Origin of the sequence: Stenotrophomonas sp. GD04145 (genome assembly GCF_029835135.1) — a bacterium.
In the GTDB taxonomy this organism is placed as follows: domain Bacteria; phylum Pseudomonadota; class Gammaproteobacteria; order Xanthomonadales; family Xanthomonadaceae; genus Stenotrophomonas; species Stenotrophomonas maltophilia_P.
The window spans coordinates 1-57671 of sequence record NZ_JAODZG010000014.1 but is presented as its reverse complement, the minus strand read 5'-3'; the positions used below and the strand labels follow the sequence as shown (position 1 = coordinate 57671).

Below are 57671 nucleotides of genomic sequence, written 5' to 3'. Positions count from 1 at the left end.
CTCACGCCTGGTAGACGACATCGTCGACTATCAGCGTGAACTGGGAGACCGTCTCAGTGCCGCCCACGTTCTCTCGCCTCACGTGGTCCTGGCCTCCGATAGTGACGTATTCAACCTGGGCGGCGACCTGGAACTGTTCTGCCGGCTGATCCGCGAGGGCGACCGTGCCCGCCTGCTCGACTATGCGCAGCGCTGCGTGCGCGGCGTGCATGCGTTCCACGCCGGGCTGGGCGCACGCGCCCACAGCATCGCGCTGGTCCAGGGCAATGCACTGGGCGGCGGCTTCGAGGCCGCGCTTAGCTGCCATACCATCGTCGCCGAAGAAGGCGTGCTGATGGGACTGCCGGAGGTGCTGTTCGACCTGTTCCCGGGCATGGGCGCCTACTCCTTCCTGTGCCAGCGGGTCAGCCCGCGGCTGGCCGAGAAGATCATGCTGGAGGGCAACCTCTTCACCGCCCGGCAGTTGAAGGACATGGGCCTGGTGGATGTCGTCGTGCCGGTGGGCGAAGGCGTTGCGGCGGTCGAACAGGTGATCCGGGACAGCCGGCGCATTCCGCACGCCTGGGCGGCGATGCGCGAAGTGAACGAGATCGCCACCATGGTGCCGCTGCACGAAATGATGCGCATCACCGAGATCTGGGTCGACACCGCCATGCAGCTGGGCGAGAAGTCGCTGCGGACCATGGACCGGCTGGTCCGCGCCCAGGCCCGCCGCAATGGCGAGGCGGGCTGACAGACCTCGCGGTCAGGAGGGCGTGCGTTCCCCGTCGTCGCGTTGCTGGATGCCTGCGACGCGGGACGCCAGCGCTTTCCTGCCGATGCGCAGTGCACCTACCAGGCTGGACAGGCGCATTGTCCACTCGGCCTTCAATTGCCAGTCGGCCATGCGCATCATCTCGCCACTGGCGGCAGCAACCTGGACCAGGCCCAGGTTGCTCGCCACGCCACGCAGGGCGTGGGCGTGTTCGCGGAAGTCCTCCCAGTCCAGCCGCTCGCCACAGGCCTGCATCTGCGCCATGCTCGCGTCCACATCGACCAGGCACTGGTCGATGAACTTGCGTTCGAAGCCATCGCCCATGCCCAGTGACGCCAGCTCGTCCAGCACGGCGGTGTCGAGTACGCCGTCACCGACCTCCATGGCCGGTACCGACTGGATGCCCGGCTCGGTACGCGTGTTGGCGGCCACATCGGCCAACACCTCCAGCAGACGCGTCGCGACGACCGGCTTGGCCAGGAATGCACGTGCACCTGCCTGCTCACAGCGCAGGATGGATTCCGGGGTGACATCGGCGCTGAGCACCATCACCGGCACATACGGCAGGCCACTGGCCTGCATCACCCGCAGCTGCTTGAGCAGGTCCAGGCCGCTCATGCCGGGCATGTGCAGATCAACGATGGCTGCGTCGTAATTGGCCTGCTCGAGAGCGTCGAGCACCTCGACCCCACCATTGACGCATGTGACCTTGTGGCCGGCCTTCTCCAGCAACCGCTGCAGCACCATGCGGTTGGCGGCATGGTCATCGGCAACCAGCACCCGCAGGCTGCGTACACGGGCTCGATGGCGCAGGAATGGATTGGAGAACGCAATGACGTTGCCGCCCTCCGGCAGCTCGCCCTGCACGTCCGGCGTCGGCGCCACGTCCAGCGCGATTTCCACCCAGAACACGCTGCCGCGCGGGGTGTTCGGCAGGTAACCGACCTGCCCGCCCATCGATTCGACCAGCCCCTTGGCGATCGCCGTACCCAGTCCGGTGCCTTCATGGCGGCGGGCCAGGCCGACGTCGGCCTGCTCGAAGGCGTTGAACAGGCGGCTGCGCAGGGCCACGGGTACGCCGATGCCGCTGTCGAGGATCTCGAAACGCAGCCGGGCACGCTCGCTGCCACGCTCGTCATGGCTGCTGACACGCAGATGGACGAAGCCACTGTCGGTGAACTTCACCGCGTTGCCCATCAGATTCAGCAGAATCTGCTGCAGATGGCGGGCGTCGCCGAACAACCGTGGCGGAACGTTGTCGTCCACGTCGACGCGATACTCCAATGACTTGGAACGCGTCTGCGGGGTGAGGATCAGGTTGATCGCCTGCAGCACGTCGGCCAGCGCGAACTCATGCCATTCCACCCGGACCTTGCCGGCCTCGATCGCCGAGATGTCCAGCACCTCCTCCACCAGCGCCAGCAGGCTGCGGGTGGACGCCTGGATGGTGCTGAGGCACTCGCGCTGCTCCTCATCCAGCCGCGTGGTGGCCAGCACTTCGGTCATGCCGGCCAGGCCGTTGAGCGGCGTACGGAATTCGTGGCTCATGTTCGCCAGGAAACGGCTCTTGGCTTCGTTGGCCTGGCGCGCTTCGGCCACCGCACGGGTCAAGGCATGCAGCAGCGAATCGAAGTACAGCGGAATCGCGCCCAGGCCCAGCAGCAGGCCCCAGCCGAGGTAGTCGTGGCTGCGCCAGTAGGGCGACAGCATCACGGTACACAGGAAAGCCAGACACCCCATTGCGGTTGCCACCCGCAGGTAGGTGCTGCCGTAGCGCATGCCGTTGCCGATCGTGACCCACAGCATCACCGCGTACAGCGGAGCTGCCGGCTCACCCTGGATGGTCATGATCCAGGCCATGCAGGTGTAGTCGGTCAGCATGCCGATCACGCGGCGGACGTGTGACACCCCGGGATCGACCAGGATCGCCACCAGCAGGCCCGCCGAGATGGCCAGCTCGAAGGCGAGGATCAGCCACGTCGTGGTCAGCGTCTCGCCACCCGCGCTCAGGTAGCGCCAGCCGAGATAGCTGATGAACAGCGCGGTGATCACGATGCGGATCAGGTTCTGCGCGTGCTCGCTGTCCTCGCGTCCGGACAGCCGTTGCTTCACCCGGGCCAGCAGCGACCGGGCCGGGGAGGATTCAACGGCAGGAGTGTCCATGGGGGGATGTCGCATCCGTCGTCGCAACAGGGAGGAGCAGCACAGCGGAACCGCCACCAGGCCCAGCCACAGGGGCACGGCCAGGCTGGGGTTGTCACGCCAATACGGTGTCAACAGCACGGTGGTACCGAAGCTGACCAGGGCCATGGCAATCGCCACGCCCAGGTAGCGGTTGCCGAAGCGCAGGCCATTGCCCACCGTGACCCACATCACCACCGCATAGACCCAGGCCAGAGGCTCGCCCATCTGCACCATGCCGACCGTCATCAACCCATAGTCGGCGACCATGCCGACCACCCTGCGCGCATCGGAGCGCCCCGGCTTCCACAGCAACCAGGCGAACAGCAGCAGGGATATCGACAGCCCGGTCAGCACGGTCACGAGCACGCCCTGGTACTGCTCCAGGCGATGCATCCGGGCCCCGGACAGCAGTACGTAAACCAGGATCAGCGAGATCAGCGCGATCCGCACTATCACCTGCCCGTGCTCGGAGTCGGGCCGCTGCGACAGCCGGCGCTTCAGCCGTGCGAACAGGTCCTGCATCTCATCCACCCGGTCGCGTGGAGGCCGTCGAGTGCTGCGCGCAGATGTCCAGCAGTTGCTGGCGGCCCCGCAGCAGCGCATCCACGCAGCGGGGGTCGAACAGGCGGCCACGCTGGGCATACAGATAGGCCAGCGTTGCTTCCATCGTCCAGGCTTCCTTGTATGGACGCGGGGAAATCAGGGCGTCGAAGACATCGGCGACGGCAACGATGCGCGCTTCCAGTGGAATCGCTTCGCCTACCAGCCCATCGGGGTAACCACTGCCGTCGTAGCGTTCATGGTGGCGCAGCGCGATCAGCGCACCGACCTGGATGAAGCGGTTCTGGCTGCCGCTGAGCAGTTCATGGCCGATGCGCGGGTGACGGCGCATGATCGCCAGCTCCTCTTCATTGAGCTTGCCCTGCTTGAGCAGCACCGCATCCGGTATGGCGATCTTGCCCATGTCGTGCAGGGGCGCCGCCATCTCGATCAGCCGCACCTCGTCTTCCGGCAGGCCCAGCTGCTCGGCGATAAGCCCGGCCACGCGGGCCATCCGCTCCAGGTAGGCACTGGTGCCGGCGTCACGAAACTCGATCGCACGAGCCAATCGCGACAAGGTCTCGCGCTCCCGCTCCTCGACCTCGTGCATGCTGGCGAGCAGGCGCTGTTCCAGTGACAGCGCGCGCTGTTTCACGTTCTCGGTCTGCTGGCGCAGCTGCAGCAGGTTGTAGCAGCGCGCCCGCAGTTCGCGCGGGCGGATCGGCTTGACCAGGAAGTCGATCACGCCTGCCTCCAGCGCGGCCTGCCGGATCGGCTCGTCGCCCACCACGGTGATCAGGATCACGGGGATGTCGCGATGTTTGGGCAGGCGCCGGAAGCGGCGGGCGAATTCCAGCCCGTCCATTTCCGGCATGCGGTAGTCGAGCAGCAGCAGGTCGACCGGGTGCGATTCGCACCAGGCCAGCGCGGTCAGGGGATCGCCGAAGTCATGCACGCTCAGTTCCGGCGCGATGTCCTCGATGACGTGCCGCAGCATCGTCCGCGCGGAGGTCTGGTCATCGACGATGACGATGTTCAACGTGTACTCCGCCTGGTTTCTCGACCACGCTTGGTCATCAGCAGGCGTGGAAACGCTGCCGCTGCGCACGCTGGCACCCTGCATCGGACTGACTCCCGTGTCATGCGTCCCGGTTCATGATCGTGGTCACATTGTGAAGCGGGCTCTCCACATTGCGCTCTTCCCCGTCACCGATCAAGCCATAGCCGGCGTCAAGGTAGTGCAATTACGATACGCCGAGTGCCAGAGACGTCAATTGCGCCGTCCCGTTTCGGGACGGCGCGCACAAACGGGAGTCACAAAACCCCGGCTCAGTGCTCCGGACGCATGTACGGGAACAGCAGCACGTCGCGGATGGAGCTGCTGCCGGTCAGCAGCATCACCAGGCGGTCGACGCCGATGCCGAGGCCGCCGGTCGGCGCCATGCCGTACTCCAGCGCGCGGATGTAGTCGGCGTCGTAGTGCATGGCCTCGTCATCGCCCCCCTCCTTGGCGGCCACCTGGGCCTGGAAACGCTGGGCCTGATCCTCCGGGTCGTTCAGCTCGGAGAAGCCGTTGGCCAGCTCCTTGCCGTTCACGAACAGCTCGAAGCGATCGGTGTAGCCGGGGTCGTTGTCGTTGGCACGCGCCAGCGGCGAGACCTCCACCGGATGATCGGTGATGAAGGTGGGCTGGATCAGGGTGTGCTCGACGGTGGCTTCGAAGATCTCCAGCAGCAGCTTGCCCCAGCCGTAGGACGGCTTGACCTTGATCTTCAGGCGCTCGCAGTGCCGCAGCAGCGCTTCGCGGTCGGTGCAGTCGGCAGCGGAGATCTCCGGATTGTGGTGCCGCACGGCCTCGTCCATCCGCCAGCGGCGGAACGCCGGGCCCAGATCGATCTTCGCGCCGTCCCACTCCACCTCGGTCGTGCCGTTCACCGTCCTGGCCACGTCCCGGATCACGCCTTCGGTCAGGTCCATGATCTCGTTGTACGTGGCGTAGGCCTCGTACAGCTCCATCATGGTGAACTCCGGGTTGTGCCGGGTGCTGACGCCTTCATTGCGGAAATTGCGGTTGATTTCGTACACCCGCTCCAGGCCGCCGACGGTCAGGCGCTTCAGGTACAGCTCGGGCGCCACGCGCAGGTACAGGTCCAGGTCCAGCGCGTTGTGGTGGGTGGTGAACGGCTTGGCCGCCGCACCGCCGGGGATGTAATGCATCATCGGCGTCTCGACTTCGAGGAAGTCGCGGTTGTCCAGCCACGCGCGCATGGCACGGATGATCTTCGAGCGCTTGATGAACACCGCGCGCGACTCCGGGGTCACGATCAGATCGACGTAACGCTGGCGGTAGCGCTGCTCGACGTCGGCCAGGCCATGCCACTTGTCCGGAAGCGGACGCAGCGACTTGGTCAGCAGTCGGATCGTTGCGGCCTTGACCGACAGTTCGCCGGTACGGGTACGGGTCAGGCCGCCCTCGACGGCGATGATGTCACCCACGTCCCAGCCCTTGAAGGCAGCGTAGTCATCGCCCAGGGCCGCGCCCTGCAGGAACAGCTGGATGCGGCCGGACTCGTCCTGGATCTGGGCGAAGCTGGCCTTGCCCATGATGCGCTTGGCCATCAGGCGTCCGGCCATGCGCACCTGGCGGCCATTGGCTTCCAGGGCCTCGGCGGTCCAGGTTTCGGCGTCGCTGTACTCGTCCTGCAGTTGGCCGGCGAAGTCCTCGCGACGGAAGTCGTTCGGGTACGCGATCCCCTGCCCGCGCAGCGCTTTGAGTTTCTCGCGGCGCTCGGCGATCAACTTGTTTTCGTCGACGGAAGGGGTTTCGGTAGCTTCGCTCATGGATCTGCGGGAATCGTGTAGTTGGGGGAGTCTTGCGCCCGGCACGGCCGGCTGCACAGCATAGCAAAACCACCCTGCCCCGGCCCTGGCCGGCGCCCACGGCCCGGTAGCGCCGGGCCATGCCCGGCGGTCAGTCGGCAGGAATCCCCGGGCGTGGCCCGGCGCTACCTCAGGCATTCCCCGGGAACGCCCGGCGCAGCTCATCCACCAGCACCCGCTCGTTCTCCGAGTAATCGATCGGCACCGACACCAGGTGCACCCCACCTTCGTTGAACGCCGCCTCCAGCGTCGGGATGAACTGCTCGATGGCCGTCACTTCGTGGCCCTTGCAACCATAGGCCTCGGCGTACCTGACGAAGTCCGGATTGCCGAAGGTCATCCCATAGTCGGTGAAGCCATCCACCGCCTGCTTCCAGCGGATCATGCCGTAGGCACCATCGTTGAGGATCAGCACCACCAGGTTCAGCCCCAGCCGCCGCGCGGTTTCCAGCTCCTGGCTGTTCATCATGAAGCCGCCGTCGCCACACACCGCCAGCACCCGGCGCTGCGGGTACAGGATCGAGGCCATGATCGCCGAAGGCAGGCCCGCACCCATCGTGGCAAGCGCATTGTCCAGAAGCAGCGTATTGGCTACCTGGGTGCGGTAATTGCGCGCGAACCATATCTTGTACATGCCATTGTCCAGCGCCACGATGCCGTCGGGCGGCATCACCCGGCGCACGTCGTGGACCAGCCGCTGCGGGGTGAACCGGGCCTCTTCGGCACGGTCGGCGAGATGGTCGAGGATGGTGGCCCGCAGCGGCAGCAGCGCATCGGCATGGGCCACCTGGCCTTCGATGCGGTCGGCCAGCTGGGTCAGCGAACGGCCGATATCGCCGATCACCTCCACCTGCGGGAAGTAGACCTGCTCGACCGCCGCCTGCGAATAGCCGATGTGGATGACGGTCGGTCCGCCGGGCCGCATCACGAAAGGCGGCTTCTCGGTCACTTCATGGCCGATGGTGACGATCACGTCGGCCTGGTCGATGGCCATGTGCACATAGTCGCGTTCGGTCAGCGCGGCGGTCCCCATGTACAGGCCTGATCCGCCCGCCACCGCACCCTTGCCCATCTGCGTGGTGAAGAAGGGAATGCCGGCACGCAGTACGAAGGCTGACAGCGCGTCGCTGGACTGCGGTCGTGACGCCGCGGAGGCGATCATCAGCAGCGGACGCTTCGCATTCCGGATGATCTGCGCGGCGCGATCGAGCGCCTCGGGACTGGCGATCGGTCGATCCACCGCATGCGTCGGGATCATTGCCACATCCTCGACTTCAGTGGCCGCGATGTCCTCCGGCAGTTCCAGCAGGACCGGGCCCGGACGTTCTTCCTGCGCGACACGGAATGCCTCGCGGACGATGGTCGGGATGGTGCGCGCCGATACGATCTGCCGCGCCTGCTTGGTCAGCGGCTTCATCGTGCTGACGATGTCGACGATCTGGAAGCGCGCCTGCTTGCTGGCGACGATGCCCTTCTGCCCGGTGATCATGATCACCGGCCATGCCCCCAGCAGCGCGTAGGCCGCACCGGTGGTGAAGTTGAGGGCACCCGGGCCGAGCGTGGCCAGGCACACGCCCGGCTTGCCGGTCAGGCGTCCGTAGGTGGCCGCCATGAACACCGCCGCCTGCTCATGGCGGGTGATGACCAGCTCGATGCTGGAATGGCGCAGCGACTCGACGACATCGAGGTTTTCTTCGCCGGGAATACCGAAAATACGTTCGACGCCCTCGTTCTCGAGCGCCGCGACAAGCAGATCTGAACCCTTGGACATGGGAATGCCGTCCCTCTTCACTGGACTGGTGGTGGATCGTTACAGGAAGGATGCAAGCCGTGCGTCAACGACGGTCGAACCACACGGTCTGCGCGTTCACGAACTCGCGGATGCCGAAATGCGACAGCTCGCGGCCGAAGCCACTCTTCTTCACGCCACCGATCGGCACGCGCGGGTCGGACGCGGAGAAGCCGTTGACGAACACGCCCCCGGTCTGCAGCCTGCGTGCCAACCGCATCGCGCGCTCGCGATCGCCGCTCCACAGGTTGCCGCTGAGGCCGAATTCGCTCTGGTTGGCCAGCACCACCGCATGATCGGCATCGCGTGCGCGGCTGATCGAAGCCACCGGGCCGAAGGTCTCGGTATCGAACGCCTGCATGCCCGGCTCGACACCGGCCAACACCGTGGGGGCATAGAAGCTGCCCGGACGATCCAGCTGATGACCGCCGACCAGCAGCTGCGCGCCGGCCTCTACCGATGCACGCACCTGCGCATCGAGCTGCTCGAGCAGGTCCTGCCGGGCCATGGGACCGATGCGGTTGCCGGGTTCACGGCCATCACCGACGGTCAGCGCCTGCACCTTCGCGCAGAACTGCGCCACGAAACGGTCGTACACGCCGTCCTCGACGATGATGCGCTTGCCGGCGATGCAGACCTGTCCGGTGTTCTGGAAGCGCGAGGCGAGTGCCGCATCCACCGCCGCGTCGAGGTCGGCATCGTCCAGCACGATGAAGGGGTCCGAGCCCCCCAGTTCCAGCACGACCTTCTTCAATGCCTGCCCGGCCTGCGCGGCAATGCTGCGGCCTGCGCCGACGCTGCCGGTCAGGGTGACGGCTGCGATGCGGTCATCGGCGATGGCACGGCTGGTGCCCTCACGGCTGATGTTGGCGGCGATGAAGGTGCCATCCGGCAGGCCCGCGTCGCGCCAGGCGGCGTCGAGCAGATGGGCGGTACCGACGATGTTCTCGGCCGGCTTGAGCAGGAAACCATTGCCTCCCATCAGGATCGGCACCGCTGCGCGCATCACCTGCCAGTACGGGAAATTCCACGGCATGATGCCCAGCACCACGCCCAGTGGCAGGTAGGACACGTAGGCCTTGTCATCGGGAACCAGCGTCGGCTCGTCGCGCAGGTACTGTGCGCCGTTATCCGCATACCACTCGCAGAGCACCGCGCACTTCTCGATTTCGGCCAACGATTCGGCATGGACCTTGCCCATCTCGGCGGTGGCCAGCGCCGCAAGCGATTCGCGGTCGCGGCGCAGGACCGCGGCCATCGCACGCAGTACATCGGCGCGCTGCTCCAGCGACTGCGCGCTCCAGGCGGCAAAGCCGGCCTGGCCTCGATCGAGAATCACCTCCAGCTCGGCGTCGGTAACGAAGGGATGGCGGGCGATTTCCTGGCCGGTGGCCGGATCGAGGGAAATCGCAATGGCGGGGGCAGCGGACATGCAGGGCTCCTGTTGTCTCGGCAACGGGCCGATTGCCCGTCTCCTGTCAGGAATGTGGACCCGAAGCTGCCGCGCAACAAGGCGTCTGCTTATCCTGTGACCTGCACTTACCTGCCTGAATGGGGTTGTCGGCAGGGCTGCGCCCTGCCCCCCAAGCCACGCCAAGCCACAGCCAAGCCACAGCAGAAGCTGGTTTCCTGCGGGATGGCGGGGTGGGGCCGATGGCGGGAGACGCCGTGAACCCATCCATGGGGGCTTGGCCGCGGCATCCATGCCGCGGACACTCCCGCCATCGGCCCCACCCCGCCTTCGACAGTTTCCCGCGATCTGTCGGAACGGATCTGGCTCCAAATGAATTTCGATATCTGAAAGATGTGCCGACCAAGGTCGACACCCACCCACAGCCGCGGGAAATTGTCAGAGGCGGGGCGGCGTCGGAGTGCGGGGTGTCAGCCGCATGGATGCGGCTGCCAAGCCCCCATGGACGGGTTCACGGCGTCCCCGCACTTCGACGCCGCCCCGCCATCCCACGGAATGCACGCTGTTGCTGTTGCTGTTGCCTTGGCTTGAAGCCTCTGCGGGTGCAGGGCGCAGCCCTGCCGCCCCACCTACTTTCGCGGCAGGTAGGTGACCAACGACAGGTCGTGCCGGCTCTCCGGCACCAGCGCCACGTACTGCAGGTCCAGCAACCCGCGCGTGGGGTGGTTCAGCTTCTTCGCCCCCTCATCGAAGCGGCGCACATCATGCTCCGGCCACCACTGCCGGAACGTATCGCTGTGGGCAGCGATGTCCTCGGCCAGCGCCAGGAAAGGCGCCTTGTCCTGCGCCTGCGCCATCGCCGCGCGGAAGCCGGCCAGCAGGCCCCGGGCCATCTCCTCCCAGTTGAGGATCAACGTGCGATAAGGCGGATACAGGAACATCAGCCGCAGCGTGTTGCGCTCATGCGGCGCCAGCTGGCTGTAGTCGACGAACAGTTCGGCAATGGCCGGATTCCAGGCCAGGATGTCGAAACGGGTGTTGCGTACGTAGGCCGGGATCGGCTGCATCGCGTCCACCAGCTGGCGCAGGCCATCAGTCACGCTTTCATCTGGCGACTCCAGCGGAACGCCATAGCCGGACAGCGCGAATGCATATGCGCGCTCGTCATCGCTCATCCGCAATACCCGGGCCAGGCGCTCGAGCACTTCCGGCGACGCACGCACTTCACGTCCCTGCTCGATCCAGGTGTACCAGCTGACACTGACCCCCACCGCCAGCGCCACTTCCTCGCGCTTCAGGCCGGGGGTACGCCTGCGCCCGGCCGGCAGGCCCAGCGTGGCCGGGTCGACACGGGCGCGGCAGGCCTTGAGGAAACCGCCGAGCTCCCTGCGTTCACTCTCGCTGCGCATCATCGCCCTCCGTTGCGGAAGGCGATGATATCGGCGCAGGCGTGCGCATCAGGCATCGACGCGCTTGGACCCCACCGCCAGGCCAGCCTTCAGGCTGGCCTCGACGAACTCATCGAGGTCACCATCGAGCACCTTCTGCGTATCGGAACGCTCGATGCCCGTGCGCAGGTCCTTGATGCGGCTCTGATCGAGCACGTAATTGCGGATCTGGCTGCCCCAGCCGATGTCGGACTTGGTCGCTTCCACGGCATCCTTCTCCGCGTTGCGCTTCTGGATCTCGAGCTCGTAGAGCTTTGCGGCCAGCATCTTCATCGCGTTGTCGCGGTTCTGGTGCTGGCTGCGGCCCGTCTGGCACGCCACCACGATGTTGGTCGGAATGTGGGTGATACGCACCGCCGACTCGGTCTTGTTGACGTGCTGACCACCGGCGCCGGACGAACGGTAGACGTCGGTGCGCAGATCGGCCGGGTTGATGGTGATGTCGATGTTGTCGTCGATCTCCGGCGAAACGAACACCGAGGTGAAGCTGGTGTGGCGACGGTTGTCCGAGTCGAACGGCGACTTGCGCACCAGGCGGTGCACGCCGGTCTCGGTCTTCAGCCAGCCATAGGCATAGTCACCTTCCACGCGCAGGGTGGCCGACTTGATGCCCGCCACATCACCGCCGGAAACTTCCATCAGCTCGGTCTTCCAGCCACGCGATTCGCACCAGCGCAGGTACATGCGCAGCAGGATCTCGGCCCAGTCCTGGGCTTCGGTACCACCGGCACCGGCCTGGATGTCGACGAACGCAGCGGCATTGTCCATCTCGCCGGAGAACATGCGCTGGAACTCCAGCTTCTCGACGTGCGACTGGTGCTTGTCCAGATCGGCAACCACGGCCAGCGCGGTGTCCTCGTCCTGCTCGGACTCGGCCAGCTCCAGCAGCTCGGTCGCATCCTTCAGGCCATCGAGCACCGAGGCGATGCCGCCCACGGTCTTTTCCAGGCTGGATCGCTCGCGCCCCAGGTTCTGGGCGTACTCGGCGTTGTTCCAGACGTCGGGGTTTTCAAGCTCCCGCGTTACTTCTTCAAGACGCTCTTTCTTGGCGTCGTAGTCAAAGATACCCCCGAAGCGACAGCACGCGATCGGTCAGATCGGTGATGCGCTGGCGGACAGGATTCAGTTCGATCATGTCGGCGGTCGTGCGTTCAAAAAATGACTGCCAATGATAACGCAGGCGCCCGGCAGGCGGCGAGGCACCCCAGCGGCCCGGCCGGCGGCTGGACACGGGCCGGGCTGAAGCCGGTAGACTTCCCGGCCGCCGCGGCAACAGGGGGACGCGCGGCCCATCCCAATCCAAGGAGCACCATTTCAATGAAGATCATGCGTTCCACCCTGTGCCTGGCCGCCTGCCTGCTGGCCGCCAATGCGTCGGCCATCGACCTGAAGGGCCTGACCAGCACCGGCCTGAAGGCCGGCAAGGCGCTGACCCTGTCCGACGCAGAGGTCTCGGCGGCCGCCGACCAGGCCTGCGCCTACATGGACAAGGAGAACCAGCTGGCACCCGCCAACGATCCCTATGCCCAGCGCCTGGCCAAGATCACCCAGGGGCTCGCCAACGAGGACGGCCTGAACCTGAACTTCAAGGTCTACCGGACCGCCGATGTCAACGCCTGGGCGATGGCCAACGGCTGCGTCCGCGTCTACACCGGCCTGATGGACATGGCCAGCGATGACGAGGTGCGTGGCGTGATCGGCCACGAAATCGGCCACGTGAAGCTGGGCCACAGCAAGACCAAGATGCGCACCGCGCTGCTCGCATCGGCCGGCCGCGAAGGCCTGGCAGCGTCGGGCAACGGCAACCTGACCCAGCTCAGCCAGGGCCAGCTCGGCGACCTCGCCGAGGGTTTCGTCAACGCCCAGTTCTCGCAGAAGGAAGAGAGCGCGGCGGACGAGTACGGCTACCAGTTCATGAAGCGCCACAACTATGATCCGGCAGCCCTGGCCAGCATGTTCCGCAAGCTGTCCAGCGAAGGCGGCCTGATGTCGTCGCACCCCGGCTCGGAAGCCCGCGCCGCGCGCATCGACGCGATGATCAAGAAGGACAGGAAGTAAGCACGAAGGAGGCGGGCGCTCCGCAGGTCCGCCCGCCCCTATCCTCCCGCCAGCGCCTGCCGCAGCAGCGGCAGCTGGCGCCTGCTGCAAGGAATCTTGGCCCCATCGGCCATGTGCAGCAGGGCCTCGCCGCCATCCAGCGGCTCGATGGAGCGCAGCTGCCCGCGGTTGATCAGCCAGCTGCGATGCGGCCGCAGGAACACCAGCGGATCCAGCCGCAGTTCCAGCACCGCCATGGTGATCCGCAGCGGATAGTCATGGCCGCGGACCCTCAGATTCACGTAGTTGCCAGCGGCCTGGGCGTACTCGACGTCCTCGGTGGCGACCAGGAATTCCTTGCCCAGCTTGCGCACCAGAAAGTGCTGCGGGCGCTCGACCGGCTCGACGGGCGGACCGACATCCGGCGCGGCCAGCAGGGATGCCTCACCCTGGCGGCGGCGGCCGAACCAGCCGGCAAGGTGCTCCAGCGCCACGAACAACGCGAACGTGCGGACATCCTTCAGGTACTCGTAGGCAAAGCGCTGCAACCAGCCGTCATCGTCCTGGTAGTGATGGCCCAGTGAGGCGTACGCGAGGTGGCGGATCACCATCATCCCCACCACGTGCAGCAGCGACCACCCCACGCTGGCCAGCAGGTACAGCGGCAGCAGGCGCCTCCAGGTGTCGACATGCAACGGCCAGCGCTGGCACCCCCACCACAGCAGCGGCAGGGTCAGCAGCACCGCTCCGGCGCTGCTGAATTCCCAGACCAGGGGCTCCCACAGGGCCAGGGCGGTGCCGTGGCGCCCGGAATCCATCACTTGCACCAGCGCGTTCGTCACTGCGGTCGCCGACAGGATCGCGGCCCACACCAGCAGACGACTTGACGTTCGCCAGCGCGGCAGTCTGCCCTGAGCCATTGCGACATCCATCTCGTCGCGGTCCCTCAGCGTGCATCAAGGGAGCGAGCGTAGCCTCCCCGTTGATCCCGGCACGCCCGCCATTGGTCACTACCGCGGCACCGGTGGCCCCCTGCCGCTTACGCCCCCACCTTCGCGGACGCAGTCTGGCGTCACCTTCCTGCCGGTTGCGGCCATGACCCGACGCCATGACATCGACACGCTCCGCGTGCTCGCCTTCGCCCTGCTCATCCTTTACCACGCGGCCATGGCCTATGTGGATGGCTGGGGCTTCCATCTCAAGAGCGCCTACACCGCCGAGTGGCTGCAGTGGCCGATGATCGCTCTGAACCGCTGGCGCATGCCACTGCTGTTCGTGATCTCGGGTATCGCTCTGGGCCTCTCGCTGCCGCGGCACGGACGCACCCGGTTCGCACTGAAACGCAGCGGACGCCTGCTGCTGCCGCTGTTGTTCGGCATCGTCGCGGTCGTCTCGCTGCAGGCCTATTGCGAAGCGGTAGACAAGGGCAATGTGACGCCAGGACTCGGCGCCTTCCTGTGGCGTTACTGGCAGTTCCGGCCGTGGCCGGGCGCACATTTCGACGGCGCAGCCTACGGGTTCGCCTGGAATCACCTGTGGTATCTGGCGTACCTGGTGCCCTACACCCTGCTGGCCATCGCGCTGGCCGGTCCGATGCAGGCCCTGTGGGCGCGGCTGCCGTCATGGCGGCCCGATGACCGCCTGATCGCGATCATTGGCCTGGTGCTGCCGGTGCTCTGGCTGGCCTGGGCCCTGCTGGTGGTGATGCCTGCGTGGCCGCCCACCCATGCGCTGCTGAACGACCTCTACGTGCATGCCGAATCCCTGCCCCTGTTCCTGGCCGGTTTCTGGGCCGCACGCTGGCAACGCGGCTGGGACCTGCTCGTGCGCGGCAGGCGCCTGACGTTGGCGCTGGCCGTGATCGGGCTGCTGGTCGAACTCGGCATCCGCGCCCTGGGCCGGATGCCCGACCTTGACCAGCTCGATCCATCGGTGCTGTCGCTGCCATGGGCGCAGACCGAGCGCGTCGGCCGGGCCCTGTACACCTGGTGCGCACTGCTGGCGATGTTCGGCTGGGCCCGCGTGCCGCTCGACCAGCCGTGGCGTGGCCTCGACTACTGCCGAGAGGCGGTCTTCAGCTGGTACATCCTGCACCAGACCGTGCTGATCGTCCTGCTCTACTGGCTGCGGCCCCTTCAGCTCGGCCCCTGGCTGGAACCGGCTCTGCTGGTTGCCGGCACCGTCGCCGGCTGCCTGCTGATCCACGAGCTGCTGATCCGTCGTGTCCGCTGGCTGCGCCCCCTGTTCGGCCTGCGCGTCCATCCGCCATCGCCTTCGGTGGCAGGCGCGGCGACGGCACCGTGACACCATCGCGTGGAGCCGGGTCATGCCCGGCTCCGACTCAAGCCTGCCCGAACTGAGCTCGGCGCTATCTGACCTCGAACTCGCCCACCAGCACCGTTTCGGCACGATCCTTCAACCGCATCGTCACCCTCTGGTCCTTCTGCTTCGGCGTGCCCCAATGGGTGGTCAGGCGCAGCATCAGGGTCGTGGCACCGGTCACCAGCTGCTGGCGACTGCCGAAATAATTGGCCTCCACCTTGTACCTGCCCGGCTTGGCATCACGCAGCGAGAACTGCTCGGGTCCATAGCCTCCGGTGAAGTCCTGTGACATCTGTCCTCCCTGGTATGTCAGACGATTGCCGTAGTACGCGCGCTCGCCGTTCGGGTCGGTCACCCACAGGTCCATGTCGCTGTTGTCCGCATCCCACGACAGCACTACCCGCAGGTCCAGCGGCATCGGCTGCAGCAGGCGCGGGTCGATGGCCGAGGTATCAAGCCCTGGCGTGCTGCGTGCAACCAGCTGGGTCAGCTCGTCCAGCGCGATCAGTGCAATGCCGTTGAACCGGCTGTCCCAGGGCCGCGTCACCACCTGGTACAGCGGCGCCAGCGCCTGCTGTGGCCGGCCCGCCGCCGCCAGGGCCAGGCCGAGATCACGGAAGCTCTGCGGCTCCTCCTCGCCCATCGCCAACACCTGCTCGAACACCGGCACCGCCAGCATCGGTTCGTCGGCCTGCATCAGGCGGTAGCCGAGCACGCGCAGCAGATGGCGGTTGTCCAGGTCCATCTCGGCCAGGTTGGACAGCACGCGCAGGGCCAGATCCCGCTGCCCCTGCTCCAGCAACAGATCGGCCACGTCGAGAAAGAACGCACTGCTGTCGGCATGCGCGGCGCGCTCGGCCAGGTAGCGGTCGTACAGGTGCGAGGACGGCCCCTGGCGCAGGCGCCGGGCAATGGCCGAATCTGGCTGCCATGCGGCCAGTTGGATGCCGAGCGCACCGCTGTTCGCTGCGGCCTCTGGCGCTGCAGCGCCGCTCCCCGTGCTCGCATCGCGTGCGGCTTCCTGTGCAGGTGCCGAGCGACGGGCGCGTGCACGCGACACCTGGACGTCGCGTTCCGCGGCCGCAAGCATCGGTGCGGGCGCGGGAGGTGCGGCCGCCAGCATCGCTACCGGCGCAGCGGCCGAAGCAGAGACGGCAACCCTGTCCAACGCCTTTCCCTGCAACTGCGGCGGCGTGTCTTTCGGCCAGCTGCGGCGCCACCACTCCCGGCGCTCCTGCCACTGTGCGGCGATGTCGTCCAGGCGACGGCGCTCGGCGGCGCTGCGGTCAGCGACCACGCGTGCAAAGCGGGCGTCGTACTCGGTCCGCAGCGCGCCGGCAGGCCGGATCGCGTAGCGCAGGTAATCGTCCAGCGTCTCCAGCACGATCAACGAGGTATCCGGACCAACCAGACCGAACTGCTGCGACAGGCGCTGCATCGCCTCACGGTTGCCGCGACGGTCGGCGGCCAGCTGCTGCAGCCGCGCCTGCGCCCACAGGCCGGCCAGCAGTTCTCCATTGCCGCTCGTCTGTGTCGCGGGCAGCGCCAGCCATTGGCCGCCGACGCGGACCCGCATCGGCACGCCGTCCGCCGCCAGCCGCGAGTGCAGCCACAGCCAGCCCTGGGCTTCACTGCGACGGTCGATCACCACGTCCTGTACACCGCGGCCCGCATCGACCTGCACGTCCAGCGGCGAAGACAGCAGTTCGCGTGCAGCGGCATCGACATCCGTCCCCAGGGCGACGAAGCGACCGCCATGCGATTCGCTCCAACCGCGTAGCCGAACGACATCGGTATGTGCGCCCGCACTGCTGACCGCGAACAGGCGCTGGTCGGCGGCGAGCGTCGGCAACACCTGCGGGCCGTAGGTCAACAGACCGTCGCTGACCAGCAGGTACTCCTTCACGGCTGCCTGCGGCTGCCACTGCGCCAGCGCGCTGGCGCCATCCGGGCGGACGGCCTGCAACGCCTGCCGCAATGCCGACCAGTCACCGCCGCGGATACGGAAGCGACGCACCGGCTCGGCCCGGTCACGCAGGACCGTCAACGCGACCGTGCCGTTTCCCAGCACAGCAAAGTAACGGTCCAGCAGTGCAAACTCCCGCGAACGGTCACGCCGGCCTGATGAGCCGGAGCCATCCCACAGCAGGCCGATATCGGTCGGCAGCGTACGCGGCGCGTTATCGACCGGCACCGGCAGCTGTGCCAGCAGATAGTGACCGTCCTGCCACGGTGCGACCTGTACCCGTGCCTGACGTGATGCCGGGAGCGTCCACTGCAGCTGCGCCGGCAACAGGGCGCCTCGGCCCTGCCAATGCAGTTGCCCCTCAGTGAAGCGGAACGGCCCTGCGCTCGTGGTCGCCGCATCCGGCGCCTGCAAGGTCAGCTCCACCGAGGCCGCGCCAGCGGCGAACTGCAACGGCAAGATCCATTGCCAGCCGTGGCCGGCAAACGCCAGCGGTTCGCGCAGCACCAGCTGCACACGGCGGCTGCCGCCGGCGGGCAACGGGTAGACGCGCAGGCGGAACTGATTGCCGGCGGTCTGCTCCAGCAGGCCCGGATCGACGCCGCGACGCGCGATGTCCTCGAACACCTGACGCCCCCGGTCCTTGGGCACGGGCACCGCCTCGCGCAACTGGCCATCGATATCCAGGGCGAAGCCGGTGATCTGCTGGCCATCAGCCAGCGGGAACTGCAGCTCGCCCTCCATGACCCGGCGGTTGGGGTTATGGAACTCCAACGTGACGCGGGTCTGGGCGATACCCGCCTGGACCTCCCCTTCGATCGAGGCCCGACTCAGCACGATGGGCTGCTCGGCGCCCGCGACCTGCAGCAACGGGACCGCACGAACCGGGCGGACGGCCGGACGACCGTGGGTCTGGGCGGCCGTGGTGAAGGCACAGAGCAGCAGCGCCAGCAGGCACAGCACACGACGAAGGACGGGCGACATGGTACGTCTCCAGAGCGAGGACGAACTGTTCAACGCATGGCAGGCCGGATCGGGGTTGATCGGGTGATCGTCCGCGATGGCTCTGGAAGATATTGCTGCCGGACGCCACCCAGTGGTCGTCCGGATTCTGCTGCCCGAATGTCGCCTTACAGGACCGACATCTCAAACAAGGCCATCCTGGATCTGTTCCAGAACAATTGACCACCGTGACCCTTCCGTCAGTGCAGCGGCATCAAGCCTCCTCCACTCCGACACCAGCGTCCTGATCGCCCTACTGCGATCGAATCGCGGCTTTGCAGAGCGCTTGGGAATCTCACCCCGCTCGAATGCCTCCAGCCGGGCCTGCATCTCCGCCTGGGAGTAGACCATCGGACCGGAATCATCCGCCTTTGCCTGGGCCTGGAATGCCTCATACGCTTCGAGAAACCCAAGGAAGCTCGACAGGCGTCCATTCACGATCTGACGTCCGCCATCGCCCACGGCAAGTACCTCGCCACTCGCCGACAGGCACAGCAGCAGATCCTCGCCCCATGGCTCTCGCGCGATAGCCAGAAGTCCGGTGCCATCGATCTCGACCACGTGGGGCACTTCGAACTGAACAACAGGTACATCGCCCGGCAGCCGTGAAGGAAGCCCCAGCCGAAGCATCAGCTCACTCGTCGACGGTTCCAGTCCGAAATCCCGAAGGACCTGGGCACTCACCTCCAACGAACCCGAGGCATAAACGCGGGAGAATGCAGTTTCAGTCACGCATGAACCTCATGCAGTTTCAGCGGGCACGGATCGACGCCGCGACGAGCGATTTCCCCGAACACCTGGCTTCCGCGGTCCCCGGGGCACCGGTACCGCCTCGCACAACCCGCCGGATGGTGCGCAGCGGCACCGATCCACCTGGCTCAGCAGACCGGCACCGCACATGCAATGTGGCTAGGTCGTCGCCCCGATGGTGCGCTTCTGAAGCGATTCGATCTTTGCCTGTATTTTCTTCAGACCCACCTTTCCGCAACCCACGAGCGTCAACTCACGAAGCGCGGAAAGATCATTGATGACCTCGATGTTGGCAATCTTCTTGCAGTACTGGATATCCAGTTTCTTGAGCTGCTCGAGCCCCACCAGTGCACGGATGTCTGTCAGCGAACTCAGATTCTTCAGCCATACCGACGTCAACGCGGCAAGTGTCTCGATGCCATCGAGGCTTTTCAGCTTCGTGCCACCCAACAGTCCCAGGCGTTCGAGGCCACCAGCCGATGCAGACAGGATGTTGAAGATCTCACCATCCACGGGGACATTCAGAATGTTCAGTTCTTCCAGAGGCAGGGCCAGGGCCTGCCTGAGATTCTTCAATGACCTGTCTGGATAGAGCGATAAGTACTTTCAACGCGGGGAAGCTTGATGTGTCGAAGCGCACCGGCACGTCGACATACAGCGTCCTCAGATTGGGTAGCACAACGCCCGGCCAGGCCAACGTCCCCGTGCCAAGATGGATGCTCAATGCCTCGATGCTCTCAGGCAGAAGCCCCTCCTCGAGTCCATCCATGATCGACGGTGCGATCGATCCCGGCCCGATGCTGAGCGTCTTGAGACCCCGCATTTCCCTGAGGATCTCCGGAAGCGCTTCGAGCTTGTCGCCGGGAGGTGACCAGAGGTGAACCTGCTCGATCCGGGCGAGCCTCTCAGTGTTGAAAGGGGCGTTGAAGAACACCAGCTCAGCACCCGGAGTCGGGAATGCTGCTTCGTGTCTGCCATGCATCAGAACAACTTTCTGCACGCGCTTTCCGATCTGGCCGATGCCCACGTGCTGCATCCGCGTCTGCGCGCCAGCGGATGCTGCCGGTGCGCACCCGGCAACTAGCGCCCAAAGAATAGTTCGTCGTACTGGCCATTCATCGCCGCAGTGAGAAATTCGTCGAATGTCTCGGCAAGCCTAGTAACACTTTCAAACTCGGGCTCAACGCCGTGCACAACCGCCCCAGAGCTCCGGCCCAGCCCAACGAATTGATAGTCTCCGTCGACCGCCATAAAAATCGGCAAATACTCTGCCCAGAACTTTCGAACATCCTCGCCATCAGCATCCGTCATTGCAGCGTCAATACTCATCTTCTCAAACTCATCCCAGGAGAACGCGCCATCCGAGGCACCCGCAAACTCCTCGATTGAGACGAACCACCGTGACTCATCCTTGTTCGAGAGCGATGTGAAATTCGAAAGAAACTCCAAGTAAAAGGCCGGAACATCTGCATTTATCGAATCATCGATAACAGGTGGCGATCCATCACCACCATCCCTACCAACCAAAATCCAGCCCTTTCCCACAAGAAAATCCAGGAAATTCGAATACAGAATATTCATATCAGCTCCTACACTGCGCCTTTATCACATTTATTATTCTTCTCTGCAATCCAGTTGCAGCACTATGATTCGGATTCTTAATCTTTCTCGTTTCATTCGTAATCGTTAGTACCTGCCCCTCTGGCCCACCCAGCGCCAAGCCGTGAGGATGATGGCCACCGGATTCTCCAGGTTTAGCGCGAATAACGTCCACTTCCGATTTCGGCCGATAGAACACGGGCGTACTATCCGGGTCGATGCCCTGCCACTCAGGCGCGCTCTTGAATTTATCCCTAGCCTCCTGCAATAGATCTGGGTAATCCTTCAACCACTCAGCAAGTGTTTTTGTTACATAGAGCCCCAGCGCATCAAACCAGCGAAACGGATTCCTTGCATATCCATATATGTTTACTCCACCAGCAATAGAAATTGGATCCTCTGAAACATACGAACCCGCGTGCGGATCGTAATAGCGATATCTATTGTAGTGGAGGCCGGTTTCAAGGTCCGCGTACTGCCCTTGGAATCTGATGAAGTTGTGAACCCCGTCATCGAAGCGTTCCTCATGCAACTTGCCCCAACCATCATACGAGCCTGACCAGCCGCACCTCCCGTCGCGACAAAGCAGCCGGATGGGCCGTCCATTAGGATCAACTTGATAGACCCATACCTCCTTGCCCGGCTGGTTTTCCTTGACCTTGGCACCTGAAGATCCCAGCTCGCCCACTAGGCTTGAAACGGGATCGGCAAATGCCGCTTCACTGTGAAGCGGCTCGGGTGGCTTTTCACCGCGCTCGACCACCTCGGCGGCAATGATTAACCCACTTGAGCCCAATGATGCTCCACCGCCCAACAAACCGATACCGCGTTTACTGGCCCCAACTGTGGAACTCACTGGTATTGAAGCACGATTACGATGTAGCAGAGCATCTGCGCCGCTCGCTGCGGGAGTTGGAGCACTGCTAGTTGCGCTTACGCCCCTGCTGGAGCGCTCTACAACCAACGCCAACGGCACAAACGTACCCGGGTAGTACACATACTCCCGCACCCGCTCATGCAGCCTCTCCAGCTGCCGCTGCCGACGCCGTACCTCGACCAGGCTGCCCACATTCCCCACCCACACCGGCGCCGCCTCTTCGGCGTCATTGGCCTGCTGCACTTCGCCCAGCAACGCATCACCATCCCAGAAGAACCACGTCGTCTGCGTCGGGTTGCGCTTGAACACCCGCCGCCCCAGCGGGTCATAGCCGTAGTACGTTGACTGCCCGTTGCGGCGGCTCTCCGCCAACCGATGGTTGGCATCCCAGATCAGCGTCAGGTCATCCGGCGCATCCCCTTGCGGTGCGCCCTTGCGCACCAGATCACCCGCCCGGTCAAACACGTAGTGCACGCCCTGATAGGTGCCTTCGCGCGTCCAGGTGGTCAGGTCGTCGTCGTCGCCGCCTACCACCTTGCGCGCCTGCACCTGCTTCACTTCGGTGCGCAGCCGGTCGCCGGCCGGATCGTTGAAGTAGCGCTCGACCCTTCCCTTCGGGTCGATATGCTGCAGCAGGCGCCCGATCGCGTCGTAGCGGTACTCATCGACGCCCTGTGCGCTGTCGCTACGTTTGGTCAGGTTGCCACTGCGGTCGTAGTCGTAACGCGTCTCGAACAACGGGGCGGCATCTTTCAACACCGACTGTGAGGTCAGCAGGTTGCGGCTGTCGTAGGTGAACTCGCGTTGCAATTGCGGGCTCAGCTGCTCGCGCGTGGTGCGGCCCAGCGCGTCGCGCTCCATCGAGATCGGCGGCTCGTCATTGATGGCCACCGATACGGTCTGGTCGCGCAAGTCGTAGCCGAACGCTAACCGATTGCCGGCAGCGGTCTCGCGCAGTACGCGGTTGCCTACTTCATCATAGGCATAGCCGACGCGGAACCCGTCCTGCAGTTCCTCCAGCAATTGCCCCAGCGGGTCATACCGGCGCTTCACTGTACGCACCGGATTGCGCAGCTCGACAATCTGGCCCTGCACGTCGTAGACAAAGTGTTCCTGTACCTGCTGTCCAGGATGGCGTACATCCGGCAGCGTCTTGCGGGTGATGCGCCCGAGCTTGTCGGTGGTGAAGGCGATGCGCTGGCCCAGCGGATCCACGGTGGCGGTCAGTCGTCCGGCCGCGTCATAGGTATAGCGCCGCGACTGCCCCCAGTAGTCCACTTCCTCGACGATGCGGCCCAGCGCGTCGCGCACCAGCTGATAGGTTTCGCCGCGCTGGTTGATGACCGCGATGAGCTGCTCTTCGGTGTCGTAGCGGTACTCCACGCTGTGCCCATCGGCCTGCAGGCGCTTGCTGATCTGTCCGATGCCCACGTACTGCAGTCGCGTCTGCGCGCCCGCTTCGTCGGTATAGCGCAGCAGCTGATCTTCGGCATCATACTCGCAACGCACACCGTTGCCGTCGGGGCCAGCGGTGGCCAGTAGGCGTCCCTTGGCGTCGTACTCGTAGCGGCTGACCTGCCCCAGCGGGTCGACCTGGCGCAGCAGGTTGCCGAGTGGATCATGCTCAAACCGGCTCTGATGGCCCAGCGCATCGATAACCGCGGCCACCAGTCCATGACGGTCATAGCGCAGTTGCGTGACCGCGTGCCGTGCATTGGTCTGCGCCTGCAACTGGCCCTGTGCGTCGTAGTCGAAGCGGGTGGTTGCACCCAATGGATCGGTCTGGCTGACCAGCAGGCCCTGGCCATTGTAGGTCTGCTGCCAGTCGACACCATCCGGCGTACGCAACGACACCATGTGGTCGTCCAGGTCGTACTCCATCTGGATCGACGTGCCATCGGCGCGGGTCAGGCAGACCAGGTTGGCATGCGCATCATAGGCAAACGCCGTTCGCAGTCCTTCCGGATCGGTCACCGCCACGGTCCGCCCGAAATCGTCGTACTCGAACAGCGTCACGCCATCGAGCGGATCGATCTCGCATAGCGGCAACTGGTTCTCGTCAAATTTGACCACGCTCAGGTGGCCCAGCGAGTCGGTTACCCGGGTCTCGCGCAGCAGCGCGTCGTACTCGAAGTGATAGTCGTACAGGCCGCCGTCGCCCCACGAGTGCACCACCCTGCCCTGCGCGTCGAACGCGTAATGGAACGACAGGCCAACACGGTCGGTGTGCCGCACCATGCGGTGCTGTTCGTAGGCGAAGGTGCGCGGAGCTCCAAGCGCATCCACCGCTGCCAGCAGGTCACCCTCGCCGCTGTAGCGATAGCTCACCAGCGGATGCACCAGGCCGGTGGCCGGGTCATGCAGCGCCATGCGGTCGATGCGACCGTGCCGGGCCTCTACTTCAATGAAGCGGCCCTGCAGGTCACCGATGCCACTCTCGACGATGCGCACCAGATGGCCGTCGCGACGCTCGAACCGCCAGTGGTTGCCGTGGGCATCCTCGATGCGCTCGATCGGCCAGGACTGTGGATTGGGCAGCGCGCTGACACCTGCAGGCAGCTCGCCACCGAACACGTACTGCAGGCCGTTCTTGAAGCGCACCCGCCACTGCCCGCGCCGCCTCAGCAGGCGCGCGCCATCGACGAAATCGAGAATCGCCCCGGCCTCTCCCTCGGCGGGCGGCAGCTCGGGGAAGAACGCGACCTGGTCGGGGCCGGACAGCCAGACGCTGCCGTCGGCCAGCAGCTCCAGGCGGATGTCTGCCGGCGTCTGCCAACCCGCGCCGCACAGACCCGGCGCGCCCGCGTGGCGCGAGCCGTAGCTGCGTTGCCAGGTGAGTGGCAAGCGGCCCGGAACATCGAAATCCTGGTGGTTGACCACCACGCTGCCATCACGGATGTCCACCGGCTCGGCGCGAAGCACCTTGCACTTCAGGAAACCCGAGGGCAGGTTTCCCCACTTGCCCCGCCGCCAATTGGCAAAGGCATCCATCTTCTTGCGGAAGAACGCACTCTTGCGCAGCTTGCCCAGTCCGGCGAAGGCGGCGCGGAACGCGAGCGCGGTCCATGACACCGTCGGCGGTCCTCCCACCTTGACGCTGGTGGGAATGGCCACGTTCAGGCCGGTCGGCAGTGACATCGCCCGAAGTGGCTTCTTCGGCTTCTTCACCCGGAACGGGTTGATCATGCCGGCCAGATTGCAGTCCAACACCGGCATCGCCAGCCGCGAGAACGGCTCGCCATCGGCCGACACGGTACGACTGCCCATGAAGATCTCTTCGCCGTCGAACTGAGGGCCCATCGGTGCCGCCAACGGCGGCCCCCACACACCGAGCGGGATGTGGATATCCAGGCCGCCGGTACCGGCGGTGCCGCGATGCACGCCGTTGACCTTGATGGTCGAACCGATGAACGGGATGTAGTCGAACGGATCGAGCACCAGGCCGATGTGCGGCGTCGGCAGCGGGCACGGCGGCACCGCATACATGTGGATGTCGATACCCAACTGCGGATCGAAATGCTTGGCGGCGATGCTCACGGCAACACTCCCTGTTGCTTTACAAGGCGCGGAACAACGCGCGCAGGAACGCCTTCACTTCGTCACGGTACTCGGCGCTGATCCAGGTCACGACGATGATGCCAAGCACGATGGCCACCAGCATCACCACGGTCTTGTTCGACTTCATGCAACAGCCACTCCTGTAACGGCGGGCCCGGCAGGCGCGGCCACGGGCGGCTGCAGCAGGCCACTGGGATCGGGCAGCGGCTGCATCGCCGGGGGCTCGCTCCACACCGGAATCTCGTGGTCGAGCGGGTGTTCGATCGCCGGCAGGCCGTTCCAGCCCGGGTCGAGGAAATCACGGCCAACGGCCACGATCTTGCGGAAGAATTCGTCACCGCCCTGGATCAGCCGCTCGCGTTCCTGCTGCGCACGATGAAAACCGCGCTCCAGCGCGGCATCGAGCTCGGCGTCGATGGCATCCAGCGCCGGACGCGGAGGACGCGGGCCGAGTGCGCGCCCCTGCGCGTCCGCCTTCTCCAGCAGGCCGGTGCTGGCCTGCAGGTAGTCAGTGGCGACCTGCCGCAGTTGTTCGCAGCGTCGTGCGTCCTGAAGCTGCAGCAGATCCCACAGTGCCTGGGGCAGCGTCGTCGCCTTGCGGTCGGCCGGCGCCAGCGGCTTGGCGATGCGGATCGCCTCCAGCAGCTGCGTGCGCGCCGCCTCTCGCTGGCCCGCCTGCACGTGACACCAGCCCGCCATGCGCTGGCCCTCCAGTGCGAACATGGGGTGCGGAATGCTGGCTGCGGAAGCGGATGCCTGCAGGTAGGTGTGTGCCGCACGCTCGGGTTGCTTGGCCGCCAACCAGCAGCCCGCTTCACCGAACCAGCTCTGCATCACCAGTTCCGGCGCGGCAGGATTGCCGCTGGCACGTGCACCTTCGGCGGCGCTGCGTGCCTGCCGGTAGCTGTTGATCGCCTGGCTGTGATCGCCATGTTTCAGCCAGGCACCAGCCACCATCATCTGCACCACCGACTGCTGGTCCTGCCAGCCATGCCGCTGCGCCAGGCCCTGCGCGCGTCCGGCGCGGGCCACCACCTGCGACGGACTGCCTCGCTCCAGCAGCAGCATCAGGTCCGCCAGCAGCTGCCGGTACAGCACTTCCGGACCGCGACCACCGGATTGCGCGGCGGTATCCCGGGCAATCGCAAACATGTCGACCGGTGCGGTGACCACCCGTGCGGTCCTGGCATGACGCTCCAGCAGCGGCTGCCAGCGCGGGTCCTCTTCGGTATCCACCAGCACCAGTCGCAGGCGCTCTCCCGGCGCAGCGGCCAGCGCCGCATCCAGCCAGCGCTCGAAGCCTTCACCGGGCACGCAACGCTCCGGTTCCAGCACGGCAGCCAGCAGGCGCAGATGCTCGCCGTGATGGTCGATGAAACTCTCCAGCACATCGACCACACCCTGCGCGCTGTCCGGATGCGCCTCGCTCGGGCCACGCCAGCCCAGCGGCACCTGCTGCGCGCGCAGCTCGTCCTGACTGGCCAGATAACGGTCGAGCAGATCCTGCTTGACCTGCCGGCTGTAACGGAAGCCCAGCTCATAGGCGGTATCGATGCGCAGGAAGCAATCCGGCGTATCACGCCCTGCGTCGTTGCGCTGCATCTCGAAGAACGCGGCCAGCAGGCGGCTGGCGGCAGCCGGCAGACGCCATACCAACAGGCGCCTGCTGCTGTCGGCGCTGGCCTCCAGCCAGGCGTCGCGCAATGCGTTCAGGCCGCGCAGCATGGGGGTGTCCTGCATGGTGTATCTCCCGTGCTGTTCAGCAGTTGAGCTTGATCTCGCTGCCGTTGACTGACACACCGCCTGCGTCGATGACCACTTCCGAGCCACCGGCGGTGATCTTGATGGCGCTGTCGGTGATCTCGATGACAGAGCCACCGACCTTGGTGGACAGCTTGACCGCCGACTCCAGGCTCATCGCGCCATCCGAGCCCTGGCTGTGCGTACCGGTCACATCCTGGCTGAAATTGCCGGTGACATCGATCACCCGCTCGCCGACATTGCTGTCGTCGACCTTGCCCTGCACGCTGCGCTTGTCATGACCGGTAATGGTCACCTCCCGCGCGGCATTCAGCGTCTCCGTCACCAGTCCGCCAACCGTGCGACTGGAGGTCGAGGTGACGGTCTCGGTCCACGTGCCGGTGCGCTGGCTGGTGAAGTTGCCGGTCAGGGTGGTCTTGAAGTCGCCGGTGATGGTTTCGGTATAGCCGGCCGCGGAGATCGTCTTGGTTTCCCCTGCTTCGTACTTCTCGGTCACCGCGCCGGTCACATTGGTGGTGCGGGTGCCGGTAACGCCGAGCGTGTCGGTGCCGGTGACCGTGATGCCACGGTTGCCGCCCACGCTGATGTCCTGGTTGGCGCCGACGTCCATTCGATGGTTGACCGACACCGATGTGGACTTGTTGTTCTTGACGCTGGCGTTCTGGTCGTTGAGCACGGTGGTGACCATGTCACGCTGCGCCCGCATGTTCAGCAGCTCGCCACCGGCGCCATCATGCATGGTGATCTCATTCCAGCCCGCGCCCTTGACCGTCTTCGACTTGAGGCCGCTCACCTCCATGCCGAACGGCGGCATGTTGTCCTCGTTGTAGACACGACCGGTGATGATGGGGCGGTCCGGGTCGCCATCGAGGAAATCGACGATCACCTCCTGGCCCACGCGCGGCGGCGACACGCCACCCATGTCGGCGCCTGCCCACGGACTCGCACTGCGGATCCAGCACGAGGCATTCTCGCGGCGATCGAGCTGGCGGTCCCAATGGAACTGCACTTTCACCCGGCCGTAGCGGTCGGCATGCAGTTCCTCCCCCGGCGGACCGACCACGGTGGCGGTCTGCGGACCCGGCATGCGTGGCCATGGCGTCCGCCGCAGCGGCCTGTAGGGGATACGACGGCGCAGCACCTCGGCCTGCACTTCGACACTCGGGGCTTCAGCGCTTCCGAAATCGGCGGCGAAATTGTTATGGCCTTCCCGCTGCACACTCACCACGAAGAAGCTGCGGTCGGTATCGTCACGTCCGATGAAATCCGGGTGCCGCTCCAGTTCGAAGCAGGCGCCGGCGTCGAGCTCACCGGCGTTGCCCGCGCACTCGAACAGCTTGGTCGGCCACGCCACTTCCTCGTTGCGCACCGCCGCCAGCGCCTGGCCAATGCGGCTGTTGGTGAAACGCGCCGCACCGTCGTAGCGGTACTGCTCGAGCGGCGGCAGCAGGCCCAGCGGCACCTGGTTGCCCTGGTTGCCATCCAGCGTCTGGCCCGGCTGCTTGAAGTCGAAACTGCGCAGGGTCTGCACACTGGGCCCGACGCGTCGGCGTGCACCCCAGCGGTGCAGACCGGTGCTGGCCAACGTGCCCTGGTCGGACACGAACGCGATGGGCTGCGGTTCGCCGTGCGCGGTGCTCAGCGTTGAATCGTCGCTGATCACCATCGTATGGCCCTCTTCGTCATGGACGAAGCTGTAGTACAGGCCGGCATCTTCCAGCAGGCGACTGACGAAGGCGAAATCGGACTCGTTGTACTGCACGCAGTACGGCAGCGGCGGCAGCTTGCCGGCATTGAGGTCGTAGCGGAACTTCGCCAGCTGTGCGTAGCCCTGGAACACCTCCTCGATGATCTGCAGCACGTTGCGGTCCTGGAAGATCCGGCAGTTGCAGGTGTAATCGAGGAAGGCGAACCAGGGCGCGAGCTCGGCCCGGTAGGCACTGAACTGGGCCTGTTGGCCGGTACTGGCGAACTCGCGAACGTAGCCGTGCACGCTGCGGTTGCCGAATTCATCGCCCAGCTGCAGGCGCAGCGGCTGCCCGACCAGCTGTTTCAGTTCCAGCCGCGGCTGGACCGACAGCAGTTCGATACGGTAGGCGAACGGGTTGGACACCGCCTCGCTGCCCTCGAAACGCTTGACCAGGAAAGTGTCCGGATCCAGAGCGGTTTCGACGCGGATCAGGCGTCGGTCCTGGTGCAGGCGCTGCAGTGCGGCGCCGGGAAGCAGTGATTCGGCGTACATCGGGCGTTCCGTCGTCCCATGTTGGTCGTGGCCCGACTTTGCCACCGGCAGGTGACATGCGCCAGCTTTTTGACGCTTTTGCCTCTGGATAAAGAGATGAATTCATTAAGGAAATTCAAGGAACTGCGAATTTCCTCACATTTCCTTCCCCGCGACCCCGTCGCCAACGGTGGCCCCGGCGGGAGTGCGCGAACGCTGCCTCACGCCGGCAGGCAATGCTCGACAATCAGCTGGATGGCGCTACCACCGCGATAGTCGTCGCAGGCCAGCCGATAGGCCAGATGCACATGGCGGCTCGGCGCATTGCCGTGCCAGCCGCCAAAATGGATCGCGTTGATCGTGCCAGGCACGCCAGGCAGGCGCAGTTCCAGCTTGAGGTGGCGTTCCTTCAGCACGCGCCAGTTGGCCACCTCGAAATGGCCATCGAACAGCGGCTCCGGGAAGCCCTGCCCCCAGGGACCGGCCAGGCGCAGCGCATCGGCATGGCGATGGTCGAGCTCGTCCGCTGCCAGTTCGCCGTCGCTGAGCACCTGCTGTTGAAGTGCCGCTGGGTCGAGCATCTCCAGCACGACGGCAACGAAGGCCGCCTTGAAGGCGTCGACATGATCGAGCCGCAGGCTGAGGCCGGCCGCCATGGCGTGACCGCCGAAGCGCTCGATCAGGCCGGGATGTCGTGAATCGACCAATGCCAGCGCGTCACGGATATGCAGGCCCGGAATCGAACGCGCGGAGCCACGCAGGGTGTCGGCACCGGGCTCGGCCGGCGCGAAGGCGATCACCGGCCGGTGCAGGCGATCCTTCATCTTCGAGGCCACCAGACCGACCACGCCCGGATGCCACTCGGCATCGAACAGGCATGCCGCCACCGGCCGCTGGCCGGAGGTATCCAGCACGACCCGCGCCAGCGCCTGCTCCGCGTCGTCGGTCATCGACTGCTGCACGGCGCGGCGTTCCGCATTGATCTGCTCCAGCGTCTGCGCGATCTCCCGCGCCTGCCGCGGGTCCTCGGTCAGCAGCAGCGCGATGCCCAGCGCCATATCTACCAGCCGACCGGCGGCATTCAGGCGTGGGCCCAGGGCGAAGCCGATGTCGGTCGCGGTCAGCCGCGCCGCGTCGCGCCCACTGGCTTCGATCAGCGCCTTCAGGCCGACACAGCCCTGCCCCGAACGCAATCTGCGCAGGCCCGCACTGACCAGTGCGCGGTTGTTCGGATCCAGTGCCACCAGGTCGGCGACGGTGCCGACCGCCACCAGGTCCAGCAGCGTGGTCAGGTCCGGGCCCTTGCCATCGGCGAACACGCCGGCCTCGCGCATCCGCCGGCGCAGCGCCATCAGCACGTAGAAGATCACGCCGACACCGGCCAGCGACTTGCTGGGAAATGCGTCGCCATCCAGGTTCGGATCGACGATCACGTCGGCCGCAGGCAACTGCGGGCCCGGCAGATGATGGTCGGTGACCAGCACCTGCCAGCCACGCGCCTTTGCGGCCGCGACGCCGGCATGGCATGCAATGCCGTGGTCGACGGTGACCAGCAGGTCCGGCTTCAGCGCGGCCAGTTCCTCCACCAGCGAGGGCGACAGTCCATAGCCGTGCACCATCCGGTTGGGCACCGCATGGAAGACATGCTGTGCGCCGAGCATGCGCAGGCCGCGCACGCCGACCGCACAGGCGGTAGCGCCATCACAGTCGAAATCGCCGACCACCAGGATGCGCTTGTCATTGGCGATGGCCTCGACCAGCAGGTCGACCGCAGCGTCGATGCCGGTCAGCAGTTCGGGGGCATGCAGATTGCCCAGCTTCGGCAGCGCCAGTTCCGGCGTCCCCGCGCCACGGCTGGCATAGATACGTGCGAGCAGTGGCAGCGTTCCCTCCGGCCATGCAGCCGGCGTAGCTGCCTCACGGCGTCGGATTGTCGGCGTATCGGAAGACGGCAGCGCTGGATCGGCGGCAAGGGACATCGGCATCGCCGGTTACGAAAGACAGAGGGATGATACCGCGCGTGGGAGAGGCTGGCGGGATTGCGCCCGGCACCTGCGGTAGTGCCGGCCGCTGGCGGCAACCCCGGCAAACATCGGGGTCAGAGCCGTTCTCCGATGGAAAACGGACCCGACCCCGCTCGACCGAGGCCCCGCTCAATCGTGCAGCTGCCGCGGCTTCTTCCAGAACTGCCAGCGCTGGCCACGGTCGAGCTGGAACTGCAGGCCGTCCTCGAAATCGAGCACCAGCCGCTGCAGTTCGCCACGCTTCAACGCGGCCAGCAGCGGGCGGATCGCCTCGTTGCCCAACTGCTGCAGCGAACGCAGCTGGCGCAGGTCAACCAGCGCATCGACAGCCTGCTCACCATCCACCGCCACGCCAGCGGCCTGCGCCAGGCTCTGCAGCAGCGCATCGCGGCTGCGCACCTGCGCATGCACCGTGCTGACCGACACCGGCATCACGCCACCGCCCCAGAACCACAGCGAATTGATCGGCTGCTGGCCCTGCGCGGCGCGCTGCTGGTTCCAGGAGTGGTTGTGCAGCAGCACCTGCGCCTCGGTCATCAGCGCCCGCCAGCGGCGGCCGCCCTCGCCTTCCGGCAGGTGCGAGAACAGGTCATCGCCGAGCACCTCGTCGGGACCGTCGAACGCCGGCAGTGCGGTATCGATCGGCAGCCGCAGATACCAGCGCGACGGATCAGGCGCGTCGAGCACGAAGCCGGCCTCGGCGAACAACGGCTGCAGCACCGGCAGCAGGGCGAGGCTGTCTGCCAGGGTTGGTCGCAGGGTTTCGCCGTAGGCCATCATCCGTGCGCCATGCATGTCCGGCACCATGCAGGCCGGATCAGCCCGCAGCCAGCTGGCGCCGGCGGCGTCGCCGACGTCGCGCTGGCGGGTCAACGCGGCCACCGGCCAGTGCGGCGCGGCGACCGTGAAATGGCGCGTCAGCTGCGCCCGTTCACCCGGCTCGACCTGCACCGTAGTGGCACGGCCGAGTGCACGTGCCACATCGTCCGGCAGCGCAGCCGCGGCAAAGCGGCTGCGTGCGGGCAACAGCAGGGTCGCCGTCGCCACGTGCTCAGTCCACGTAGCTGACGCTGACGATCTCGTACTCGCGCTGGCCTGCCGGGGCGTCGATCACGATCGAATCGCCTTCCAGCTTGCCGATCATCGCGCGCGCCACCGGCGAGGAAATCGCGATCAACCCCAGCTTGATATCCGCTTCGAGGTCACCCACGATCTGGTACTTCTTCTCTTCGTCGGTTTCCACGTCGGCCAGGGTCACGCTGGCGCCGAACACCACCTTGGAGCCGGCATTGAGCTTGCTCACGTCGATGATCTCGGCGTGCGACAGCTCGCCTTCCAGCTGCTTGATGCGGCCTTCGATGAAGCCCTGTTCCTCGCGCGCGGCGTGGTACTCGGCATTCTCCTTCAGGTCGCCATGCTCACGCGCTTCGGCGATCGCGGCGATCACCTTCGGCCGCTTGACCGACTTCAGGTGATCCAGTTCGTCGCGCAGCTTCTGCGCGCCCTTCATCGTGATGGGGGCTCTCATGCATTCAACTCCTTGTGCAGCTCCTGCAGCGACCAGACGGGGCCGGTGCCGCGGAATTCCAGTGAATCCACCAGCGCCTTGGCGCCGGCAATGGTGGTCGAGTAGGTGACGCGGTGCTGCAGCGCCTCGCGACGGATCGAGAACGAGTCGTTAATCGCCGAGCGACCTTCGGTCGTGTTGACGATGTAGACGATCTCGCCGTTCTTGATCGAATCGACGATGTGCGGACGACCCTCGACCACCTTGTTGATGATCTCGCACTGCATGCCATGCTGCTGCAGCCAGGCGGCGGTGCCACGGGTGGCCACCAGGCTGTAGCCGCGCGCCAGCAGCGCCTTGGCGACCGGCAGCACGCGCTTCTTGTCCGGGTCGCGCACCGACACGAAGGCCTTGCCGATCGGCGGGGCCTTTATGCCGCCGGCTTCCTGCGCGCGTGCGAAGGCGGCGTTGAAGCTGCGACCGACGCCCATCACCTCGCCGGTGGACCGCATTTCCGGCCCGAGGATCGGATCGACGCCCTGGAACTTGGCGAACGGGAAGATCGCTTCCTTCACCGAGTAGTAGTCCGGCACGATCTCTTCGGTCGCGCCCTGCTCGGCCAGGGTCTTGCCGGCCATGCAGCGTGCGGCGATCTTGGCCAGCGGCATGCCGGTGGCCTTGGACACGAACGGCACCGTGCGCGAGGCACGCGGGTTCACTTCAAGCAGGTAGACGGTGTCGTCGCCCTCGTCGCTGGTCTGGATCGCGAACTGGGTGTTCATCAGGCCAACCACGTTCAGCGCCTTGGCCAGCTCCACCACCTGGCGACGCAGCTCGGCCTGGGTCTCGGCCGACAGCGAGTATGGTGGCAGCGAGCACGAGGAGTCGCCCGAGTGCACGCCGGCTTCTTCGATGTGCTCCATCACGCCACCGATCAGCACGTTGCCATCCTTGTCGGCGATGATGTCGACATCGCACTCGACAGCGTTGTCGAGGAAGCGATCCAGCAGCACCGGCGAATCGTTGGACACCTTCACCGCATCACGCACGTAGCGGGCCAGATCGGCTTCGCCGTACACGATCTCCATCGCACGGCCACCGAGCACGTAGCTCGGACGCACCACCAGCGGGTAGCCGATCTCGCGGGCCAGCAGCAGGGCTTCCTGGTCGTTGCGGGCGATACGGTTCGGCGGCTGCTTCAGGCCCAGCTTGTCCACCAGCTGCTGGAAACGCTCGCGGTCCTCGGCCAGGTCGATGGAGTCCGGGCTGGTACCGATCACCGGCACGCCATTGGCTTCCAGCGCGCGCGCCAGCTTCAGCGGCGTCTGCCCGCCGTACTGCACGATCACGCCCTTCGGCTGTTCCAGCTCGACGATCTCCAGCACGTCTTCCAGCGTCAGCGGCTCGAAGTACAGGCGGTCGGAGGTGTCGTAGTCGGTCGAGACGGTTTCCGGGTTGCAGTTGACCATGATGGTTTCATAACCATCCTCGCGCAGCGCCAGCGCCGCATGCACGCAGCAGTAGTCGAACTCGATGCCCTGGCCGATGCGGTTCGGACCGCCGCCAAGGATCATGATCTTGTCGCGGTTGCTCGGCGCGGCCTCGCATTCGTCCTCGTAGGTCGAATACAGGTAGGCGGTGCCGGTGGCGAACTCGGCAGCACAGGAGTCCACGCGCTTGTAGACCGGGCGCACCTTGTGGGCGCGACGCAGTGCGCGGATGGCCGCTTCGTTGGTGCCGGTCAGCTGGGCCAGGCGGGCGTCGGAGAAACCGGCACGCTTGAGCTTGCGCAGACGCGCAGCGTCGAGCGCGTCGATGCCGTCGGCAGCGACTTCACCTTCGGCAGCGATGATTTCCTCGATCTGATCCAGGAACCAGTGGTCGATGAACGACAGGGCGTAGATCTCTTCCACGCTCATGCCGGCGCGGAACGCGTCGGCCACGTAGAACAGGCGCTCCGGACCAGGCGCCTTCAGCTCGCGGCGCAGGGTCTGCAGGTCTTCCTCGTTGGCCAGGTCCAGCCCGGTCGGGTCGAAGCCGACCTTGCCGGTTTCCAGGCCACGCAGCGCCTTCTGTACCGATTCCTGGAAGGTGCGGCCCATCGCCATGACCTCGCCCACCGACTTCATCTGGGTGGTCAGGCGTGCATCGGCGGCCGGGAACTTCTCGAAGGCGAAGCGCGGGATCTTGGTGACCACGTAGTCGATGGACGGCTCGAACGACGCCGGGGTCAGGCCACCGGTGATCTCGTTCTTCAGTTCGTCCAGGGTGTAGCCCACGGCCAGCTTGGCGGCCACCTTCGCGATCGGGAAGCCGGTGGCCTTGGAGGCCAGCGCCGAGGAGCGCGACACGCGCGGATTCATCTCGATGACGACCACGCGGCCGGTCTTCGGGTTGATGCCGAACTGCACGTTGGAGCCGCCGGTATCGACGCCGATCTTGCGCAGCACGGCGATGGAGGCATCGCGCAGGCGCTGGTATTCCTTGTCGGTCAGGGTCTGCGCCGGGGCCACGGTGATCGAGTCACCGGTGTGCACGCCCATCGGATCGAGATTCTCGATCGAGCACACGATGATGCAGTTGTCGGCGGTGTCACGCACCACCTCCATCTCGAATTCCTTCCAGCCCAGCACCGACTCTTCCACCAGCACTTCGGTGGTCGGCGACAGTTCCAGGCCGCGGCTGACGATTTCCACCAGCTCTTCGCGGTTGTAGGCGATACCACCGCCACTGCCGCCCAGGGTGAAGCTCGGACGGATGATGGTCGGGTAGCCGACGCGGGTCTGGATCTCCAGCGCTTCGTCCAGCGTGTGAGCGACGGCGGCGGTCGGGCACTCCAGGCCGATCTCGCCCATCGCCACGCGGAACAGCTCGCGGTCTTCGGCCATGCGGATCGCTTCGCGCTTGGCACCGATCAGCTCGACGTTGTACTTCTCCAGCACGCCGTTGTCGGCCAGGTCCAGCGCGCAGTTCAGCGCGGTCTGTCCCCCCATGGTCGGCAGCAGCGCGTCGGGCTTCTCCTTGGCGATGATCTTCTCGACCGTCTGCCAGTTGATCGGCTCGATGTAGACGGCGTCGGCCATCTCCGGGTCGGTCATGATCGTGGCCGGGTTGCTGTTGACCAGCACCACGCGGTAACCCTCGTCGCGCAGGGCCTTGCAGGCCTGGGCGCCGGAGTAGTCGAACTCGCAGGCCTGGCCGATGACGATCGGGCCGGCACCGATGATGAGGATGGTCTTTAGGTCAGTGCGCTTGGGCATTTTCTTCTCTAAGTCAGTACAGCGTGACAAGGGGGAGTGATCGCACGCTGTCGATCAGGAGTCTCGATCCGCAGCGCCGCGCCGGGAGGCAGCAGCAATGCGGGGGCTTACGGTCCATCGCGGTGCCACCGGTCGCCGGTGGCCTGCGGATCACGCCTTGGCCTGTTCCATCAGGGTCACGAAACGGTCGAACAGCGGACCGACGTCGTGCGGGCCCGGCGACGCTTCCGGATGGCCCTGGAAGGAGAACGCCGGCACATCGGTGCGTGCGATGCCCTGGTTGGTGCCATCGAACAGCGACCGGTGGGTCACGCGCAACGTCGCCGGCAGGGTGGCTTCATCGACCGCGAAACCATGGTTCTGCGAGGTGATCATCACCCGGCCACTGTCCAGGTCCTGCACCGGATGGTTCGCACCATGGTGGCCATGGCCCATCTTGACGGTCTGCGCGCCCGAGGCCAGGCCCAGCAGCTGGTGGCCCAGGCAGATGCCGAAGGTCGGAATCTTCACGTCGATGAAGGTCTTGATCGCGGCGATCGCGTAATCGCACGGCTCCGGGTCACCCGGGCCATTGGACAGGAAGACACCGTCGGGCTTCAGCGCCAGCACTTCAGCCGCCGGGGTCTGCGCCGGCACCACGGTCACTTCGCAGCCGCGTTCGGCCAGCATGCGCAGGATGTTGGTCTTCACGCCGAAATCGTAGGCCACGACCTTGAAGCGCGACGGCACGCTGACGAAGGCGTTGGCATCCAGGTCCAGCTGGCCCTCGGTCCAGACATAGGTCTTCTCGGTAGTGACGACCTTGGCCAGATCCATGCCCTTCAGGCCCGGGAACTTGCGGGCAGCTTCCAGCGCCTTCTCAACATCGACGTCACCTGCCATCAGCGCACCGTTCTGGGCGCCGTTCTCGCGCAGGATGCGGGTGAGCTTGCGGGTATCGATGCCAGCGATGGCCACCACGCCACGCTGGATCAGCCAGTCCTGCAGCGACACCTGGCTGCGCCAGTTGCTGGGGCGGCGCGGCACATCGCGCACGATCAGGCCGGCCGACCACACCTTGGAGGCTTCGTCGTCCTGGTCGGTCATGCCGGTGTTGCCAATATGCGGATAGGTCAGCGTGACCATCTGCCGGGCGTAGGACGGATCGGTCAGCACTTCCTGGTAACCGGTCATGGCGGTGTTGAACACCACTTCACCGACGGACAGGCCGGGCGCGCCTACGGATTCGCCCTCGAATACGGTGCCGTCTTCGAGGACGAGGATTGCGGCTTGGGTCACGGAAATCTCACTTTGGCTACCGAGGGGGTGCCGAAGTCACGCCTGTGCTTCACGGAAATCCGGTTGCAAAAAAGCGCGGACGTGCGGTTCAGGACCGGTCCGGCTTTGGTGATTCGGCGAGTGCGAATTGTAGCGCTGCCGGAGCGCTCGCGCCAGCGGTTGAATCGTTTCATGAACAGGCGACTGCGTATTCATTTCAATACGCCCGCGTGTGCAAAGCGCGATGGCCGGGGTCGGATCCCTTTTCATGCGGGAAAAGGGCTCTGACAGCAATCGCGGCGAGGGGTCAGATCCCTTTCCGTGGGAAAGGGATCCGACCCCGTGAATCAGCCCGCCGGGGTGTCCAGCAGGTCGCGCACCCGGTAGCTCCCGGGCGCCCGCCCCTGCAGCTGGCGGGCGGCAAACAGCGCACCGCGGGCGAAGATGTCGCGGTTGGTCGCCCGGTGGACCAGTTCGATGCGCTCGCCCAGGCCGGTGAACTGCACCAGATGCTCACCCACGATATCGCCGGCCCGCAGGCTGGCGTACTGCGGATCCGCCCCACCCCGCTGCGCGGCTGCGCCCAGGGTCAGTGCCGTTCCCGAGGGCGCATCCTTCTTCTGCGTATGGTGCGATTCCACGATGTCGCAGTCCCAGCCCGACAGGGCCTGCGCAGCGCGCTCGACCAGCTCGTCCAGCACCGCGACACCGAGGCTGAAGTTCGAAGCCCACACCAGCGGAATGCGCGCCGCGGCGGCGTCCAGCGCTTGGCGCTGCGCACTGGAGATGCCGGTGGTACCCGATACCAGGCCTGCGCCGCGTTCAACGCACAGGGCCAGCATCGCATCGAAGCCTTCCGGCAGGCTGAAGTCGATGGCCACATCGAATGCCGGCGCCCCTGCCAGCTCGCTGGCGGCAAAGAACGGCACTCCGTCGACCACCCGCTGGGCCGGCGCGCGGCCGGTCACCGCCGCCACGATCTGCAGGGTTTCGGGATGATCGGCGGCCAGCCGCAGCAGGGCCTGGCCCATGCGCCCGGAAGCGCCGTGAATGAGCAATCGCAGGGGAGTCTGGTTCATGCCCCGCAGGCTAGCGGCAGCATGCCCGGTCCGGCAAGCATCATCGCTGCTACGCTGCAGGACTCTTCATGCAATGGACCGCATTTCCCATGCAGATCAGCGAACAGCTGGTACTGGTCACCGGCGCTGGCCGCAGCCTTGGCCAGCATATCGCCCGCGCATTCGCCGCGCAGGGTGCCCGGATCATCATCAACTATCACCGCAGCGAGGCGGCCGCACGTGCATTGGCGGTGGAGCTGGGCGGGCAGGCACTCGCGCTCCGCGCCGACGTCACCGACCGGGGCCAGATCGAGGCACTCCTGCAGCAGGCGCTGGCGCATTTCGGCCAGGGCGTGACCACTGTGGTCAACAATGCATTGGCCGACTTCTCCTTCAATGGTGATGCGCGCGACGGCGCTGCCGACATTGGCTGGCCGGCGTTCCAGGCGCAGTTCGAAGGCAGCGTGCGCGGCGCGCTCAACACCGTGCAGGCCACCCTGCCCGGCATGCAGGCGCGCGGCTTCGGCCGCATCATCAACATCGGCACCAATCTGTTCCAGAACCCGGTGGTGCCCTATCACGACTACACGGCCGCCAAAGCCGCCCTGCTTTCGCTGACCCGCACCCTGGCCGGCGACCTGGGGCCGCAGGGCATCACCGTCAACATGCTGTCCGGCGGCCTGCTGCGCAGCACCGATGCCAGCGCGGCGACACCGCAGGCGGTGTTCGATTACATCGCCGCCAACACGCCACTGCGCAGCGTGACCACGCCGGCCGAGTTCGCCGACGCCGCGCTGTTCTTCGCGAGCCCCTGGGCGCGCGCGGTCACCGGCCAGAATCTGGTGGTGGACGGTGGGCTGGTGCGGGATTGAGGCTTCGGCGAGCGCAGCAGCCCCCGCTCTCTCCCGCCATCGTCAGTGCTGCTTCGGCGGTGTCGGCCCGCAGCTGTCGCAGCCACCACAGGCACCGCCGCCGCCACTGACAGGGGGCGCGATCCTGCGGCCCAGCGCCTGCAGCCAGCCGGCGCGGCCGGGCTTGAGCAGCGCCAGTGCCAAGGCACCGCGCATCCTGCGCACGGTGCCGGGGAACTGCTTTTTCAGTACGACCCACGCGCTGACCAGCACGGCCAGCGCAACGATCAGGTACTGGAGCAGCAGTCCTGCGTCCATCAGCCGCCTCCCAGCGCCACGGTCACCTGGTAGGTGATCAGCGCTGCAACGTAGGCCGCTGCGAACAGGTAGAACGCCGCGAAACCCATCTTCTTCCACGAGTTGGTCTCACGCTTGATGGTGGCCAGCGTGGAGATGCACATCGGCGCATAGATGAACCACACCAGCAGCGACAGGCCCGTGGCCAGCGACCAGCCATCGGCCACCACCGGCGTGAGCGCCGAGATCGCCGCATCGTCGTCGGCCGCGGACAGCGCGTACACCGTCGCCAGCGAGGAAACCGCCACTTCACGCGCGGCCAGGCCCGGAATCAGTGCGATGCAGATCTGCCAGTTGAAACCTAGCGGGGCGAAAACCGCGGTCATCGCATGGCCGATGCGGCCGGCGTAGCTGTAATCGATGGCCGGCAGCGTGGCGTCGGCAGGCGCACCGGGGAACGACAGCAGGAACCACAGCAGCACGGTCAACGCCAGGATGATGCCGCCCACGCGCCGCAGGAAGATCATGCCGCGCTCATACAGGCCGACTGCCAGATCACGCGGATGCGGAATACGGTACGAGGGCAGCTCCAGCATCAGCGGATGCTCGCTCTTGTCGCGGCGCCACTTCTTCATGACCCACGACATCGCCAGCGCGCTGAGGATGCCGGCCACGTACAGTCCGAACAGCACCAGGCCCTGCTGGTTGAAGATGCCGACCTTGCCATCGGGAATGAAGGCGGCGATCAGCAGGGCATACACCGGCAGGCGGGCCGAACAGGTCATCAGCGGCGCCACCAGGATCGTCGCCAGCCGGTCGCGTGGATCCTGGATGCTGCGGGTGGCCATGATGCCCGGCACCGCGCAGGCGAAGCTGGACAGCAGCGGGATGAACGAACGCCCCGACAGGCCGGCCGCGGCCATCAGCCGATCGAGCAGGAACGCTGCACGTGGCAGGTAGCCGGACTCTTCCAGCGCGAGGATGAACGCGAACAGGATCAGGATCTGCGGCAGGAACACCACCACGCCTCCCAGGCCGGCGATGATGCCGTCGGTCAGCAGGCTGGTCAGCGGCCCCTCCGGCAGCGCGCCACCGACCACCTCGCCCAGCCAGCCGAAGCCGGCCTCGATGCCATCCATCAGCGGTGTCGCCCAGGCGAACACCGCCTGGAAGATCAGGAACATCACCACGACCAACGTCACCAGTCCGAACACCGGGTGCAGCAGCCAGCGGTCAAGCGTGTCGTCGATCTTCGCGGTGCGCGCCGGCATGCGCACGGCCACCGCCAGGATGTCGCGTACCCGGGCGTGGTAGTCGATGCCGTCCTCGGCCGGCGGCACCGGCGCATCCAGGTGCGGCACCATGCGGTCCAGGCGCTCGACCAGCGCACGCGCGCCCTGCTTGCGTACCGCCACGGTCTCGACCACCGGCACGCACAGCTCGCGCTCCAGCGCTGCCACGTCCAGTTGGATGCCACGGCGCTCGGCCGCATCCACCATGTTCAGCGCCACCACCATCGGTTTGCCCAACTCGCGCAGTTCCAGTGCGAAGCGCAGGTGCAGGCGCAGGTTGGTGGCATCGATCACGCACAACAGTACGTCCGGCGCGGCCTCGCCCGGATAGAAGCCGCGGCACAGGTCGCGGGTGATCGCCTCGTCCAGGCTCGCCGGGTGCAGGCTGTACGCACCCGGCAGGTCAAGCACGGCGAACTCGCGGCCGGAGGGTGCGCGCAGGCGTCCTTCCTTGCGCTCGACGGTCACGCCGGTGTAATTGGCGACCTTCTGCCGGCTGCCGGTCAGCTGGTTGAACAGGGCGGTCTTGCCGCTGTTCGGGTTACCGACCAGCGCGATGCGCAGGGGGGCGGCAGTGGCGGATGCGGTCATGCACGTCTTTCCTGGCTGGCAGCGTCGATCACGACGCGCTTGGCTTCACTGATACGCAGTGCGAAACGGGTGAACCCGACCTGCACCAGCAACGGCTCTCCCCCCAGTGGGCCCTTGGCCACCAGGCGGACCTCCTCGCCCTTGACGAAGCCCAGCTCGCGCAGGCGGCGGGCAATGGCATCGTTGGCATGCAGGTCCTGCACGGAGTCGACCACGGCCGAGGTATGCAGGGGCAGTTCGGACAGCGTCATCTAGCCTGTTCTCTGCTGGATGTAAATGGTTCTCGATTCTAACATTCCCGCGTCGCGTCATGGCCCATGACCAATGGCCCGCTATGATCCATACAGGTATGGAGTGACCCTGGAATCCCATGAACGATGCTTTGCAGATCGAGCGCAGTGGCGCCGTCCTCACCCTCTGGCTGAACCGGCCGGAGCTGCACAACGCCTTCGATGCCGGCCTGATCGCCCGGCTGACCGCCGCGCTGGAGGCGGCCGGGCGGGAAGACGCGGTGCGCGCGGTGGTGGTGGCCGGCCACGGCGCATCCTTCTCGGCCGGTGCCGACCTGCAGTGGATGCGGGGCATGGCCGCTGCCAGCGAGGCTGACAACCGCGAGGATTCGCTGGCCCTGGCGCGCCTGATGCGCACCCTGGACGAACTGCCCAAGCCGACCCTGGCCCGGGTCCACGGTGCCGCCTTCGGCGGGGGTGTCGGCCTGGTCGCCTGCTGCGACATCGCCATCGCCAGCACCAGCGCCCGGTTCGGCCTGACCGAAAGCCGCCTTGGCCTGCTGCCGGCCGTGATCTCACCGTACGTGATCGAGGCGATCGGGCCGCGTCAGGCCCGCCGCTGGTTCGCGACCGGCGAGCACTTCGACGCCGACACCGCGCTGCGCATCGGCCTGGTGCACCAGCTGGTGGAACCGGAGCGGCTGGACGAGGCGGTGCAGCGCCAGCTGGCCCTGCTCGACAAGGCCGGCCCGATCGCCTCAGCGTCGGCCAAGCGCCTGGTCCGGCAGGTCCGTGACAGCCATGACCGCGATGCGCTCGACCGCGACAATGCCGCCCTGATCGCGCGCCTGCGGGTCTCGGCCGAGGGTCAGGAAGGCCTGGGCGCCTTCCTCGACAAGCGCGCCCCCCATTGGGTCACGGAGGCCTGAACATGCTCGATCATCTTGGTTTGACCAGCGCCGACCTGGCGCGCAGCAGGGCGTTCTTCAGCCAGGCACTGGCCCCACTGCATATCGGCGTGGTGATGGAAGTCACCGCGGAGCAGACCGGCACCCATGACCAGGTCGGCTTCGGCCGCGATGGCAAGCCGTTCTTCTGGATCGGCAATGGCGGCAGCGTCAGCCATGGCGTGCACGTCGCCTTCGCCTGTACCGACCGCGCGCAGGTGGACGCGTTCCATGCCGCCGCCCTGGCCGCCGGAGGACGCGACAATGGCGCTCCCGGCGTGCGTCCCTGGTATCACCCGAACTACTACGCCGCCTTCGTGCTCGACCCGGACGGCAACAACATCGAGGCGGTCTGCCAGCGCCCCGCTGCGGAGACGGAGGCATGAGCGACTACGTCCGCATCGTCGAGGTCGGCCCGCGGGACGGCCTGCAGAACGAAAAGCAACCGGTCTCTACGGCCGACAAGATCGAGCTGATCAACCGCCTGTCGGCCACCGGCCTGCGCAGCATCGAAGCGACCAGTTTCGTCAGCCCGAAGTGGGTGCCGCAGCTGGCGGATGCCGCTGAGGTCTATGCCGGCATCCAGCGCCGGCCCGGCATCCACTATCCAGTGCTGGTACCGAATGAACAGGGCTACGAGCGGGCGCTCGCGGTCGGCGTGGAGGAAGTGGCGGTGTTCACGGCCGCCTCCGAGGCGTTCAACCGCACCAACACCAACGCCGGCATCGACGAGTCGCTGGCACGCTTCGAGCCGATCCTGCGCCGCGCCGCCGCCGATGGCGTACGGGTGCGCGGCTATGTCTCCACCGTGCTGGGGTGTCCCTACCAGGGCGAGGTCCCCCTGGCCGATGTGGTGCGGGTGGTGCGCGCCCTGCGCCAGATGGGCTGCTATGAGATCTCGCTGGGCGACACGATCGGCGTCGGCACGCCGCGCAAGGCGCGGGCGATGCTGCAGGCAGTCGCCGCGGAGATCCCGATGAGCGCGCTGGCCGTGCACTTCCATGACACCTACGGGCAGGCCATTGCCAACATCGCCACCTGCCTGGAAGAAGGCGTGCGCGTGGTCGACAGCGCCGTCTCCGGCGCGGGCGGCTGCCCTTACGCGAAGGGCGCCAGCGGCAACGTCGCCAGCGAGGACGTGGTCTATCTGCTGCAGGGCCTTGGCCTGGACAGCGGTGTGGACCTGCCGGCGCTGGCGGAAACCGGTCGTTGGCTGGCCGGCCTGCTCGGGCGTGCGACCGCCAGCCGCACCGGCCAGGCGCTCGCGGCCGTCTGATCCATCAGAGCGCGTCGCCCGGGCGCCGGGCGGCGCGGTGCACAACGGCAGCGGTCGTGGCTTCCGTTAGAATCGGCGGTTCTCGAACCTGCAGGACCGTGCAATGCAGCTGTCTTCCGTACGTGCCGTGATCACCGGCGGCGTTTCCGGCCTTGGCCTGGCCGTGGCCGAGCACCTCGTCGCCCAAGGCGGCAAGGTAGCCCTGTTCGACCTCAACGACGACAAGGGCAGCACCGCCGTCGCCGCGCTGGGTGCCAACAACGCCCGCTATTTCAACGTCAACGTCAGTGATGAAGCTGCCGTGGCGGCGGCCATCGACCAGGCCCACGATTTCCTCGGCGGGCTCAACGTGGCGATGAACTGCGCCGGCATCCTCGGCGCGGGCCGTGTGCTCGGCAAGGAAGGCCCGATGCCGCTGGCCGGCTTCCAGGGCACGGTGATGGTCAACCTGATCGGCAGCTTCAACGTGGCCAAGGCCGCCGCCAACCGCATGCAGCACAACGAGGCCGGCGCCGATGGCGAACGCGGTGTCATCATCAACACCGCCAGCATCGCCGCCTATGAGGGCCAGATCGGCCAGGCCGCGTACGCCGCCAGCAAGGGCGGTGTGGTGTCGATGACGCTGCCGATGGCCCGCGAGCTCTCGCGCTTCGGCATCCGCGTCAACACCATCGCCCCGGGCGTGTTCTGGACACCGATGGTCGATGGCATGCCCGAAGCCGTACAGCAGTCGCTTGCCGCCTCGATCCCGTTCCCGTCGCGGCTGGGCAAGCCGGAGGATTTCGCCAGCCTGGTCGGCTTCATCCTCGGCAACACCTACCTCAATGGCGAGACCATCCGCCTGGACGGCGCTACCCGCCTCGCTCCGAAGTGATTCCCCCGGGCGCCGGGACGGCGTCCACCCCCAACGACCCAGATCACCATGAAAGCCAACGACATCAAGAAGGGCAACGTCGTCGAGTACAACAACGGCGTCTACCAGATCCGCGACATCGAGCGCAGCTCCCCGCAGGGCCGGGGTGGCAACGTCCGCTTCCGCTTCATCATGTACAGCGTGCCGGGCGGCAACAAGCTCGATGCCAGCTTCGATGCCGACGACAATCTGGTCGAGGTCGAACTGCTGCGCCGCCAGTCCACCTATTCGTACAAGGATGGCGATGCGTTCGTCTTCCTCGATGACGAGGACTACACCCCCTACACCCTGGATGCGGACGTCATCGGCGACGACGCCGGCTACATCACCGATGGCCTGACCGGCATCTACGTGCAGGTGATCGACGAGCAGCCGGTGGCCATCCAGTTGCCGGCCTCGGTGGTGCTGGAAGTGATCGAGACCCCGCCGGAACTGAAGGGCGGCACCGCCACCAAGCGTCCCAAGCCGGCCAAGCTCAATACCGGTATCGAGATCATGGTGCCGGAGTACATCGTCAATGGCGAACGCGTGCTGGTGAACACCGCCACCGGCGAGTTCGCAGGCCGCGCGGACTGAACTGACCGCACGCGCCTGGCAGAGCCGAGCCCCGCTCGGCTCTGCCGACGCGCTTACGGCTGCCTGGCGCCGAAATTGCCACACCCATGGTACTGGCGCGTGCCGACGGTCAGCATCGCCTTCGCCTCGAATGGCTCGCCGCTCATGTCGTCCGTGCACGTCGTGCGCTGGAAGGTGAGCTTGATGTCGGTACCGTCCGCAGCCTTGCCACTCCACCCGTCCGCCCCCTGGTTGGGCGCGCCCACGTCGAAGTGCCGCTGGCCATAATCGACCTGCACCTGCAGGCCGGGCGTGTCACCGTCGACCACCGCGAGCCAGCCCGGTTCGTTGCCGGTCGCCCTGAACGCGGCAGCACCGGCACGGCCGTCGCCTTCCGTGGTCTCCACCGCGCGGCACTCGCGGTCCACTTCGCCCTTCAGGCTGAGCAGCCCGTCGTCGTGGCCCTTCGTCCAGAAACTGTTGCCCTGCCCGTCGCCGTACTTCGCCCCCGAAGCTGCACGCTCGGAGGTCATGGCGAACGTGCGATCCCCGATCACCACGGTGGCTGCGTCCTCGCCGTTGAACGTCGCACGCACGGCCAGATCGCCACACTGATAGGCCGTCTGGCTGGCGGTCGAGTTCGTGGACAGCGGCTGCGGCTCCGGCGGCGCAGGGTCAGCCGTGCCACCTGCTGCGGCCGGCGGCGTCGATGGCTGGCAGGCCGCCAGCACCAGGGCCAGCGAAGCCGTCGACAGACTGGAAACTACACGCATGACTCGACTCCTTGTCGACCGTACTGAAGATAACCACCCTATCATCCGGCGATGAGCCGGCGCTGAAACCGATGTGATCGCGTTCACGCCGCGAGCACCGTCATCGACAGCAGCTGCGCGCCCTCCCCGCCGGAACTACAGGCCCAGACCCGCAACAGACGCACCCGCAATGCCTGCTCCTGCCCGTGCCGGACGACCACCATCTGCACCGGGCTGGACAGCAGCGCCAGCCGACCGCACAGCAAGGTGTCCACCGCCTGCAGATGCAGCGCCCGCACCTGCAGGTGCCCGCCCAACCAGTCATCCAGCCAGGGCAGATCAAACAGACGCCCACCATCGCCATCCATCATGAACATCGCCGGCGACAACAGCAGCGACAGTGCCTGCCGATCACCATCGATCAGGGCCTGGCACAGGCGCCGTTCCAGCGCCTTCAGCTGTACGTCGTGCAGCGTTTGACCGTTATCCGTTCCCATCCACAGATCCTTCCGGCAGTGGCCGGCGCCTGCGCAGGCGCCGCGCGATCCGTTGCCGCACCCCCTGCACCACCACATAGAACACCGGCACGAAGAACACCGCGAGCACGGTCGCGCTGACCATGCCACCGAACACACCAGTACCGATTGCCTGCTGTGTTTCCTTCGAGGCACCCTGCGCCACCATCAGGGGCACCACGCCGAGCGCGAACGCCAGCGACGTCATCACGATGGGCCGCAGGCGCAGGCGCGCTGCCTCCACGGCCGCTTCCACCAGCCCGCGTCCCTGCTGCTGCAGCTGTCGCGCGAACTCGACGATCAGGATCGCGTTCTTCGCCGACAGGCCGATCACCGTGATCATGCCGACCTTGAAGAACACGTCGTTGGGCATGCCCCGCAGCAGCGCCGCCGCTACGGCTCCCAGCAGGCCCAGCGGCACCACCAGCATCACCGCCATTGGTATGGACCAGCTCTCGTACAGCGCCGCCAGGACCAGGAACACCACCAGCATCGACAGCAGCAGCAACCACGGGGCCTGCGCGCCGGACTCGCGCTCCTGCAGCGACTGACTGGTCCACTGCAGTGCGAAGCCCGCCGGCAGCTGCCGGGCCAGGCGCTCCATCTCGTCCATCGCCTGCCCGGTGGAAACGCCCGACGCGGGCGCGCCGGACAGATTCAATGCCGGGAAGCCGAGATAGCGCTGCAGCTGCAGGGGCGCTTCCGTCCACTGCGGATCGACCAGCTCCGACAGCGCCACCATGCCCCCTTCGCTGTTGCGGACATACAGCTTGAGCACGTCGCCCAGCTCCATCCGGTACGGCGCATCCGCCTGGACGATGACCTGCTGCAGCCGTCCCTTGTTCGGAAAGTCGTTGACGTATTGCGAGCCCATTGCCGCCGACAGCGTTCCGCTGATCTCGCTGAACGCCACGCCCATCGCCTCGGCCTTGGCGCGATCGATGTCAAGCCGGACGCTGGTACCTGCGGGCATTCCATCGGCATGCACATCGGACAGCAGTGTGCTGGCCTGGGCCAGCTGCAGCAGCTGCTGGAGGGCAGCGCGCAGCTCGGCCTGGGTCTGCCCGGTCCGCGCCTGCAGCGCCAGCGAGAAGCCTGACGAGCGGCCGAGGCTGTCGATGGCCGGCGGCATCACGCTCATGACTTCGCCCTCGACCAGCGTCGACATCGCCTTCCGTACCGCCTCCACCTCGCCGGCAGCCGTCGCACCGGCACGCTCCCCCCAATCCTTCAGCATCGTGTAGGCCAGTGCAGCACTCGGCCCCGAGCCGGAGAAGCTGTACCCGAGGATCGACTGGTTGGATGCAACGCCGGGGCGCGAGGCCACGTGATGTTCGTACGCTTCAACGACGGCAAGCGTGCGCTCGGTGGTCGCCTCGGCCGGCAGCTGGATCGAGGTCATGAAGTACCCCTGGTCCTCCTCCGGCAGGAATGCCCCGGGCAACCCGTTCAGGCCCAGCAGAAGCGCTGCCACCAGTGCGACGAACACCCCCATCATGCGCCCGCTTCGCTGCAGCACAGCGGCCACGCCACGCTGGTAGCGGCCGGTCATCCGCTCGAAGCCGCGGTTGAAGGCGCCGAACAGGCCACTGCGGCCATGATGCCCGCGTGTACTTCCGCGCAGCAGCGTGGCGCACAGTGCAGGCGTGAGGCTGAGCGCCAGCAGTGCGGAGAACAGGATCGATACCGACATCGCGACGGTGAACTGACGGTAGATCGCGCCTACCGAACCACTGGCGAACGCCATCGGAATGAACACCGCGGTCAGTACCAGGGTGATGCCGATCACCGCGCCGGTCAGTTCGCGCATTGCCTTGATCGTCGCCTCGCGGGGTGGCAACCCCTCCTCGGCCATGATCCGTTCCACGCCTTCGACCACCACGATCGCATCATCGACGATGATGCCGATCGCCAGCACCATGCCGAACATGGTGAGGACGTTGATCGAGAACCCCAGCGCCAGCATCGCCGCGAACGTACCCAGCAGCGCAATCGGCGCGACCATGGCAGGTATCAGCGTATAGCGCCAGTTCTGCAGGAACAGGTACATCACCGCGAACACCAGCAGCATGGCCTCCAGCAGTGTCTGCACTACTTTGCGGATCGAGATGCTGACGAAGGGTGCGGTATCAAACGGAATGCTCGCCTCGACACCACGCGGCAGCAGCGGCGCCAGCTCGGCCATCCTTTCGCGCACCGCTGCCGCAGTGCGTACGGCGTTCGCTCCGGGCCGCAGCTGGACGCCCGCCGCCGTCGCAGGCTGACCATCCTCTCGGGTACCCCAGGCGTAGCTCTGCGCCCCCAGTTCGACCCGGGCGACGTCACCCAGCAGTACCCGCGAGCCATCCGCCCGCGCACGCAGCACGATCGAAGCGAACTGCGCGGGCGTGGACAGCTGGCCATCGGCGGTCAGCGGCACGGTCAGGCGCTGGCCGGGCAGACCGGGGGAGTCGCCGATGCGACCCGGTGCGATCTCCAGGTTCTGCTGCTCGATGGCGCTGGCAACGTCACCGATGGTCAGGCCGTACCCGGTCAGCCGCGTGGGATCGAGCCAGACGCGCATCGCCTGCTCCGCGCCGAACAGCTGCACGCGACCGACACCGTCGATGCGGCGCAGTTCCTCGATGATGTTGCGCGCCATGAAGTCACCCAGCGCGGCCTCGCTGACGCTGGCATCCGGCGAACGCAGGCCGACCAGCATCAGGAAACCGGAATCGGCCGCCTCCACGTACAGCCCGTTCTGGCGCACGCTGTGCGGCAACCGCGGCTCGATCGCCTTGATCCGGTTCTGCACATCGACCTGGGCCAGTTCGGGGTTGGTTCCCGGCTGGAAGGTCGCCGTGATCGACGCCTCCCCGGAGGTATCCACCGACGACTCGAAGTACAGCAGGTGCTTGACGCTGGACAGTTCGCGCTCGATCAGCGCGACCACCGCATCGTTCAATGTCTGCGGGCTTGCGCCTGGATAGCTCGCATAGATGCTGACACTGGGCGGAGCGACTGCCGGGTAGCGCTCCACGGCCAAGCGCGGAATCGCCAGGACACCGGCAAGGATGATGAAGATCGCCAGCACCCAGGCGAACACCGGGCGATCGATGAAGAAACGTGCCATGTTGGATTTTCCTGGATCGGCCGGGTCCTGGCGGACTCAGCCCTGACGACCTGACGGTGCAGCCCCGGCAATGGCGACGGGCCGTGACCAGTCGTGCATCTGGACCACCACGCCCTCCTGCAGGCGCTCCTGGCCTTCGACGACCACCTTCTCGCCCGCCTTCAGGCCATTCCGGACCAGCCACTGCCGATCCACGCTGCCATCGATCTCCAGCGTGCGGATCACCGCCTTGCCGTCACTGCCGACCACCCAGGCGTAGGCCTGACCACCGGCACTGCGCAGTACGGCCTGCTGCGGCAGAACCAGCGCACTGGACGGAGCACCGCGCGGCACTCTTGCCCGTACGTACATTCCGGGCAGCAGCTGGCGCTGCGGGTTGTTCACCAGGATGCGCAGCATCACGTCGCCCGTACGCGCATCGACGCTGATGCCGGAGAACAGCAGCTCGCCACGTTCCGACAAAGGCCGGCCCGCCGGGCCGATGATCGCCACCGACGACTGTCCACCGCTCGCGGCGCTGCGCTGCAGCGACTCCAGCTGGGACGCAGGCTGGCGAACATCCACGTAGACCTGGTCGATCTGCTGCACCACCGCCATCGGCTCGGCATCGGCCACGCCGACCAGCGCTCCCTCGGTCACCCATGCCTGATCGATGCGTCCGCTGATCGGCGCGCTGACCGTCGCATAGCGCAGGTCCAGCTGGCGGCGGGCAAGAATCGCCCGGGCTTCATTCACCGCGGCGCGCGCCTGCTCGTACTCGGCGCTGGCGTCGTCGCGATGCTGCTGGCTGACGGCCTGCGCCGCCGCCAGGGCGTGCAGCCGCTGCGACTGCACACGGCTGCGGGCAAGCGCCGCCTCGCTGCGCTGCAGGGCCGCCAGCGCCGAATCGACGTCCGCACGGAAGGCCGCCGGATCGATCTGGAACAACGCCTGCCCGGCGGTGACTTCGGCCCCCTGCTCGAACAGGCGACGCTGCACGATGCCGCCGACCTGCGCACGGATCTGTGCGGTACGCACGGCCGTCACGCGGCCCGGCAGCTCATCGTCGCGCTGCACGACCTGTGGGCCGACGGTGACCACACTCACGCGCGGTGCGGGTTCGGGGCTGGCTTCGGGCGAGGAACAGGCCGTCATGGCCAAGGCGAGGACCGCGATCAACGCGGCCGGGGTCCTGAAGGTTCTCATTGCTGTGCACAATGCCGCGGGCGCGGCGGATAGGTCATGAAGCGCGCAGTCTGCGCGGCGATGATGGGGTTTCGATGGAGGAAGTGTGGAGATACGATGGAGGCAAGCACCTTATGGCCTGATCCACGCATGCACGCCTCCACCGCCCTCGCCGCCCTGGTCCTGATCGTGGAGGACGAGGCCGAGATCGCCGACATCCTCACTGCCTATCTTGAACGTGAGGGCCTGCGCACCCTGCGCGCCGGCGACGGCCACAGTGCACTGGACCTGCACCGCAACATGCGTCCGGACCTGGTCCTGCTGGATGTACAACTGCCGCGGCTGGACGGATGGAGCGTGCTGAGCCAGCTGCGCCAGCGCGGGGAAACGCCGGTGATCATGCTGACCGCGCTCGACCAGGACCTGGACAAGCTGACCGCGCTGCGCATGGGTGCCGACGACTACGTGGTCAAGCCGTTCAACCCGGCCGAGGTGGCTGCGCGCGTGCGCGCGGTGCTGCGGCGGACGCTCAGATCCTCACGCGTGGATGCACCGGCGGCACTGCGCATCGGGCAGCTGCTGATCGATCCGGCAACCCATGCCGTGCATGTGGAAGGCGATGGCTACAGCCATGAAGTCCTGCTGACGCTGACCGAGTTCAAGCTGCTGCACTGCATGGCCCTGGCACCGACCCGCATCTTCAGCCGCAGCGAACTGATGCATGAATGCCTGCCTGAGAGTGAAGCGCTGGAGCGCACGGTCGACAGCCATGTCAGCAAGCTGCGCCGCAAGCTGGACGACGTGGGCATGGTCAACATCCCGGCCAGCGTGCGCGGCGTCGGTTACCGCCTGATGGCCGACCGCTGATGCGCCGGTCCGGGCTCAGCCGGCACATCGTCGTCTCGATGTCGCTGATGGTGATCGGCGTCATCGTGATGATGATCCTCTCGTCCTGGCTGCTGTATGCGGTGCTGGTCGAGTTTTCGCCGGCCAGTACGGTCGAGCCGGAAAGCTGGCTGCCCACCGGACCCGAACTGGCCTGGATGGTCGGTGTCATCCTGACCGGGCTGGCCCTTGCGATCGCCGCATCGTTCCGCCTCGCCCACCGTATCCTGTCCCCGTTGAATTCGCTGGTCGACAGCGTGCGCGCGCTGGCCAGCGGCGACCTGGGCGCACGCGCCAGCGCCGACGGCAACTCTCCCGGCGAGGTCGCCGCGCTGGTCGACGACTTCAACGCGATGGCGCGCCGCCTGCAGCACATGGAAAGCGAACGGATGATGTGGCACGCCGCCATCGCCCACGAACTGCGCACGCCGGTCACCATCCTGCGTGGTCGCCTGCAGGGCCTGGCCGAAGGCGTGTTCCACCCCGACGAATCGCAGTTCCGCAGCCTGCTGGCGCAGGTGGAAGGGCTGTCGCGGCTGATCGAGGATCTGCGCGTGCTGAGCCTGGCGGACAACGCCCGGCTGGACGTGCGCCGCGCCCGCACCGATGTGGTGGCCGAGGTGCACTCGGTGATGACCCTGGTCGATCCCCAGTTCCGCGCGGCCGGCTTCGTGCTGGAACTGGAGACCAGCCGCGAGGAGCACAACGCCCACTGCGATCCGACCCGCCTGCGGCAGGCGCTTCTTGCGTTGCTGGAGAACGCACGGCGCTACGCCAGCCCGGGACGGGTGCGGATTGCCGTGCATGACACCCCGGGACACGTGCAGGTTGCCATCGAGGATGAGGGCCCCGGCATCGATCCGGCACTGCACGCGGACATCTTCAGCCCCTTCATGCGCGCCGACGGTTCACGTTCGCGCCAGGGTGGTGGCAGCGGCCTGGGCCTGGCCGTGGTCAAGGCCATCGCCGATGCACATGGCGGAAAGGTCTACTGCGCGCCCGGTGGCAGCGGCGGCAGCCGCTTCGTCATCGAACTGCCGCGTCAGTAGGCGTCGCCTGCCGTCGCAGACGCTCACCCAGCACCGCCAGGTTCGCGTCGATGTCATCGAGTTCCCCCCGCTGCGACGCCGGCAGCTGCTGCCGCAGCTGCATGCGCAGGGTCCGCCATGCCGGCACCGCCTGGGCGCTGGCCAGCGCAACGCGGTCGGCCAGCAGTACCTGCTCCTCAGGCAGCGGCAAGCCATAGCCGCCGTCCGCCAGCAGCTCCCCGGGACGCAGCCACTGCCCGCTCAGGTCCAGCAGTTCACGCAGACTGCGTGCCTCAGCGCTCTCCGGCGCCGCCAGCAGACGGCGCTTCAGCACATCACGCGCGCGCAGCTCCGCGCGTCGCTGCGCGGCCTGTTCCAGCAGCAGCAGGCCAGCACTTGCGCGCAGATCACCCTGCAGCAGCCAGGGGCCGCGCTCGCGCGCGGGCAGATTCAGCCATGCGCGCACGTCGCGCGCCGGCAAGGCGAGCTGGGTGGTAGCCACGGAAAAAAGCTGCTGGTAATGATCACGCGCGGAGGCGAAGTAATACCCCTGGGCCTGCGCACCCGCCCGATCCGCCAGCACCTGGTCGTCCAGAACATGCAGCCGTGCCAGCCGACGCCGCAGTCCCCGCGGGGTGAGCTGGGCGAGCCCGGCCTGGCCGAGCCGGGGCACGCCGGCCTGCAGCAGTTTCGCAGTCTCCACCGCGCAGTTGTTGCTGACGAAGTAGTAGCGTCCGTCATAGGTCCAATGCACCTGCGCGGTGCGTTCCAGCAGGCTGGCGATTTCTTCGCGCTGCAGGCGCAGGGGCAGCGACTGCAGGCCACGCAGCTCGACCTTGGTGTATTCATCCACCACCTGCTGCAGCGGCAGCACGAACAGGCGCGACGGATAGTCGCCGGTCAGGCCACGCCAGTTGGAAATCTGCACATCACCCACGAACGCGCGGAAGGACAGTACGCGGTGATGTTCGAGATCCAGTCGGCACGCCGGTCCCGGCGTCCGGCCCGGCCGGCAGATGACCAGCCGCAGCATGCTGTGGCCCCAGCGGCTCATCGGCTGCCGGCTGCCTTCAGCGAACAGGTAGTCCACCGCATAGACGCGCGCGGGATCCAGCTGCAGCAACGAGGCTGCCCCCTCCTCCGCTTCGGCCTGCAGCAATGGGAGGGTTGCCTCACAGTGCGGGCGTGGCAGCGATGGCGGCGTGCCGAAATGCGCCCGGTACCACTGCGCCAGGGCTGGACGGCGGCAGGCGAACGCACCATCGAGCACGAAATGCTCAGCATTCACTGCCAGGTACTCGGCCGCATCCGTCAGCTCGTAGGGATCCGGGCTGCGGTCACGGAAATCATTGTCACCGCGGCCCAGATGCCACGGCCTGCGCTGCCAGCCGGACAGATCGCGCCAGCGCGCGCTGCGCGACCAGCCTGCACCGTTGCGGTCGGCAACGTGGGCCAGTTCGTGCACCAGCGCGCTGCGTCGCGCGCGGCGGGCGCCGGGCACCTCCTCATCCAGCAGGTCGCGACGCAGCGACACGCGTCCGCCAAAGGCCCGACCGTGCACATCGGCCGGCAGGGCCTCACTCCAGCGCACCTGCACCTGCGGCGGCAACGCGCGCAGCAGCCCCTCGGGCAGCAGCGACTGCACGTCGGCCAGGGTCTGCCGGGCCAGCCGTTGTTGTGTTGGGTCCAGGCCTGCGGGGTCCAGCTGCAGGCGGTCGGTCGCATGCGCCACCGGTATCGCCAGCCACGCCAATGCGATACCCCATCCTGCATGCAGGGCACGCTTGGACAGCGCCGGGTCGCGCCCGGCATCTGCTGCTGCCCGCGTACGCAAGACGTTCAGCCGTGCATCGGCCGGCGCCACGGCAAGCGAAACCGCGCGCGGCATGCGGCCCGGATCAACGCGCCAGCAGGGCGCGCGCCAGTTCCAGATCGCTCTGCTGCTGCGCGGCAGCGTCCTGCTCGCGCAGATGGACCAGCGCGGCCTGCAGGCGCGCGCCACGGATCTGGCCGTCGCTGGCGACAAAGGCCGCGGCATCATCGCGCGCAGCGCGCACGACCTTGTCGTCACCCGAGCTGCTGCCCGACGAGCCGGACGATGCACCGGTTGCCGAACCGGCCGAGGTGCCGGCGAAGCTGGAAGCGAAGCCGGCCAGCGGCAGGGACAGCAGGGCAATCAGCAGGAACGGTCGGATCATCGGTCGCAGGCCGGTTGAAGGAATGGGTGGAGCGTAACGGGTGCGTGAAGGGTTTGCCCAGATCAGGCGTCGAACAGCTTGCCCGGGTTCAGCCGCCCTTCGGGATCGAACGCACGCTTGACCGCCTTCATCAACGCGATTTCCGCCGGTCCGCGCGTGCTGTCCAGGTAACCCTTCTTGACCAGGCCGATCCCATGTTCGGCCGAAATGCTGCCATCGAAACGCGCCAGCACCTGCGCCAGCAGCTTGGTCACCTGCTCGCACTGGGCAAGGAACTCGGCGTCGCTGGTGTCGTCCGGCTTCAGCACGTTGATGTGCAGGTTGCCGTCGCCGATATGGCCGAACCAGACCACATCGAAGTGTGGATAAGCCTGGCCGATCAGCGCCTGGGTCTCGGCCAGGAATGCCGGCATCGCCGAGATACGCACCGAGACGTCATTCTTGTAGGGCTTGTAGCGCGCCAGTGATTCGGTGATGCCCTCCCGCAGGCGCCACAGCTGGGCCGCCTGTGCGTCGCTGGCGCTGATCACGCCGTCGCTGACCCAGCCGTTGCCCATGCAGTCCTCGAAGGCCGCCATGGCCGCGGCTTCCTGTGCCTCGTCATTGGCAGCGAACTCGGTCACGACATAGTACGGATGCATTTCGTCGAACGGCGCCTGCGCACCATGTGCCAGCACGTGTTCCAGCGCCCGGTCGGTGAAGAACTCGAACGCCTGCAGCTGCAGGCGCGCACGGAAGGCGGCGAATACCTGCATCAGCACCTCGAAGCTGGGCAACGCCAGCAGCATCACGTTGCTGGCCGGCGGGGGATCGGTCAGCTTCACCGTCGCCTCGACAATCACGCCCAGCGTGCCTTCCGAACCGATCAGCAGCTGGCGGAAGTCGTAGCCGCTGGAGTTCTTGATCAGGCCCTTGTTCAATTCCAGCAGTTCGCCGCTGGCAGTGACCACCTTCAATCCGGCGATCCATTCACGGGTGTTGCCGTACCGGATCACGCGGATGCCGCCGGCATTGGTGGCGATGTTGCCGCCGATCGAACACGATCCGCGCGCGGCGAAGTCGACCGGATAGATCAATCCATGCTCCAGCGCGGCGTTGTGCAGCGCTTCGAGCGGCATGCCGGCCTGTACCACCAGGGTCCGGTCTACCGCGTCGTAGGCCAGGGCCTTGTTCATCCGTTCCAGGCTCAGCACCAGTTCGCCGTGGGCGGCTACCGCGCCGCCGGACAGCCCGGTACGGCCGCCGGAGGGCACGACCGCAACCGCTTCGGCCGCGCTCCAGAGCATCACCGCCTGCACCTCCTCGACCGTGGCCGGCAGCGCGATCGCCAGCGGCGCCGGCGTCCAGCGCCGGGTCCAGTCGCGACCGTAATGCTCCAGGTCGGATGGGTCGGTCTTCAGCTTCAGGCCGGGACAGGCCTGCAGCAGCGAGGCAATGCGGGAATCGGTCATGTCGGTCCAGCGCGGTGCGTGACGAACGGGCAAGCGTGCCAGTGGCACGCGCCAGCGTCCAGCCCCGCAGTGCCGCACAGATAGCTACGGATGCAACCAATTGCGCACTGCACCATGGGCGGTCCGATCTGGCATAGTGGTCAGCCCCTGTCCCACTGGCCGTGTTGCCCCATGTCGCCGAAGAAGACCTCGTTCCCGAAGCAGGATATCCGCGTGCTGTTGCTGGAGGGGGTCAGCCAGACCGCCGTGGAGATATTCAGCGCCGCCGGCTACAGCCAGATCGAGGCGCACACCAAGGCGCTGCCCGAGGACGAACTGAAGGCGCGCATCGCCGAGGCGCATATCGTCGGCATTCGTTCGCGCACCCAGCTCAGCGCCGAGGTGCTGGCCGAGGCCAAGCGCCTGATCGCGGTGGGCTGCTTCTGCATCGGCACCAACCAGGTCGATCTGGACGCGGCCGAGCTGGCCGGCATCCCGGTGTTCAACGCGCCCTATTCCAACACCCGCAGCGTGGCCGAACTGGTGATCGCCGAGGCGATCATGCTGACCCGCGGCATCCCGCAGAAGAACGCTGAATGCCACCGCGGCGGCTGGTCGAAGTCCGCCAGCGGCAGCCATGAGGTACGGGGCAAGACGCTGGGCATCATCGGCTACGGCCACATCGGCACCCAGGTCGGCGTGCTGGCCGAATCGCTGGGCATGCAGGTGATCTTCCACGACGTAGAAACCAAGCTGGCGCTGGGCAATGCGCGTGCCGCGGCCAGCCTGGACGACCTGCTGGCACGTGCCGACATCGTTACCCTGCACGTGCCGGAGACCCCGGCCACGCAGTGGATGATCGGCAGCACCGAGCTGGCGAAGATGCGCAAGGGCGCGCACCTGATCAACGCGGCGCGCGGCACCGTGGTCGACATCGATGCGCTGGACGCAGCGCTGGCCAGCGGCCATGTCGGTGGGGCTGCACTGGATGTGTTCCCGGTGGAGCCGAAGGGCAACGGCGACATCTTCGAATCACCGCTGACCCGCCACGACAACGTGATCCTGACCCCGCATGTCGGCGGCAGCACGCTGGAAGCGCAGGACAACATCGGCGTGGAAGTCGCCGCCAAGCTGGTGCGCTACAGCGACAACGGCAGCACCCTGTCGGCGGTCAACTTCCCGGAAGTGACCCTGCCCGAACACGAAGACAGCCTGCGCCTGCTGCACATCCACCAGAACGTGCCGGGCGTGCTGTCCAAGGTCAACGAGATCTTCTCGCGCCACAACGTCAACATCGACGGCCAGTTCCTGCGCACGGACCCGAAGGTGGGTTACGTGGTGATCGACATCACCGCCAGCGAGGAGCAGGCCGCCGCGGTGCGCGAAGAACTGGCGGCCATTCCGGGCACGTTGCGCACCCGCATCCTGTA

At 66.5% G+C, this 57671-nt stretch carries 46 protein-coding genes (1 of these 46 running past the window's edge); 12 read left to right on the top strand and 34 right to left on the bottom strand.

Translation table 11 applies throughout. The features are described 5' to 3' along the window. Nucleotides 1–733, top strand: the 3' portion of a protein-coding gene (locus N7367_RS09805; RefSeq protein ID WP_053520223.1) for a crotonase/enoyl-CoA hydratase family protein. Its footprint begins 137 nt before the window's first position; only the last 733 of its 870 coding nucleotides appear in the window; the start codon falls outside the window, past its left edge; its stop codon occupies nucleotides 731–733. Between the two features lie 12 nt (nucleotides 734–745). On the opposite strand, the gene N7367_RS09800 is transcribed toward N7367_RS09805, so the two are convergent. The 8 genes from N7367_RS09800 to N7367_RS09765 form a co-directional block, all read right to left on the bottom strand. Then, the gene (locus N7367_RS09800) at nucleotides 746–3460 is read right to left on the bottom strand and encodes a response regulator (RefSeq protein ID WP_279942279.1); all 2715 of its coding nucleotides are present in this window, start codon (nucleotides 3458–3460) and stop codon (nucleotides 746–748) included. Between the two features lies 1 nt (nucleotide 3461). Beyond that, nucleotides 3462–4601: a two-component system response regulator gene (locus N7367_RS09795; protein WP_053520222.1), complete on the bottom strand. Its 1140-nt coding sequence runs from the start codon at nucleotides 4599–4601 to the stop codon at nucleotides 3462–3464. A 206-nt stretch (nucleotides 4602–4807) separates the two neighbouring features. Continuing rightward, complete coding sequence (gene lysS / locus N7367_RS09790; protein WP_053520221.1) at nucleotides 4808–6319, bottom strand: lysine--tRNA ligase; 1512 nt, start codon at nucleotides 6317–6319, stop codon at nucleotides 4808–4810. A 169-nt stretch (nucleotides 6320–6488) separates the two neighbouring features. Continuing rightward, nucleotides 6489–8129 (bottom strand): acetolactate synthase large subunit, encoded by a 1641-nt coding sequence (locus N7367_RS09785; RefSeq protein WP_279942278.1) that lies wholly within the window; start codon nucleotides 8127–8129, stop codon nucleotides 6489–6491. A 64-nt stretch (nucleotides 8130–8193) separates the two neighbouring features. Next, on the bottom strand, nucleotides 8194–9579 hold the full coding sequence (locus N7367_RS09780) for an NAD-dependent succinate-semialdehyde dehydrogenase (protein ID WP_279942277.1): 1386 nt from the start codon (nucleotides 9577–9579) through the stop codon (nucleotides 8194–8196). A 608-nt stretch (nucleotides 9580–10187) separates the two neighbouring features. Then, the gene (locus N7367_RS09775) at nucleotides 10188–10970 is read right to left on the bottom strand and encodes a helix-turn-helix transcriptional regulator (RefSeq protein ID WP_053519318.1); all 783 of its coding nucleotides are present in this window, start codon (nucleotides 10968–10970) and stop codon (nucleotides 10188–10190) included. A 45-nt stretch (nucleotides 10971–11015) separates the two neighbouring features. Then, a protein-coding gene (gene prfB, locus N7367_RS09770; RefSeq protein WP_111186457.1) for a peptide chain release factor 2 occupies nucleotides 11016–12141 on the bottom strand; the annotation gives its coding sequence in 2 pieces (ribosomal slippage) (nucleotides 11016–12065 and nucleotides 12067–12141; 1125 coding nt in all). Beyond that, nucleotides 12064–12237, bottom strand: a complete 174-nt coding sequence (locus N7367_RS09765; RefSeq protein WP_279942287.1) for a hypothetical protein — start codon at nucleotides 12235–12237, stop codon at nucleotides 12064–12066. Before N7367_RS09765 ends, prfB begins: the two co-directional genes overlap by 78 nt. A gap of 86 nt (nucleotides 12238–12323) precedes the next feature. On the opposite strand from N7367_RS09765, the gene N7367_RS09760 reads away from it, so the two are divergent. Further along, nucleotides 12324–13064 (top strand): M48 family metallopeptidase, encoded by a 741-nt coding sequence (locus N7367_RS09760; RefSeq protein WP_053519322.1) that lies wholly within the window; start codon nucleotides 12324–12326, stop codon nucleotides 13062–13064. 38 nt (nucleotides 13065–13102) lie between these two features. Here the strand turns inward: N7367_RS09760 and N7367_RS09755 are convergent, their stop codons facing one another. Next, the gene (locus tag N7367_RS09755; RefSeq protein ID WP_279942276.1) at nucleotides 13103–13963 is read right to left on the bottom strand and encodes a LytTR family DNA-binding domain-containing protein; all 861 of its coding nucleotides are present in this window, start codon (nucleotides 13961–13963) and stop codon (nucleotides 13103–13105) included. Between the two features lie 175 nt (nucleotides 13964–14138). Here N7367_RS09755 and N7367_RS09750 point away from each other — a divergent pair, with 175 nt between their 5' ends. Continuing rightward, complete coding sequence (locus tag N7367_RS09750; RefSeq protein WP_279942275.1) at nucleotides 14139–15347, top strand: acyltransferase family protein; 1209 nt, start codon at nucleotides 14139–14141, stop codon at nucleotides 15345–15347. A 64-nt stretch (nucleotides 15348–15411) separates the two neighbouring features. On the opposite strand, the gene N7367_RS09745 is transcribed toward N7367_RS09750, so the two are convergent. From N7367_RS09745 to dapB, 15 genes are all read right to left on the bottom strand, one after another. Then, the gene (locus N7367_RS09745; protein ID WP_279942274.1) at nucleotides 15412–18315 is read right to left on the bottom strand and encodes a VIT domain-containing protein; all 2904 of its coding nucleotides are present in this window, start codon (nucleotides 18313–18315) and stop codon (nucleotides 15412–15414) included. Nucleotides 18316–18477: 162 nt separating this feature from the next. Then, entirely contained in the window at nucleotides 18478–19065 is a 588-nt protein-coding gene (locus N7367_RS09740) for an SUKH-4 family immunity protein (protein WP_065175611.1), read from the bottom strand. Between the two features lie 177 nt (nucleotides 19066–19242). Then, a complete protein-coding gene (locus N7367_RS09735; RefSeq protein ID WP_279942273.1) occupies nucleotides 19243–19596 on the bottom strand; it encodes a hypothetical protein in 354 nt (117 codons plus the stop codon). Beyond that, a complete protein-coding gene (locus N7367_RS09730; protein ID WP_279942272.1) occupies nucleotides 19586–20110 on the bottom strand; it encodes a hypothetical protein in 525 nt (174 codons plus the stop codon). The genes N7367_RS09735 and N7367_RS09730 overlap by 11 nt, the downstream gene beginning before the upstream one ends. A gap of 53 nt (nucleotides 20111–20163) precedes the next feature. Continuing rightward, complete coding sequence (locus tag N7367_RS09725; RefSeq protein WP_279942271.1) at nucleotides 20164–20664, bottom strand: SMI1/KNR4 family protein; 501 nt, start codon at nucleotides 20662–20664, stop codon at nucleotides 20164–20166. 1 nt (nucleotide 20665) lies between these two features. After that, the gene (locus N7367_RS09720; protein ID WP_279942270.1) at nucleotides 20666–25096 is read right to left on the bottom strand and encodes an RHS repeat-associated core domain-containing protein; all 4431 of its coding nucleotides are present in this window, start codon (nucleotides 25094–25096) and stop codon (nucleotides 20666–20668) included. Between the two features lie 19 nt (nucleotides 25097–25115). Then, nucleotides 25116–25244: a hypothetical protein gene (locus N7367_RS09715; RefSeq protein ID WP_006441023.1), complete on the bottom strand. Its 129-nt coding sequence runs from the start codon at nucleotides 25242–25244 to the stop codon at nucleotides 25116–25118. Then, a complete protein-coding gene (locus N7367_RS09710) occupies nucleotides 25241–26857 on the bottom strand; it encodes a hypothetical protein (RefSeq protein WP_279942269.1) in 1617 nt (538 codons plus the stop codon). The genes N7367_RS09715 and N7367_RS09710 overlap by 4 nt, the downstream gene beginning before the upstream one ends. A gap of 19 nt (nucleotides 26858–26876) precedes the next feature. After that, nucleotides 26877–29120, bottom strand: a complete 2244-nt coding sequence (tssI, locus tag N7367_RS09705; RefSeq protein WP_279942268.1) for a type VI secretion system tip protein TssI/VgrG — start codon at nucleotides 29118–29120, stop codon at nucleotides 26877–26879. A 200-nt stretch (nucleotides 29121–29320) separates the two neighbouring features. After that, nucleotides 29321–31078, bottom strand: coding sequence for a single-stranded-DNA-specific exonuclease RecJ (recJ, locus tag N7367_RS09700; protein WP_279942267.1), 1758 nt, complete (start codon nucleotides 31076–31078; stop codon nucleotides 29321–29323). A gap of 174 nt (nucleotides 31079–31252) precedes the next feature. Then, nucleotides 31253–32170: a phosphoglycerate mutase gene (locus N7367_RS09695; RefSeq protein WP_279942265.1), complete on the bottom strand. Its 918-nt coding sequence runs from the start codon at nucleotides 32168–32170 to the stop codon at nucleotides 31253–31255. A gap of 4 nt (nucleotides 32171–32174) precedes the next feature. After that, nucleotides 32175–32639, bottom strand: a complete 465-nt coding sequence (gene greA, locus N7367_RS09690) for a transcription elongation factor GreA (protein ID WP_026347191.1) — start codon at nucleotides 32637–32639, stop codon at nucleotides 32175–32177. 8 nt (nucleotides 32640–32647) lie between these two features. Next, nucleotides 32648–35890 carry a carbamoyl-phosphate synthase large subunit gene (gene carB / locus N7367_RS09685; RefSeq protein WP_279942264.1) on the bottom strand — a complete coding sequence of 1081 codons (3243 nt, stop codon included), beginning with the start codon at nucleotides 35888–35890 and terminating at the stop codon, nucleotides 32648–32650. A 150-nt stretch (nucleotides 35891–36040) separates the two neighbouring features. After that, entirely contained in the window at nucleotides 36041–37168 is a 1128-nt protein-coding gene (gene carA, locus N7367_RS09680; protein ID WP_279942263.1) for a glutamine-hydrolyzing carbamoyl-phosphate synthase small subunit, read from the bottom strand. A gap of 326 nt (nucleotides 37169–37494) precedes the next feature. Then, nucleotides 37495–38226 carry a 4-hydroxy-tetrahydrodipicolinate reductase gene (dapB, locus tag N7367_RS09675; RefSeq protein WP_128988716.1) on the bottom strand — a complete coding sequence of 244 codons (732 nt, stop codon included), beginning with the start codon at nucleotides 38224–38226 and terminating at the stop codon, nucleotides 37495–37497. Nucleotides 38227–38315: 89 nt separating this feature from the next. Between dapB and N7367_RS09670 the strand changes: the two genes are divergently transcribed. Continuing rightward, nucleotides 38316–39077: a 3-oxoacyl-ACP reductase gene (locus N7367_RS09670; protein ID WP_279942262.1), complete on the top strand. Its 762-nt coding sequence runs from the start codon at nucleotides 38316–38318 to the stop codon at nucleotides 39075–39077. Nucleotides 39078–39119: 42 nt separating this feature from the next. Here the strand turns inward: N7367_RS09670 and N7367_RS09665 are convergent, their stop codons facing one another. The 3 genes from N7367_RS09665 to N7367_RS09655 are packed head-to-tail and all read right to left on the bottom strand — an operon-like array spanning nucleotide 39120 to nucleotide 41487. After that, nucleotides 39120–39374, bottom strand: a complete 255-nt coding sequence (locus tag N7367_RS09665) for a DUF6587 family protein (protein WP_197600519.1) — start codon at nucleotides 39372–39374, stop codon at nucleotides 39120–39122. Beyond that, nucleotides 39374–41236 carry a ferrous iron transport protein B gene (gene feoB / locus N7367_RS09660; RefSeq protein WP_279942261.1) on the bottom strand — a complete coding sequence of 621 codons (1863 nt, stop codon included), beginning with the start codon at nucleotides 41234–41236 and terminating at the stop codon, nucleotides 39374–39376. The genes N7367_RS09665 and feoB overlap by 1 nt, the downstream gene beginning before the upstream one ends. Continuing rightward, nucleotides 41233–41487, bottom strand: a complete 255-nt coding sequence (locus N7367_RS09655; RefSeq protein WP_053519514.1) for a FeoA family protein — start codon at nucleotides 41485–41487, stop codon at nucleotides 41233–41235. Before N7367_RS09655 ends, feoB begins: the two co-directional genes overlap by 4 nt. Before the next feature lie 119 nt (nucleotides 41488–41606). Between N7367_RS09655 and N7367_RS09650 the strand changes: the two genes are divergently transcribed. From N7367_RS09650 to yeiP, 5 genes are all read left to right on the top strand, one after another. Next, nucleotides 41607–42395 carry an enoyl-CoA hydratase/isomerase family protein gene (locus N7367_RS09650; protein WP_053519513.1) on the top strand — a complete coding sequence of 263 codons (789 nt, stop codon included), beginning with the start codon at nucleotides 41607–41609 and terminating at the stop codon, nucleotides 42393–42395. Between the two features lie 2 nt (nucleotides 42396–42397). After that, nucleotides 42398–42799, top strand: a complete 402-nt coding sequence (locus N7367_RS09645) for a VOC family protein (protein WP_279942259.1) — start codon at nucleotides 42398–42400, stop codon at nucleotides 42797–42799. Further along, complete coding sequence (locus tag N7367_RS09640) at nucleotides 42796–43689, top strand: hydroxymethylglutaryl-CoA lyase (protein WP_279942258.1); 894 nt, start codon at nucleotides 42796–42798, stop codon at nucleotides 43687–43689. Before N7367_RS09645 ends, N7367_RS09640 begins: the two co-directional genes overlap by 4 nt. A gap of 103 nt (nucleotides 43690–43792) precedes the next feature. Further along, nucleotides 43793–44563: an SDR family oxidoreductase gene (locus tag N7367_RS09635; protein ID WP_279942257.1), complete on the top strand. Its 771-nt coding sequence runs from the start codon at nucleotides 43793–43795 to the stop codon at nucleotides 44561–44563. 48 nt (nucleotides 44564–44611) lie between these two features. Further along, nucleotides 44612–45178 carry an elongation factor P-like protein YeiP gene (gene yeiP, locus N7367_RS09630; protein ID WP_005409468.1) on the top strand — a complete coding sequence of 189 codons (567 nt, stop codon included), beginning with the start codon at nucleotides 44612–44614 and terminating at the stop codon, nucleotides 45176–45178. A 53-nt stretch (nucleotides 45179–45231) separates the two neighbouring features. Here the strand turns inward: yeiP and N7367_RS09625 are convergent, their stop codons facing one another. The 4 genes from N7367_RS09625 to N7367_RS09610 form a co-directional block, all read right to left on the bottom strand. Beyond that, on the bottom strand, nucleotides 45232–45930 hold the full coding sequence (locus N7367_RS09625) for an MliC family protein (RefSeq protein ID WP_053519509.1): 699 nt from the start codon (nucleotides 45928–45930) through the stop codon (nucleotides 45232–45234). An 83-nt stretch (nucleotides 45931–46013) separates the two neighbouring features. Continuing rightward, nucleotides 46014–46406: a nuclear transport factor 2 family protein gene (locus tag N7367_RS09620; RefSeq protein ID WP_279942256.1), complete on the bottom strand. Its 393-nt coding sequence runs from the start codon at nucleotides 46404–46406 to the stop codon at nucleotides 46014–46016. Beyond that, nucleotides 46393–49536 carry a multidrug efflux RND transporter permease subunit gene (locus tag N7367_RS09615; RefSeq protein WP_279942255.1) on the bottom strand — a complete coding sequence of 1048 codons (3144 nt, stop codon included), beginning with the start codon at nucleotides 49534–49536 and terminating at the stop codon, nucleotides 46393–46395. The genes N7367_RS09620 and N7367_RS09615 overlap by 14 nt, the downstream gene beginning before the upstream one ends. Before the next feature lie 36 nt (nucleotides 49537–49572). After that, complete coding sequence (locus tag N7367_RS09610; protein WP_111186469.1) at nucleotides 49573–50721, bottom strand: efflux RND transporter periplasmic adaptor subunit; 1149 nt, start codon at nucleotides 50719–50721, stop codon at nucleotides 49573–49575. A gap of 129 nt (nucleotides 50722–50850) precedes the next feature. Between N7367_RS09610 and N7367_RS09605 the strand changes: the two genes are divergently transcribed. Then, on the top strand, nucleotides 50851–51567 hold the full coding sequence (locus tag N7367_RS09605) for a response regulator (RefSeq protein ID WP_180876004.1): 717 nt from the start codon (nucleotides 50851–50853) through the stop codon (nucleotides 51565–51567). Then, nucleotides 51567–52634 carry an ATP-binding protein gene (locus N7367_RS09600; protein WP_053519504.1) on the top strand — a complete coding sequence of 356 codons (1068 nt, stop codon included), beginning with the start codon at nucleotides 51567–51569 and terminating at the stop codon, nucleotides 52632–52634. The genes N7367_RS09605 and N7367_RS09600 overlap by 1 nt, the downstream gene beginning before the upstream one ends. On the opposite strand, the gene N7367_RS09595 is transcribed toward N7367_RS09600, so the two are convergent. The 3 genes from N7367_RS09595 to N7367_RS09585 all read right to left on the bottom strand — a co-directional run bounded on the left by N7367_RS09595 (nucleotide 52612) and on the right by N7367_RS09585 (nucleotide 56262). Continuing rightward, on the bottom strand, nucleotides 52612–54366 hold the full coding sequence (locus tag N7367_RS09595) for a DUF4105 domain-containing protein (RefSeq protein ID WP_279942286.1): 1755 nt from the start codon (nucleotides 54364–54366) through the stop codon (nucleotides 52612–52614). The two genes, N7367_RS09600 and N7367_RS09595, sit on opposite strands and share 23 nt — an antisense overlap. Before the next feature lie 145 nt (nucleotides 54367–54511). After that, nucleotides 54512–54811 carry a DUF2388 domain-containing protein gene (locus N7367_RS09590; RefSeq protein WP_053519503.1) on the bottom strand — a complete coding sequence of 100 codons (300 nt, stop codon included), beginning with the start codon at nucleotides 54809–54811 and terminating at the stop codon, nucleotides 54512–54514. A 62-nt stretch (nucleotides 54812–54873) separates the two neighbouring features. Then, a complete protein-coding gene (locus tag N7367_RS09585) occupies nucleotides 54874–56262 on the bottom strand; it encodes an FAD-binding oxidoreductase (RefSeq protein ID WP_279942254.1) in 1389 nt (462 codons plus the stop codon). A gap of 171 nt (nucleotides 56263–56433) precedes the next feature. On the opposite strand from N7367_RS09585, the gene serA reads away from it, so the two are divergent. After that, a partial coding sequence (gene serA / locus N7367_RS09580; protein WP_279942253.1) for a phosphoglycerate dehydrogenase occupies nucleotides 56434–57671 on the top strand: 1238 nt, incomplete at its 3' end.

Bases quoted from the DNA above. Each gene is read 5' to 3' on its own strand.
- N7367_RS09800 (WP_279942279.1), bottom strand. From the start codon at position 3,460: ATGCAGGACCTGTTCGCACGGCTGAAGCGCCGGCTGTCGCAGCGGCCC.
- N7367_RS09795 (WP_053520222.1), bottom strand. From the start codon at position 4,601: ATGCAGGGTGCCAGCGTGCGCAGCGGCAGCGTTTCCACGCCTGCTGAT.
- lysS (WP_053520221.1), bottom strand. From the start codon at position 6,319: ATGAGCGAAGCTACCGAAACCCCTTCCGTCGACGAAAACAAGTTGATC.
- N7367_RS09785 (WP_279942278.1), bottom strand. From the start codon at position 8,129: ATGTCCAAGGGTTCAGATCTGCTTGTCGCGGCGCTCGAGAACGAGGGC.
- N7367_RS09780 (WP_279942277.1), bottom strand. From the start codon at position 9,579: ATGTCCGCTGCCCCCGCCATTGCGATTTCCCTCGATCCGGCCACCGGC.
- N7367_RS09775 (WP_053519318.1), bottom strand. From the start codon at position 10,970: ATGATGCGCAGCGAGAGTGAACGCAGGGAGCTCGGCGGTTTCCTCAAG.
- N7367_RS09760 (WP_053519322.1), top strand. From the start codon at position 12,324: ATGAAGATCATGCGTTCCACCCTGTGCCTGGCCGCCTGCCTGCTGGCC.
- N7367_RS09755 (WP_279942276.1), bottom strand. From the start codon at position 13,963: ATGGCTCAGGGCAGACTGCCGCGCTGGCGAACGTCAAGTCGTCTGCTG.
- N7367_RS09750 (WP_279942275.1), top strand. From the start codon at position 14,139: ATGACCCGACGCCATGACATCGACACGCTCCGCGTGCTCGCCTTCGCC.
- N7367_RS09745 (WP_279942274.1), bottom strand. From the start codon at position 18,315: ATGTCGCCCGTCCTTCGTCGTGTGCTGTGCCTGCTGGCGCTGCTGCTC.
- N7367_RS09725 (WP_279942271.1), bottom strand. From the start codon at position 20,664: ATGAATATTCTGTATTCGAATTTCCTGGATTTTCTTGTGGGAAAGGGC.
- N7367_RS09715 (WP_006441023.1), bottom strand. From the start codon at position 25,244: ATGAAGTCGAACAAGACCGTGGTGATGCTGGTGGCCATCGTGCTTGGC.
- N7367_RS09710 (WP_279942269.1), bottom strand. From the start codon at position 26,857: ATGCAGGACACCCCCATGCTGCGCGGCCTGAACGCATTGCGCGACGCC.
- tssI (WP_279942268.1), bottom strand. From the start codon at position 29,120: ATGTACGCCGAATCACTGCTTCCCGGCGCCGCACTGCAGCGCCTGCAC.
- recJ (WP_279942267.1), bottom strand. From the start codon at position 31,078: ATGTCCCTTGCCGCCGATCCAGCGCTGCCGTCTTCCGATACGCCGACA.
- carB (WP_279942264.1), bottom strand. From the start codon at position 35,890: ATGCCCAAGCGCACTGACCTAAAGACCATCCTCATCATCGGTGCCGGC.
- dapB (WP_128988716.1), bottom strand. From the start codon at position 38,226: ATGAACCAGACTCCCCTGCGATTGCTCATTCACGGCGCTTCCGGGCGC.
- N7367_RS09670 (WP_279942262.1), top strand. From the start codon at position 38,316: ATGCAGATCAGCGAACAGCTGGTACTGGTCACCGGCGCTGGCCGCAGC.
- N7367_RS09665 (WP_197600519.1), bottom strand. From the start codon at position 39,374: ATGGACGCAGGACTGCTGCTCCAGTACCTGATCGTTGCGCTGGCCGTG.
- feoB (WP_279942261.1), bottom strand. From the start codon at position 41,236: ATGACCGCATCCGCCACTGCCGCCCCCCTGCGCATCGCGCTGGTCGGT.
- N7367_RS09655 (WP_053519514.1), bottom strand. From the start codon at position 41,487: ATGACGCTGTCCGAACTGCCCCTGCATACCTCGGCCGTGGTCGACTCC.
- N7367_RS09650 (WP_053519513.1), top strand. From the start codon at position 41,607: ATGAACGATGCTTTGCAGATCGAGCGCAGTGGCGCCGTCCTCACCCTC.
- N7367_RS09645 (WP_279942259.1), top strand. From the start codon at position 42,398: ATGCTCGATCATCTTGGTTTGACCAGCGCCGACCTGGCGCGCAGCAGG.
- N7367_RS09640 (WP_279942258.1), top strand. From the start codon at position 42,796: ATGAGCGACTACGTCCGCATCGTCGAGGTCGGCCCGCGGGACGGCCTG.
- N7367_RS09635 (WP_279942257.1), top strand. From the start codon at position 43,793: ATGCAGCTGTCTTCCGTACGTGCCGTGATCACCGGCGGCGTTTCCGGC.
- yeiP (WP_005409468.1), top strand. From the start codon at position 44,612: ATGAAAGCCAACGACATCAAGAAGGGCAACGTCGTCGAGTACAACAAC.
- N7367_RS09625 (WP_053519509.1), bottom strand. From the start codon at position 45,930: ATGCGTGTAGTTTCCAGTCTGTCGACGGCTTCGCTGGCCCTGGTGCTG.
- N7367_RS09620 (WP_279942256.1), bottom strand. From the start codon at position 46,406: ATGGGAACGGATAACGGTCAAACGCTGCACGACGTACAGCTGAAGGCG.
- N7367_RS09615 (WP_279942255.1), bottom strand. From the start codon at position 49,536: ATGGCACGTTTCTTCATCGATCGCCCGGTGTTCGCCTGGGTGCTGGCG.
- N7367_RS09610 (WP_111186469.1), bottom strand. From the start codon at position 50,721: ATGAGAACCTTCAGGACCCCGGCCGCGTTGATCGCGGTCCTCGCCTTG.
- N7367_RS09605 (WP_180876004.1), top strand. From the start codon at position 50,851: ATGCACGCCTCCACCGCCCTCGCCGCCCTGGTCCTGATCGTGGAGGAC.
- N7367_RS09600 (WP_053519504.1), top strand. From the start codon at position 51,567: ATGCGCCGGTCCGGGCTCAGCCGGCACATCGTCGTCTCGATGTCGCTG.
- N7367_RS09590 (WP_053519503.1), bottom strand. From the start codon at position 54,811: ATGATCCGACCGTTCCTGCTGATTGCCCTGCTGTCCCTGCCGCTGGCC.
- N7367_RS09585 (WP_279942254.1), bottom strand. From the start codon at position 56,262: ATGACCGATTCCCGCATTGCCTCGCTGCTGCAGGCCTGTCCCGGCCTG.